The organism is Actinomycetospora sp. NBC_00405, from assembly GCF_036044095.1.
GTDB lineage: Bacteria > Actinomycetota > Actinomycetes > Mycobacteriales > Pseudonocardiaceae > Actinomycetospora > Actinomycetospora callitridis.
This window is the reverse complement of the sequence record NZ_CP107938.1, coordinates 793,613-851,283: the sequence shown is the minus strand read 5'-3', so window position 1 is coordinate 851,283 and position 57,671 is coordinate 793,613. Positions and strand designations below refer to the sequence as shown.

General features: G+C 71.6%; 51 protein-coding genes and 4 pseudogenes (2 of these 55 running past the window's edge). 22 read left to right on the top strand and 33 right to left on the bottom strand.

All coding sequences use genetic code 11. From position 1 onward, the window contains the following. On the top strand, positions 1-872 hold the end of the coding sequence (locus tag OG774_RS04150) for an alkyl/aryl-sulfatase (protein WP_328306946.1). It extends 940 nt beyond the left edge of the window; only the last 872 of its 1,812 coding nucleotides appear in the window; its start codon lies beyond the left edge, outside the window; it ends in the stop codon at positions 870-872. 99 nt (positions 873-971) lie between these two features. Here OG774_RS04150 and OG774_RS04145 read toward each other — a convergent pair whose 3' ends face one another. From OG774_RS04145 to OG774_RS04120, 6 genes are read right to left on the bottom strand one after another with little or no spacing between them, the layout of a single operon-like run. Next, a complete protein-coding gene (locus OG774_RS04145; protein WP_328306944.1) occupies positions 972-2,309 on the bottom strand; it encodes an NAD(P)/FAD-dependent oxidoreductase in 1,338 nt (445 codons plus the stop codon). 31 nt (positions 2,310-2,340) lie between these two features. Continuing rightward, positions 2,341-3,444: a mandelate racemase/muconate lactonizing enzyme family protein gene (locus OG774_RS04140; protein WP_328306942.1), complete on the bottom strand. Its 1,104-nt coding sequence runs from the start codon at positions 3,442-3,444 to the stop codon at positions 2,341-2,343. Between the two features lie 3 nt (positions 3,445-3,447). Then, entirely contained in the window at positions 3,448-4,386 is a 939-nt protein-coding gene (locus OG774_RS04135; protein ID WP_328306940.1) for a PDR/VanB family oxidoreductase, read from the bottom strand. Between the two features lie 15 nt (positions 4,387-4,401). Further along, complete coding sequence (locus OG774_RS04130) at positions 4,402-5,592, bottom strand: NAD(P)/FAD-dependent oxidoreductase (protein ID WP_328306938.1); 1,191 nt, start codon at positions 5,590-5,592, stop codon at positions 4,402-4,404. After that, positions 5,589-7,073: an aldehyde dehydrogenase family protein gene (locus OG774_RS04125; RefSeq protein WP_328306936.1), complete on the bottom strand. Its 1,485-nt coding sequence runs from the start codon at positions 7,071-7,073 to the stop codon at positions 5,589-5,591. The genes OG774_RS04130 and OG774_RS04125 overlap by 4 nt, the downstream gene beginning before the upstream one ends. Then, positions 7,070-8,404 carry an aromatic ring-hydroxylating oxygenase subunit alpha gene (locus OG774_RS04120; RefSeq protein ID WP_328306934.1) on the bottom strand — a complete coding sequence of 445 codons (1,335 nt, stop codon included), beginning with the start codon at positions 8,402-8,404 and terminating at the stop codon, positions 7,070-7,072. Before OG774_RS04120 ends, OG774_RS04125 begins: the two co-directional genes overlap by 4 nt. 145 nt (positions 8,405-8,549) lie before the next feature. Here OG774_RS04120 and OG774_RS04115 point away from each other — a divergent pair, with 145 nt between their 5' ends. Next, complete coding sequence (locus tag OG774_RS04115; RefSeq protein WP_328306932.1) at positions 8,550-9,479, top strand: LysR family transcriptional regulator; 930 nt, start codon at positions 8,550-8,552, stop codon at positions 9,477-9,479. A gap of 122 nt (positions 9,480-9,601) precedes the next feature. Here OG774_RS04115 and OG774_RS04110 read toward each other — a convergent pair whose 3' ends face one another. Continuing rightward, positions 9,602-10,624, bottom strand: coding sequence for a hypothetical protein (locus tag OG774_RS04110; RefSeq protein ID WP_328306930.1), 1,023 nt, complete (start codon positions 10,622-10,624; stop codon positions 9,602-9,604). 447 nt (positions 10,625-11,071) lie between these two features. Beyond that, positions 11,072-12,094, bottom strand: a complete 1,023-nt coding sequence (gene ligD, locus OG774_RS04105; protein ID WP_328306928.1) for a non-homologous end-joining DNA ligase — start codon at positions 12,092-12,094, stop codon at positions 11,072-11,074. A 117-nt stretch (positions 12,095-12,211) separates the two neighbouring features. Between ligD and OG774_RS04100 the strand changes: the two genes are divergently transcribed. From OG774_RS04100 to OG774_RS04090, 3 genes are all read left to right on the top strand, one after another. Then, a complete protein-coding gene (locus OG774_RS04100) occupies positions 12,212-13,276 on the top strand; it encodes a VIT1/CCC1 transporter family protein (RefSeq protein ID WP_328306926.1) in 1,065 nt (354 codons plus the stop codon). Between the two features lie 142 nt (positions 13,277-13,418). Further along, positions 13,419-14,447: a magnesium and cobalt transport protein CorA gene (locus OG774_RS04095; protein WP_328306924.1), complete on the top strand. Its 1,029-nt coding sequence runs from the start codon at positions 13,419-13,421 to the stop codon at positions 14,445-14,447. A gap of 58 nt (positions 14,448-14,505) precedes the next feature. Further along, positions 14,506-15,513, top strand: coding sequence for an NADP-dependent oxidoreductase (locus OG774_RS04090; protein ID WP_328306922.1), 1,008 nt, complete (start codon positions 14,506-14,508; stop codon positions 15,511-15,513). A 104-nt stretch (positions 15,514-15,617) separates the two neighbouring features. Here the strand turns inward: OG774_RS04090 and OG774_RS04085 are convergent, their stop codons facing one another. Together OG774_RS04085 and OG774_RS04080 are read right to left on the bottom strand one after the other, a co-directional pair. Next, a complete protein-coding gene (locus OG774_RS04085) occupies positions 15,618-16,145 on the bottom strand; it encodes a DinB family protein (RefSeq protein WP_328306920.1) in 528 nt (175 codons plus the stop codon). 24 nt (positions 16,146-16,169) lie between these two features. Further along, positions 16,170-16,916: a methyltransferase domain-containing protein gene (locus tag OG774_RS04080; protein ID WP_328306918.1), complete on the bottom strand. Its 747-nt coding sequence runs from the start codon at positions 16,914-16,916 to the stop codon at positions 16,170-16,172. Here OG774_RS04080 and OG774_RS04075 point away from each other — a divergent pair. Next, positions 16,909-18,075 carry an FAD-binding oxidoreductase gene (locus tag OG774_RS04075; protein WP_328306916.1) on the top strand — a complete coding sequence of 389 codons (1,167 nt, stop codon included), beginning with the start codon at positions 16,909-16,911 and terminating at the stop codon, positions 18,073-18,075. The genes OG774_RS04080 and OG774_RS04075 overlap by 8 nt on opposite strands. A 204-nt stretch (positions 18,076-18,279) precedes the next feature. Here OG774_RS04075 and OG774_RS04070 read toward each other — a convergent pair whose 3' ends face one another. Beyond that, the gene (locus tag OG774_RS04070; RefSeq protein WP_328306914.1) at positions 18,280-18,882 is read right to left on the bottom strand and encodes a hypothetical protein; all 603 of its coding nucleotides are present in this window, start codon (positions 18,880-18,882) and stop codon (positions 18,280-18,282) included. A gap of 140 nt (positions 18,883-19,022) precedes the next feature. Between OG774_RS04070 and OG774_RS04065 the strand changes: the two genes are divergently transcribed. Then, positions 19,023-20,144 carry a response regulator transcription factor gene (locus tag OG774_RS04065; protein WP_328306912.1) on the top strand — a complete coding sequence of 374 codons (1,122 nt, stop codon included), beginning with the start codon at positions 19,023-19,025 and terminating at the stop codon, positions 20,142-20,144. 354 nt (positions 20,145-20,498) lie between these two features. On the opposite strand, the gene OG774_RS04060 is transcribed toward OG774_RS04065, so the two are convergent. Then, positions 20,499-21,158: a GNAT family N-acetyltransferase gene (locus OG774_RS04060; protein ID WP_328306910.1), complete on the bottom strand. Its 660-nt coding sequence runs from the start codon at positions 21,156-21,158 to the stop codon at positions 20,499-20,501. Between the two features lie 212 nt (positions 21,159-21,370). Here OG774_RS04060 and OG774_RS04055 point away from each other — a divergent pair, with 212 nt between their 5' ends. After that, positions 21,371-24,298 (top strand): AfsR/SARP family transcriptional regulator, encoded by a 2,928-nt coding sequence (locus tag OG774_RS04055; RefSeq protein WP_328306908.1) that lies wholly within the window; start codon positions 21,371-21,373, stop codon positions 24,296-24,298. A 194-nt stretch (positions 24,299-24,492) separates the two neighbouring features. Beyond that, positions 24,493-25,104 (top strand): GNAT family N-acetyltransferase, encoded by a 612-nt coding sequence (locus OG774_RS04050; RefSeq protein ID WP_328306906.1) that lies wholly within the window; start codon positions 24,493-24,495, stop codon positions 25,102-25,104. Between the two features lie 974 nt (positions 25,105-26,078). Here OG774_RS04050 and OG774_RS04045 read toward each other — a convergent pair. The 6 genes and pseudogenes from OG774_RS04045 to OG774_RS04025 form a co-directional block, all read right to left on the bottom strand. Next, on the bottom strand, positions 26,079-26,297 hold the full coding sequence (locus OG774_RS04045; RefSeq protein WP_328306904.1) for a dodecin: 219 nt from the start codon (positions 26,295-26,297) through the stop codon (positions 26,079-26,081). 50 nt (positions 26,298-26,347) lie between these two features. Further along, positions 26,348-26,404, bottom strand: a pseudogene (locus tag OG774_RS29795) (putative leader peptide); the annotation flags it as partial. Between the two features lie 51 nt (positions 26,405-26,455). After that, positions 26,456-26,713: a hypothetical protein gene (locus OG774_RS04040; RefSeq protein WP_328306902.1), complete on the bottom strand. Its 258-nt coding sequence runs from the start codon at positions 26,711-26,713 to the stop codon at positions 26,456-26,458. A 270-nt stretch (positions 26,714-26,983) separates the two neighbouring features. Beyond that, positions 26,984-27,985, bottom strand: a complete 1,002-nt coding sequence (locus OG774_RS04035; protein WP_328306900.1) for a cytochrome d ubiquinol oxidase subunit II — start codon at positions 27,983-27,985, stop codon at positions 26,984-26,986. Then, the gene (locus OG774_RS04030) at positions 27,982-29,421 is read right to left on the bottom strand and encodes a cytochrome ubiquinol oxidase subunit I (protein ID WP_328306898.1); all 1,440 of its coding nucleotides are present in this window, start codon (positions 29,419-29,421) and stop codon (positions 27,982-27,984) included. Before OG774_RS04030 ends, OG774_RS04035 begins: the two co-directional genes overlap by 4 nt. A 160-nt stretch (positions 29,422-29,581) precedes the next feature. After that, a complete protein-coding gene (locus OG774_RS04025) occupies positions 29,582-29,983 on the bottom strand; it encodes a DUF5313 family protein (RefSeq protein WP_328306896.1) in 402 nt (133 codons plus the stop codon). 171 nt (positions 29,984-30,154) lie between these two features. Here OG774_RS04025 and OG774_RS04020 point away from each other — a divergent pair, with 171 nt between their 5' ends. After that, on the top strand, positions 30,155-30,712 hold the full coding sequence (locus tag OG774_RS04020; RefSeq protein WP_442873939.1) for a MarR family winged helix-turn-helix transcriptional regulator: 558 nt from the start codon (positions 30,155-30,157) through the stop codon (positions 30,710-30,712). Between the two features lie 132 nt (positions 30,713-30,844). Here the strand turns inward: OG774_RS04020 and OG774_RS04015 are convergent, their stop codons facing one another. The 4 genes and pseudogenes from OG774_RS04015 to OG774_RS04000 form a co-directional block, all read right to left on the bottom strand. Continuing rightward, positions 30,845-31,033, bottom strand: coding sequence for a hypothetical protein (locus tag OG774_RS04015; RefSeq protein ID WP_328306894.1), 189 nt, complete (start codon positions 31,031-31,033; stop codon positions 30,845-30,847). 126 nt (positions 31,034-31,159) lie between these two features. Beyond that, a complete protein-coding gene (locus tag OG774_RS04010) occupies positions 31,160-31,480 on the bottom strand; it encodes an aldehyde dehydrogenase family protein (RefSeq protein ID WP_328306892.1) in 321 nt (106 codons plus the stop codon). 52 nt (positions 31,481-31,532) lie between these two features. After that, positions 31,533-31,586: pseudogene (locus tag OG774_RS04005) on the bottom strand (hypothetical protein); the annotation flags it as partial. 239 nt (positions 31,587-31,825) lie between these two features. Beyond that, positions 31,826-32,368: a cupin domain-containing protein gene (locus tag OG774_RS04000; protein WP_328306888.1), complete on the bottom strand. Its 543-nt coding sequence runs from the start codon at positions 32,366-32,368 to the stop codon at positions 31,826-31,828. A 177-nt stretch (positions 32,369-32,545) separates the two neighbouring features. Here OG774_RS04000 and OG774_RS03995 point away from each other — a divergent pair, with 177 nt between their 5' ends. The 10 genes and pseudogenes from OG774_RS03995 to OG774_RS03955 all read left to right on the top strand — a co-directional run bounded on the left by OG774_RS03995 (position 32,546) and on the right by OG774_RS03955 (position 43,962). Then, entirely contained in the window at positions 32,546-33,196 is a 651-nt protein-coding gene (locus OG774_RS03995; RefSeq protein WP_328306886.1) for a hypothetical protein, read from the top strand. Further along, positions 33,168-33,302: a helix-turn-helix domain-containing protein gene (locus OG774_RS29790; protein ID WP_442873938.1), complete on the top strand. Its 135-nt coding sequence runs from the start codon at positions 33,168-33,170 to the stop codon at positions 33,300-33,302. Before OG774_RS03995 ends, OG774_RS29790 begins: the two co-directional genes overlap by 29 nt. Before the next feature lie 151 nt (positions 33,303-33,453). Beyond that, a complete protein-coding gene (gene benA / locus OG774_RS03990; protein WP_328306884.1) occupies positions 33,454-34,857 on the top strand; it encodes a benzoate 1,2-dioxygenase large subunit in 1,404 nt (467 codons plus the stop codon). A 2-nt stretch (positions 34,858-34,859) separates the two neighbouring features. Then, a pseudogene (gene benB / locus OG774_RS03985) lies at positions 34,860-35,399 on the top strand (benzoate 1,2-dioxygenase small subunit); the annotation flags it as partial. Positions 35,400-35,415: 16 nt separating this feature from the next. Then, entirely contained in the window at positions 35,416-38,229 is a 2,814-nt protein-coding gene (gene benC / locus OG774_RS03980; RefSeq protein ID WP_328306880.1) for a benzoate 1,2-dioxygenase electron transfer component BenC, read from the top strand. A gap of 14 nt (positions 38,230-38,243) precedes the next feature. Then, positions 38,244-40,976 carry a helix-turn-helix transcriptional regulator gene (locus OG774_RS03975; protein WP_328306878.1) on the top strand — a complete coding sequence of 911 codons (2,733 nt, stop codon included), beginning with the start codon at positions 38,244-38,246 and terminating at the stop codon, positions 40,974-40,976. Between the two features lie 34 nt (positions 40,977-41,010). Further along, on the top strand, positions 41,011-41,883 hold the full coding sequence (locus tag OG774_RS03970) for a dioxygenase family protein (protein ID WP_328306876.1): 873 nt from the start codon (positions 41,011-41,013) through the stop codon (positions 41,881-41,883). 37 nt (positions 41,884-41,920) lie between these two features. Further along, positions 41,921-42,637, top strand: a complete 717-nt coding sequence (locus OG774_RS03965) for a maleylpyruvate isomerase family mycothiol-dependent enzyme (RefSeq protein ID WP_328306874.1) — start codon at positions 41,921-41,923, stop codon at positions 42,635-42,637. Positions 42,638-42,681: 44 nt separating this feature from the next. Further along, the gene (locus tag OG774_RS03960) at positions 42,682-43,230 is read left to right on the top strand and encodes a carboxymuconolactone decarboxylase family protein (protein WP_328306872.1); all 549 of its coding nucleotides are present in this window, start codon (positions 42,682-42,684) and stop codon (positions 43,228-43,230) included. Positions 43,231-43,485: 255 nt separating this feature from the next. After that, the gene (locus OG774_RS03955; RefSeq protein ID WP_328306870.1) at positions 43,486-43,962 is read left to right on the top strand and encodes an SDR family oxidoreductase; all 477 of its coding nucleotides are present in this window, start codon (positions 43,486-43,488) and stop codon (positions 43,960-43,962) included. Positions 43,963-43,996: 34 nt separating this feature from the next. Here OG774_RS03955 and OG774_RS03950 read toward each other — a convergent pair. The 3 genes and pseudogenes from OG774_RS03950 to OG774_RS03940 form a co-directional block, all read right to left on the bottom strand. Beyond that, a pseudogene (locus OG774_RS03950) lies at positions 43,997-44,200 on the bottom strand (MarR family winged helix-turn-helix transcriptional regulator); the annotation flags it as partial. A 68-nt stretch (positions 44,201-44,268) separates the two neighbouring features. Then, a complete protein-coding gene (locus tag OG774_RS03945) occupies positions 44,269-45,096 on the bottom strand; it encodes a class I SAM-dependent methyltransferase (protein WP_328306868.1) in 828 nt (275 codons plus the stop codon). A 289-nt stretch (positions 45,097-45,385) separates the two neighbouring features. After that, positions 45,386-45,745, bottom strand: a complete 360-nt coding sequence (locus OG774_RS03940) for a DUF6578 domain-containing protein (RefSeq protein WP_328306866.1) — start codon at positions 45,743-45,745, stop codon at positions 45,386-45,388. Positions 45,746-46,480: 735 nt separating this feature from the next. On the opposite strand from OG774_RS03940, the gene OG774_RS03935 reads away from it, so the two are divergent. Next, on the top strand, positions 46,481-46,843 hold the full coding sequence (locus tag OG774_RS03935) for a histone-like nucleoid-structuring protein Lsr2 (RefSeq protein WP_328306864.1): 363 nt from the start codon (positions 46,481-46,483) through the stop codon (positions 46,841-46,843). Between the two features lie 45 nt (positions 46,844-46,888). On the opposite strand, the gene OG774_RS03930 is transcribed toward OG774_RS03935, so the two are convergent. Genes OG774_RS03930 through OG774_RS03920 form a run of 3 tightly spaced genes read right to left on the bottom strand, consistent with a single transcriptional unit; the run spans position 46,889 to position 48,368 of the window. Next, positions 46,889-47,068 (bottom strand): GntR family transcriptional regulator, encoded by a 180-nt coding sequence (locus OG774_RS03930; protein ID WP_328310767.1) that lies wholly within the window; start codon positions 47,066-47,068, stop codon positions 46,889-46,891. Further along, a complete protein-coding gene (locus OG774_RS03925) occupies positions 47,038-47,697 on the bottom strand; it encodes a hypothetical protein (RefSeq protein ID WP_328306862.1) in 660 nt (219 codons plus the stop codon). The genes OG774_RS03930 and OG774_RS03925 overlap by 31 nt, the downstream gene beginning before the upstream one ends. Before the next feature lie 2 nt (positions 47,698-47,699). Next, complete coding sequence (locus OG774_RS03920) at positions 47,700-48,368, bottom strand: hypothetical protein (protein WP_328306860.1); 669 nt, start codon at positions 48,366-48,368, stop codon at positions 47,700-47,702. A gap of 573 nt (positions 48,369-48,941) precedes the next feature. Here OG774_RS03920 and OG774_RS03915 point away from each other — a divergent pair. Further along, entirely contained in the window at positions 48,942-49,241 is a 300-nt protein-coding gene (locus OG774_RS03915) for a hypothetical protein (protein WP_328306858.1), read from the top strand. Positions 49,242-50,651: 1,410 nt separating this feature from the next. Here OG774_RS03915 and OG774_RS03910 read toward each other — a convergent pair. The 5 genes from OG774_RS03910 to OG774_RS03890 form a co-directional block, all read right to left on the bottom strand. Then, positions 50,652-51,254 (bottom strand): hypothetical protein, encoded by a 603-nt coding sequence (locus OG774_RS03910; RefSeq protein ID WP_328306856.1) that lies wholly within the window; start codon positions 51,252-51,254, stop codon positions 50,652-50,654. Between the two features lies 1 nt (position 51,255). Further along, positions 51,256-53,076 carry a DUF262 domain-containing protein gene (locus OG774_RS03905; protein ID WP_328306854.1) on the bottom strand — a complete coding sequence of 607 codons (1,821 nt, stop codon included), beginning with the start codon at positions 53,074-53,076 and terminating at the stop codon, positions 51,256-51,258. A gap of 242 nt (positions 53,077-53,318) precedes the next feature. Then, the gene (locus tag OG774_RS03900) at positions 53,319-54,341 is read right to left on the bottom strand and encodes a hypothetical protein (protein WP_328306852.1); all 1,023 of its coding nucleotides are present in this window, start codon (positions 54,339-54,341) and stop codon (positions 53,319-53,321) included. Next, positions 54,301-57,600, bottom strand: coding sequence for an SMC family ATPase (locus tag OG774_RS03895; protein ID WP_328306850.1), 3,300 nt, complete (start codon positions 57,598-57,600; stop codon positions 54,301-54,303). The genes OG774_RS03900 and OG774_RS03895 overlap by 41 nt, the downstream gene beginning before the upstream one ends. Next, positions 57,600-57,671, bottom strand: the end of a protein-coding gene (locus tag OG774_RS03890) for a metallophosphoesterase family protein (protein ID WP_328306848.1). It continues 1,092 nt past the right edge of the window; 72 of the gene's 1,164 nt are visible here — the last part of the coding sequence; the start codon falls outside the window, past its right edge — the gene reads right to left on this strand; it ends in the stop codon at positions 57,600-57,602. Before OG774_RS03890 ends, OG774_RS03895 begins: the two co-directional genes overlap by 1 nt.

Here is a 57,671-nt window from a genome sequence, read left to right as displayed (position 1 = left end):
ACATCGTCGGCTACCTGACCGAGCAGCGGGACCTCTACGCCTACCTCCACGACCAGACCCTGCGGCTGATCAACAAGGGCTACGTCGCCGCGGAGATCGCCGAGATGGTCGAGATGCCACCGGCCCTGGAGAAGGCCTGGCACACCCACGGCTACTACGGGTCGGTCAACCACAACATCAAGGCGATCTACCAGCGCTATCTCGGGTGGTACGACGCGAATCCGGCCCACCTCTGGCAGCACCCGCCCGAGGCAGCGGGCAAGCGCTACGTCGCGGCGCTGGGCGGTCAGGAGGCCGCCGTCGCCGCCGCGCGGCGGTTCGGCGCCGACGGCGACCTGCGCTTCGCCGCCGAGCTCGCCAGCCACGCCGTCTTCGCCGATCCGGGCGACCGGGCGGCGCGGGAGGTGCTGGCCGAGGTCCTGGAGCAGCTGGGCTACGGCGCCGAGAACGCGACGTGGCGCAACGCCTACCTCACCGGCGCCCACGAGCTCCGGGCGACCTCGATCGGGCGCACCGAGCTCGACTCGTCGGGGATGGCGCCGGCCCTGACGGTCACCCAGCTGTTCGACTCGGTGGCCATCCGCCTCGTCGGGGAGAAGGCCTGGGAGGAGGCGTTCGCGATCGCCTGGACCCTGAGCGACACCGGCGAGCACTTCCACATGGAGGTGAGCAACGGCGCGCTCATCCACCACCCCACGTCCGCGGAACGGGACGCGGACCTGGCCGTGACGCTGACGCGCCCGCAGCTGCTCGCCCTGCTCTCCTCCGGCGCCACCGACGGTGTCGAGCTGGCCGGGGACGCGGGCGTGCTCGAGCGCCTGAACGCGTTGACCGACGCGCCGGACCCCGACTTCGCCATCGTCACGCCCTAGTCCGGGCGTCTCGATCCCGGTGGCGAGGCCGAAGGTGCTGCGCGGCTGGGTGGCGCCGTCGCCGCCGACGCGCGTCCGGTGCAGCTCAGGGGACCGCGATCAGCTCCAGGGGAACGGCGAGTGGCTGGTCGGGTGCAGCTCGCCGCGCTCGTACCGGGCGAGGCGGAAGGGCTCGAGCAGCTCCTGGGGCTCGCCGAGCAGCTCGCGGGCCACGAGGGCGCCGACCCCGATCATCTTGTAGCCGTGGTTGGAGTCGGCGATGACGTAGGCGTTCTCCCGGAACGTGTCGAACACCGGGAAGCTGTCCGGGGTGAAGGCGCCGATCCCGCCGGAGGGCTCCTTGCGGTAGATGTCGCGACGCCCTTCGAAGCGCTTGTGGCACGCGGCCAGCGCGGAGGTCCACATCCGGACGAAGTCCTCGCCGACGACGAACTCCGGGCTCGCCGTCCCGTACGGGTCGACGGCGACCGCGTCGGCCGGGCGCGCGATCGGCTCCGGTGAGGCGCCGCCCTGCACGCCGCCGAAGTGGAAGTCCGGCTTGTAGTAGATGCCCCAGATCCGGTCGGTGATCAACGTGCCGTCGACGTCGTCGTGGAGCGGCGCGTCCGAGTCGACGTGGATCACCGGCGGGAACTCGCCCCGGTTGTCCATGAACTCCTGGGGGTCGACGTCGAGGATCCCCTCCTGCAGCGCCCAGTAGGTCCACATGGGCGCGTCGGGGATGACGCGACCGTCGGGCGTGCGGACCGTGACGGTGCTCGGCAGGTCGAGCATGGCCCAGAGGTCGCGGACCCACGGGCCGGCCGCGGCGACCACGTGCTCGCACTCGATCGCCCCGGCGTCGGTCTCCACCGCCGCGACCCGACCGCCGTCGAGCCGCATACCGGTGACGGTCACGCCGGTCGCGATGGTCACCCCGGCGTCGCGCACCTTGTCCGCCAGACCCCGCAGGGACGCCACGTTGTTGGCGTATCCCCCGCGCTTCTCGTGGAGGATCACCGAGACGCCGGGCGCCTGCCAGTCGGAGAACATCTCGTGCATGTACTCGTGGCAGGCGTCGACGCCCTCGACGAGCACCGACTCGTAGCCGATCGCCTGCTGCTCGGCGTGGATCTGCACCACGTCGTCGCGCATGGCGTCGGGAGCGGCCTGGATGTAGCCGACGCCGTGGTACGAGAATGCCTCCGGGTCGGACTCCCACACGTCCACCGAGTGCGCCATGAGCCGGCGCATCGCGGGCTGGAAGTAGTTGTTGCGGATCACCCCGCACGCCACGCCCGAGGCGCCCGCGCCGATGTCGGTCTTGTCGACGACCAGGACGTCGCCGCCGTCACCGAGGCCGCGCTCCTGCAGCTCCGTGGCGAGGTGCCACGCGGTCGACAGCCCGTGGATCCCGGCGCCGACGATCACGTACCTGGCCTTCGGGGGGACGTTCATGGCTCTCACCTGTTCGGTCGTCTGAGGGTTGTCATGCGAAGGAGGCGACGGGCGCGCCGAAGACGCCCTCGTCGGGGACGACGCCGAGACCGGGACCGGTCGGCACCGTGATGCGACCCTTCTCGACCCGCACCGGGTCGGTCGAGTCGTCGTGGCCGTCCATGAACGGCTCGGCGATCCAGACGCCGTCGAGCAGGCGCGGGTGGACCGTCGCCGCGAGGTGGGCGCAGGCGGCCGCGATGATGTCCCCGCCCCAGGAGTCGTCGCAGGTGTGGGGCAGGGAGCGTGCCTCGCAGAGGTCCCGGACGGTGGCCATCGCGCCGAACCCGCCGAGACGCGTGACCTTCAGGCCGAACCCGTCGCACACCCCGAGGGAGATCGCCCGGAGCACGTGGCCCACGGATTCGGTGTTCTCGTCGAGGTAGACCGCGTGGTGCAGCTGCCCGCGGATCGCCGCGATCTCCTCCATGGTGTTGCAGGGTTGTTCGAGCACGAGGGGGATGTCGGCGCACTCGCGGCTGAGCCGGAGGGCGTCGCGGGAGGTCAGGGCCCGGTTGGCGTCGACGGCCAGGCGGGTGCAGCCCGTCGCCTCCCACACCTTCCGGACCGTCTCGATGTCGAGGTCGACCGGCCGCCCGCCGACCTTGACCTGGAGGCGGGGATAGCCCTCGGCGATCTTCTCCACGGCGATGCGCGCGACGTCGTCCGGCTCGCCGACGGTGAGCGAGTAGTAGGCGTCCACCCGGTCGCTCGTCGCGCCGCCCAGGAGGTCGCAGACCCGCATGCCGTGGGCCTTGCCGACGAGGTCGTACACGGCGATGTCGATCGCCGCCTTGGCGTAGGCGTGGCCGTTCAGGAGCCCGTGCAGCGCCCGCTGGATCGCGAGCGGACCCGTCACGGGGAGCCCGATCAGCCCGGGCGCCATCTGCTGCAGCGCCGCGCGTGCCCCCAGGGCGTGCGACGGCGCGTAGGTGGGGCCCACCGGGCACGTCTCCCCCCAGCCGGAGACCCCCGTGTCCGAGACGATCTCCACGATCGTCGAGTCCAGCGCCGTGTACGCGCCCTCGGACATGCGGTAGGCCGCGCCGCTCAACGGGCGATCCTTCTGGTGCACGTGCACCTCGGCGATGCGCATGGCTCAGAGATCCAGCTCCAGGCGCGGGCAGCCACGCTCGGCCCGGGACACGCAGATGAACAGCGTGTCCTGGACCGCCTTCTCCTCGTCGGTGAGCAGCGAGTCGCGGTGCTCGGCCCGACCGGACAGCAGCGGCGTCTCGCAGGTGCCGCAGGTGCCCTCCCCGCACGAGAGGTCCACGGGCAGTCCGCGGTCCTGCGCGACCTCGAGGATGCTCCGGTCCGGCGGGACGACCAGGGTGACGCCGCTGGCCGCGCACGCCACCTCGAACGCCCCGTCGGCGCCGTCCGTCGCGATCGTGCGCGGCGTGAACCGCTCGACGTGGAGGCTGCCGGCGGGCCAGGCCGTCATCGCGGTGTCCAGCGCGTCGAGCATCGGCTCCGGCCCGCAGGCGTAGACGAGCGTGCTGGGGCGGGGAGCCATCAGCTGGCCCCTGAGGTCCAGGAGGCCGACCTCGTCCTGCGGCCCGAGCACGACGCGGTCGCCGTGGGCGGCGAGCTCGTCCCGGAAGGCCATCGAGGTGCGGGTGCGCCCGCCGTAGAGCAGCGTCCACTCCGCTCTCGCGGCCTCCGCCGCCGCGATCATCGGCAGGATCGGGGTGATCCCGATCCCGCCGGCGACGAACACGTAGCGCGGCGCGGGCTCGAGCGCGAAGTGGTTGCGCGGCTCGCCGACCTCGACGATGTCGCCGTCGTGCAGCTTGTCGAACACGTGCTCCGATCCCCCGCGGCTCTCCGGCTCGCGCAGCACGCCGAGGCGCCAGCGCTGCCGGTCGCCCGGGTCGGAGCACAGGGAGTACTGGCGGACGAGGTCGTCGGCGAGGGTCACGTCGACGTGGGCGCCCGGCGCCCAGGCCGGGAGCTCGCCGCCGTCGGCCCGCCCGAGGACGAGGGACACGACGCCGTCGGCCTCGTCGCGGCGCTCATGGATGATGAGGTCCATCGCGGGTCTCCGTCCTCAGCGCATCTGGCCGGCGCCGACATAGGGGTGGGGGCTCCGGAGCAGGTCGCCCTCCGCGAAGCGGGAGAGCCGGAAGTCCCGGGCGGGGATGTCGGCGTCGGAGCTCACGCCGTCGGCGACGAGGTCGGCGACGAGCCGCCCGACGGCCGGCGAGATCTTGTAGCCGTGCCCCGAGAAGCCGGCGGCGACGACGAGCCCGTCCAGCGGGGCCGCCGAGATGACCGGGTTGAAGTCGGGCGTGACGTCGTAGCAGCCGGCGTAGCTCGCGGCGATCGCCGGATCGGCCAGACCGGGCAGGCGGTCGCCGACCTTCTCGACGGTCAGGTCGACGAACGACGACGTCGCCTGGTTCGAGTACCGGTCGGGGTCGGCCGGCTCGAGGATGGACAGGTCGGAGTTGCCGAAGAGCAGCGAGCCCGCGCCCTCGGGACGGATGTACTGCAGCGAGACCAGGTCGGAGAACACCGGGACGGGGCCGAGGTCCTGGCCGGGGTCGACGAGCACGATCTGCTCGCGGTGCGGGGTGATCGGCAGCTCGATGCCGTGCGCGGCGAGCAGGCCGACCGACCACGGGCCCGCGGCGAGCACCACGTGCTCGGTCGCGATGGCGGTGCCGTCGGCGAGCTCGACGCCGGTGACGCGGTCGCCGTCCGTGCGGATCGCGGTGGCGGTGGTGCCCTGCCGCAGGCGCGCACCGGCGCGGCGCGCGGCGCCCGCGAAGGCCTGCGCGGTCTGGTAGGCGTCGCCGTACCCGCCGCGCTCCTCCCACGCGAAGGCCGCGAAGGGCTCGAGGTCGGCGACGGGCCACAGCTTGCGCACGTCGGTGTGGTCGATGTCCTCGGTGCGGACGCCGACGGCGCGCTGGTCGGCGACCGACGCGTGCAGGGCGTCGACGTTCTCGGGCCCGACCCCCACGACGTAGCCGGTCTGGTGGAAGCCGACGTCCGCCCCGAGGACGTCCTCGGCGTTCTCGAACGTCTCCAGGCTGCGGGTGGCCATCGCCGCGAGCGACGAGACCCCGTAGTGGCAGCGCACGACGCCCGACGACTTGCCCGTGCCGCCGGAGCCCACGGTGTCGCGTTCGACGATGGTGATGTCGGTGATGCCGCGCCGGGTCAGCGCCCAGGCGGCGGCGCAGCCCTCGAGGCCGCCGCCGATGATGACGACGTCGGCCGCGTCCGCAGTCACGATGGTTCTCCCTGCTGTGTGGCGTGGGGCTGGGTGGCGGGACCGACGCGGGCGACGACGGTCTTGTTCTTGAGGTAGCTGTCGAGGGCGACGAGCCCGCGCTCGCGGCCGGTGCCGCTGAGCTTGGTCCCGCCGAAGGGGACGGCCGGGCTGCCGGCGAAGTACTCGTTGATCATCACGTAGCCGGCGTCGACCCGGTCGGCGACGCGCAGCGCCCGGTCGATGTCGCGGGTGTGGATGCCGACGCCGAGGCCGTAGTCGGTGGCGTCGGCGAGCGCGACGGCGTGCTCCTCGTCGTCGAACCCGAGCACCGCGAGGACCGGGCCGAAGATCTCCTCGCGGGCGATGCGCATCTCCGGGGTGACGCCGGTGAACACCACCGGGGCGACGAAGTGTCCCGGCCCGGGCAGGGCGCGGCGCCTGCCGACCTCGGTGGCCCCCTCGCGGGCGCCCAGCGCGACGTAGTCGCTGACGCGCCTGCGGTGCTCGGCGGACACCATCGGACCGAGGTCCGGATCCTCGATCCCGGCGCCGAGGGTGAGCGAGGCGAGCCGGGCGACGATGCGCTCGACGAGCTCGTCGTGCGCCGTCCGTGCGACGAGGAGGCGGGAGCCGGCGTCGCAGTACTGCCCGCTGTTGGCGGTGAAGCCGGTGACCACCTGCCGTGCGACGTCGTCGAGGTCCGCGTCGGCGAAGACGATCTGCGGAGACTTGCCGCCGAGCTCGGTCACGACGGGTGTGATGTGCTCCGCGGCCGCGCGGAGCACCGCCCGGCCGGTGGCGACCGAGCCGGTGAAGGTCAGCGAGCCGATGCCGGGATGGGCCGCGAGGGCGGCACCGGCCTCGGCGCCGAGGCCGGTGACGACGTTGACGGTCCCCGGCGGGAGGTCGAGGCCCTCGACGAGGTCGGCGAAGCGCAGGGCGGTGAGCGGGGTCTGCTCGGCGGGCTTGACCACCGCGGTGTTCCCGGCCGCGAGCGCCGGCGCGACGCTGCGGCAGAGCATCGACAGCGGCGCGTTCCACGGGACGATGTGCGCGGTGACCCCGACCGGCTCGCGCACGGTGTAGGCCAGCGAGCCGGGCCCGATCGGGATCGTCTCGCCGTGCAGCTTGTCGGCGGCGCCCCCGTAGTAGTCGAGGTAGCCGACGCACCCGGCGATCTCCGAGCGGGCGAGCGACAGCGGCTTGCCGGTGTCGCCGGTCTCGAGCCGTGCGAACCCCTCGAGGTCGGCGTCGAGCGCCGCGGCGAGGGACCGCAGCAGGCGCCCGCGCTCGGCCGGTGTCGTCACACGGGTCCGGCGTGCGGCGGCCCGGGCGGCGGACACCGCGAGGTCGACGTCCCGCGCGTCTCCGCGCGGGACGTGGGCGATCGTCGTCGCGGTGGACGGGTCCTCGACGGGGAGGGGCTCGTGCCGGGACGGGACCCGCTGCCCGCCGATGCGGTGCTCGGCGGCCGCACCGTGGGCCAGGGTGGCGGTCACGGGTCGGGGAACATGCGGGTCATGGTGTCGCCGGGCTCGAGGGCGTCGCCGCCCGGGACACGCTCGATGCCGACGATCTTGTCGATGACCATGTTCTGGAAGCGGTGCAGCGGCTCCTCGAATTGGAAGCACATCCGCCCGCCGCGGTAGGCCGGGTTCTCGAGGCCCTCCTGGACGCGCTCGACGATCTCGAGGTCCTGGCGGTTGACGAGATCCCAGAACTTCGCGAGCTGCTCGATCCCCTCCTCGGCGCTGTCGTGCCCGCCCGCCTCGTCGAGGGACTCGGGGTGCGCCAGCAGGACGGCGGTCTCGACGGTGCGGTTCGCCGCGACGGGCCGGTTGAACAGCACGAACGCGTGGTTCGGGAGCACGACCAGCGCAGTGCCGGGGAAGAGCCACACGAACCGCCCGCTGTCGGCGTCCTGCGGGCCCAGCGTGCTCAGGGCCTTGAGCCCGTCCCAGCCGCCCGCGTCGGAGTTGCGCGACACCGGCGTGGTGCACATGCCCGTGTACATGCCGGGGCCCTGCCACCGGTAGTGGTCGGAGAACTTGGAGACCTGGTTGAGCTCCGGGTGCACCCAGGGCAGGTGGTAGTACTCCATGAAGTTCTCGCCGATGAGCTTGTAGTTCGCGGCGACGTCGTAGGTGCTGGTCCGCTGCGTGACCCACTCGTCGAGGCGGTACTCGGCGAAGCGCTCGGGCAGGTCGCCGAGCTGGGTGGCCAGCGGCGCGGGGTCCGGCGAGAGGTTGACGAAGACGAACAGGCCCCACGAGTCGACCGCGACGTCGAGCAGGCCGTAGTCGGCGCGGTCGAAGCCCTTCGCCACCGACGTGTCGAAGATCGGCTCCTGGCCGGCGGGGACGTCGGAGTCCTCGAACAGCGGCGTCCCGAGGCACGTCCCGTCGGTGTCGTAGGTCCAATTGTGGTACGGGCAGCGGATGCGCCCGCGCTTGCCGACCTCGCGGGCGTCGGCGTCGAGGAGCTTCGTCGCGCGGTGGCGGCAGAGGTTGTGGAACGCGCGCAGCGCGCCGTGCCGGTTGCGGGTGACGAAGATCGATCGGCCGGCGACCTCGACGACGATGCAGGCACCGGGCTTCGCGACGTCGCTCGTGATGCCGACCGCGACCCAGCTGGTGGTGAACAGCCGCTGCTGTTCGAGCGCGAAGAACTCCGGCGACGTGTACGCGTCGGGCAGCAGCGTCGACGCGAGCTCGACGGGCAGGCGGGTGGGCCGGTAGGTGCTCTCGCGGGTGAACAGCGCCGGATCGACGGGACGCGCCGGCAGCGCGGCGTACGGATCGACGGCTGCGCTCGTGGTGTCGGTCGTCATGGCTGTCGGGCTCCTCTCGGGCGTGCTCAGGCCGTGGTGGAGCACCGGGGAGGCCGTCGTGGCCTGTGGTGCTCCCGCAGTGTCAGCGGCGAGATTCGTCCGCGTCCATCGAAACGTCGAACCTATGATCTTGTACGGTGAGTACATGATCGATCGGCGTCTGCGCGTGCTCCAGGCCATCGCGCGCCACGGCACGGTCACCGCCGCCGCGGAGGTCTGCCGGCTCACGCCGTCGGCGGTCTCGCACCAGATGCAGGCCCTCGCGCGCGAGCTCGACGTCCCGCTCCTCGAGCCGGTCGGACGCAACGTGCGGCTCACCCCCGCCGCCCACACGCTGCTCGAGCACGGCGAGACCCTCACCGCCGCGTGGGAGCAGGCGCGCGCCGATCTCGCCGCCCACCGCGCCGGCGCCGTCGGCGGGACGCTGCGCTTCGCGGCGTTCTCGTCGGCCGCCGCGGTCGTCGTCCCCCGCGCCCTCGAGCACCTGCGCACCGAGCACCCCGCGCTGCGCGTGGTCCTGCGCGAGAGCGAGCCCGGACGGTCGTTCGACCTGCTGGCCGCCGACGAGGCCGACGTCGCCGTGATCGTCGCGACGCCGAGCATCCCGCCGGCCTCCGACGCCGCCTTCGAGCAGCACTCGCTGTTCGACGAACCCCTCGACATCCTCGTCGGCCCGGACCACCCCCTGGTCGGCCGCCGCGGCGTCGTCGCCCTCCGCGATCTCGCCGGTGACCCGTGGATCTGCGGCAACGTCGGCCGGGCCTACCACCAGCTCGTCACGCTCGCCTGCACCGCGGCCGGTTTCGCGCCCGACATCGCCCACTACGCCGACGAGTGGGACACCGGAGCCGCCCTCGTCGCCCGCGGCTTCGGCGTCGCCCTGGTCCCGCGGCTCGCCGACCTCCCCGCGCACCACGACACCCGGCGCATCCCGATCACGACCGACCCGGTGCCGACCCGACGCGTCATCGCCGCCGTGCGGGCCGGGTCACAGGACCAGCCGACCATCGCCGCCGGGCTCGACGCCCTGCGGCACGTGACGGAGACGGGGCTGCCGGCGCTGGGGCGGTCGTGAGCAGACGACGTTCGGCGGGATTGCCCTGGCACTCGTGAGATTTCTTCGCTGTTCCGTGAATCGCGCTCCGGCTCGCCACGATATCATCGGTAGGAATTGTCGACGGAATGGCGTCGTCGTGCTCATTCCGGTGGCGCGGTCGTCTCCTCCCCCGCCTCCGGGTCGGCCTCGGGGTGGGGGTCGGGGTCGGACACGAGGGGCGCCTCGTCCCCCGTCGACTCCTGGTCCGGCGCGACGGTCGACGAATGGTCGAAGGTCAGCATCGTCGGCTCGGACGGTGCGGCGGGTGTCGGATCGAGCGAGGACGGGTCCTGCGGCGTCGGGGTGTCCTGCGTCGGGATGTCCTGCGGCGTCGGGGTGTCCTGCGTCGGGGTGTCCTGCGTCGGGGTGTCCTGCGTCGGGGTGTCCTGCGTCGGCGTGCGCTGGTTCCCGTCGTCCACGGACCCGCCGTCCCGAACCGCCGGAGCAGCCAGACCCGGAGAGTCCGGACCGGCCGTCCCGGTGGCGGCGTCGGCCGCACCCCCGTCGGCCGGGACCGATCGGACGACGGCCTCCGACGCCGCTGCGGTCGGAGACGCGGTCGGCGCCGTCCGCTCGCGTGCCACACCCGAGGCCGAGGGGACCCCGGCCACCGAGGTGGTCGCCCCGATCGACGGGGCGCGCAGCGTCGACGTCGTCGCCGCCAACGCGACGGTCGCGGTGTCCTCGAACGCCCTCGCGGTCGGCCCCCGTGTGTCGCGGTCCGGCCCCGGGCCGGCGGCCGACGCCACAGACGCGTCCTCGTCGAGGGCCAGTCGCAGGACCGTGGCCTCCACCGGGTCGCCGAGGGCGCTGCGACCGGCGTCCAGTGATCGCAGCATCTCCTGCGCGGCGCGTAGCTGCTGCCAGGCGGTGGCCATCGCGACCTGCGACGCCGACTCGGAGCGGATCGCGGCCAACGCGGATCGCAGCGCGTCGCGATGCTCGGCCAGCTCCTTCTGCCGCCCGAGCAGGGCGAGGACCGCGTGTGGCGGTGGCCCGTCGCGGCGGGCGATGGAGGAGGTGTCCCACTGCTGCCGGACCTCGTCGGTCCGCTCGAGCTCGGTCTCGAGCGCAGCGAGGACGGTCGTGGCCTCCCGCGTCCATGCCGAGCTCCCGGCCGACACGGAGGCGGCCTCGTCGGCCGCCCCCGGAGAGGCATCCGGCGGACCGGCCGGTCTCGTGGTGATCACAGCTCCCCCCGCGACGGCGCAGACCGCGAGGGCGCCGAGGGCCACGACGCGGCGCGACGGCGTGCCGAGAACACCCCGGTCACGGCGACCGGACCTGGCGCGGGCGGCCCGGTCCACGCTCTCCGGCAGGTACCCCCGCCACCCCGGCATCTCGTGTCGACCATGGTGAACAGGCATGCCCGTCAGACCTCCCCCGGATGGCGCAGCGGGGCCACCCTCCCCTCTCTCAGCGTGCTGGGGTAGCCCCGCGCTGCGATTCGCCGGCTTTTCTCGCTACATCACAGATCCATTACGACAGTTGCCGGAACGATCGCCCGGCATTCGGGCGGGAGCGCGGTCCGGATGTGCTCCGAGGACTGAACGAATTGTCGGCCCGCGACATCACGGATCACTCGCTCTGTGGTGCCAGCGGTGCCCTCGAGGAGCGACGTCCCCTCGATCAGCGGCCGGGAGACCAGGGGCGAGGTCATCGGGGTGGCGGTCGGCGCGCAGCCCCCGCCACGAGGAGTGGCGCAGCACCCCGTCGTCGGACCACGAGCGGAAGCGAGCCTCGGCGACCAGCGTCGGCCGTGTCCACCGGGCGGATCGTTGCTCGGGAACGGGACCGTCGAAGGGGCTCCCGGCCGTCTCGACATCAGTGAGCTGGACGTGCAGCCGGTCGCGCTCGCTGTCGCGCAGCCCGGTGCCGACGTGGCCGATGTAGCGCAGCCCGCCCGAAGGCGTGGGAAGCCCGAGCAGGACGGCGCCCACGGCGCCGGCATGCCGGCCGCGGCCCTCGGCCCAGCCTCCGATCACGGCCTCGGTCGTGCGCCACAGCGGCGTCTTGACCCAGGCGTGCGAGCGGCCCGGCCGGTAGGCCGCGTCGCGGCGCTTGGCCACGATGCCCTCCATGCCGTGGCTCTCCGCCACCTCGAGCGCGGTCCCCGCCTCGAGTCCCTCCAGCACCGGGGACACCACGAGGCCCCGGTGGCCGTCGAGGCCGAGCCGCTCGAGCCGCGCCCGGCGCTCGAGGTAGGGCAGCGCGAGCAGCGGCTCGTCGTCCCAGCACAGCAGGTCGAAGGCCACGAAGCTGGCCGGCGCTCGGTCGACGAGCTGCGGTGACGGCTTCTGCACACCCATCCGTAGCTGCAGCCGGTCGAAGCTCGGCCGCGCCGGCGCACCCGCCGACGGAGCCGACAGCACGACGATCTCCCCGTCGAGCACGACCCGACGCGTCCCCACCGCCGCCGCCAGAGCCCGTGCGACATCGGGGTAGGAGCCCGACACCCGACGGCCGGCCCGAGACACGAGCACCACGGCGTCCGGGCTCGGCGCCTCGACGTAGGCCAGACAGCGCATGCCGTCCCACTTGAGCTCCAACGCCCACTCCGGCCCGGGAGGGACCGGCCCCGCCGTGGCCAGCATCGGCGCCACCCGCTCCAGCCCACGCCCCTGCGGCGGTTGAGCGTGGGCGCCAGGCACCCACCCGGTCTACCAGCGACCGGTCAGGCTGAGCATGCCGAACTCGGGCATCCTCGGCGCATGCCCGACCTGGACGCGACCACGCGCCGGCGCCGCAAGCGGCTCGCCGACGAGTGCGCCGAGGCACGGGTCTACCGCGACCTCGCGTCGCAACGGACCTCCGAGGACGAGCGCGAGATCCTGCTGGGCCTCGCGGAGGCCGAGGAGCGTCACGCCGCCCACTGGCAGGCCCTCCTCGGCGACGAGGCCGGCCCGGCGGCGCGTGGCGACGTGCGCCTGCGACTGCTCGCACTGCTCGCCCGGCACTTCGGCTCGGTCTTCGTGCTCGCCCTCGCCCAGCGTGCCGAGGGCCGTGCCTCCCAGGACGCGGCGGCCGACGTCGACACCACCCCCGCGATGGTCGCCGACGAACGCGTGCACGCCGAGGTGGTGCGCGGGCTGGCCGCCCGCGGCCGCGAACAGGCCTCGGGGACCTTCCGCGCCGCGGTCTTCGGCGCGAACGACGGGCTGGTCAGCAACCTGGCCCTGGTGCTCGGCGTGAGCGGCGGCGGCGTCGGAGCCGGCGCCGTGCTGTTGACCGGTCTCGCCGGGTTGCTCTCCGGCGCGCTGTCGATGGGCGCCGGGGAGTACATCTCCGTGCGCTCTCAGCGGGAGCTGCTCGCCGCGTCGGCCCCCGACCCCGCGTCCCGACGCGTCCTCCCCGACCTCGACATCGAGGCCAACGAGTTGGCGCTGGTCTACCGGGCGCGCGGGATGAGCACCGAGGACGCACAGCGCCAGGCCGAGGCCGTGCTCCACGGCGCCGATGCACGACCCGACCCCGTCCCCGACACCCGCCACGAGGTCGTCGGCACCGGGGTCGGCGCCGCCGTGTCGAGCTTCGCCTTCTTCGCCTCCGGCGCGGCGATCCCCGTCCTGCCGTTCCTCGTCGGCCTCGAGGGACCACCTGCACTGATCGCCGCGATGGTCCTCGTCGGCCTCGGTCTCCTAACGACGGGCGCGACGGTCGGGGTGCTCTCCGGCGGACCACCGCTCCGCCGCGGGCTGCGCCAGCTCGCGATCGGTGCCGGCGCGGCCACCCTGACCTACCTCCTCGGTCTCCTCGTCGGCGGGATCGTCGGCTGAGCGGAGAGGCGGTCCGGACGGCTGATCGGTCGCAGTCCGGAGAGGAGCCGATCTCGGTGCAGCCAGCGCCATCGTCTCCGCATCCCTCGACGTCACGGGCCGAAGGAACCGAGCGGCCCGCCTGAGCTGCGACGATGAGTTCATGACAGTGGTGGACAACGCCCTCTACGTCGACGGCGAGCGCGTTGCGGGCCCGGACTCCCTCGACCGGACCTTCGAGCTGCTGCGTGGATGCCCCGGCGAGGGGCGCAGCTTCGCCTGGATCGGCCTGCTGCGCCCGGACGAGGCCGAGGTCGACCAGGTCGCCGACGAGTTCGAGCTGCCGAAGCTCGCGGTCGAGGACACCATCGCGGCGCACCAGCGTCCCAAGCTCGAGCGCTACGGCGAGACCTTGTTCGTCGTCCTGCGCCCGGCGTGGTACGTCGACGAGACCGACGACGTCCAGGTGGGCGAGGTGCACCTGTTCCTCGGCGAGGACTTCGTCGTCAGCGTCCGGCACGCCGAGACCCCCGACCTGTCCGAGGTGCGGCGCCGCTTGGAGAACGATCCCGACCTCCTTCGGCAGGGGCCGCACGCCGTGCTCTACGCCGTCCTGGACCGCGTGGTCGACGAGTACCGCCCGGTCGTCACCGGGCTGCGCGACGACATCGACCAGGTCGAGAATGAGGTCTTCGGGGGCGACCCGAACGTGTCCCAGCGCATCTACCACCTCTCCCGCGAGGTGATCGAGCTGCAGCGCGCGATCGACCCACTGCGAGCGGTCCTCGAGGACCTGCGCGACGCGACCGAGGACGACCCCAACGCCATCGACCTGCATCGGGGCCTGCGGGATGTCGGGGACCACGTCGAGCAGGTCATCGAGCAGGCCGACGCGTTCCGCCAGCTGCTGGTGAACATCCTCAACGTCAATTCTGCTCTCGTCGGCCAGCGCCAGAACGAAGAGATCACCCGACTCACCGAGAGCAGCCTGCGGCAGGGCGAGCAGGTCAAACGCATCTCGTCCTGGGCAGCGATCCTCTTCGCACCCTCGCTCGTCGGAGCGGTGTACGGCATGAACTTCGACAACATGCCCGAACTGCGGTGGACCCTCGGCTACCCCTTCGCACTGACCCTCATGGCCGCCGCCTCCCTGGTGCTCTACATCGCGTTCAAGCGACGCAACTGGCTCTGAGGGGGCCGATGGTCCGGGAGACTCAAGAGCAGTCGTCGGTCGATGGAGGAGTGCCGTCATGAGGGCGTTCGTGGTGGACGAGTACGGCCCGGACGCTCTGCGTGCCGCCGACGTGCCCGAGCCGACCGTCGGGGACCGCGACGTGCTCGTCGACGTCGCCGCCGCGGGCATCAACCCGCTCGACGCGATGGTCCGCAACGGCGAGTTCAAGCTCCTGCTCCCCTACCGGCGCCCGTTCACCCTGGGCCACGACGTGGCCGGCGCCGTGGCTGCCGTCGGCGCCGAGGTGACCGGGTTCGTCGTCGGCGACGAGGTCTACGCCCGTCCGCGCGACCTGCGCATCGGCACCTTCGCCGAGCGGATCGCGATCGACGAGCACGACGTCGCCCACAAACCGACGTCGTTGACGATGGACGAGGCAGCGGCGGTCCCGCTCGTCGCACTCGCCGCGTGGCAGGCCCTGGTGGAGCTCGCCGCGGTCCGGCCCGGGCAGCGGGTGCTCGTCCACGGCGGCGCCGGCGGGCTCGGCGCCACCGCCGTGCAGCTCGCCCACCACCTCGGCGCGCACGTCGCCACCACCGCGAGCGCCGCCGACACCGACAAGGTCCGCGCCCTGGGCGCCGACGAGGTCGTCGACTACCGCAGCACCGACTTCGCCGACGTGCTCAGCGGCGTCGACGTCGTGCTCGACTCGCGCGGCGGCAGCAACCTGGAGAAGTCGCTGACCGTCCTCGCTCCCGGTGGGCTCGCCATCAGCGTCGTCGGCCCGCCCGACCCGGCCTTCGCCCGCCAGCTGGGCAAGCCGATCCTCGCCCCGGTCATGGCCGCACTGAGCGCCAAGGTCCGCCTTCGGGCCCGGAGACTCGGCGTGCGCTACGCGTTCCTGTTCATGCACGCCGACGGTCTCCGGCTCGCCGAACTCGCCACCCTCTACGACGCCGGCGCGCTGCGCCCCACCCTCGACCGCACCTTCCCCTTCGACCAGACCCCGGCAGGCCTCACCTACATGGAGCAGGGACACGCGAAAGGCAAGATCGTCGTGACTCGGTCACCGGCCGAGACATGAGCCCGACCCGCCGACGTCGCTTCCTCACAACGCCGGAGCCGGGAGCTGTCGACCGGTCGCGAAGGCCAACAGGCGTTGCGCTACGGCGCTCACCGGCCTGTCGTTCAGCGCTGCTCGCTCGGGTGGAGGGTGAGCTGTCGGCGGTGGAAGTCGAAGTGCCGGGTGGGGAAGCGGTAGAGGTCGGCGAGGGTCATGTAGGGCGTGAAGAACGGGTCCCAGCGTGTGGGGTAGTGCATCCCGAGGGCGAGGTCGGCGTCGGTCTCGGCGTCGAGGCGGTGGTGCAGGGCGTCGATGACGCGGTCGAACAGCGCGGTCTGCCCGCGACGGCCCAATGCGGTGCCGCCGGCCCAGGAGCCGACGTAGTTGGCGACGTCGAACGGGCGGGTGCCGGCGTCGAGGACGGCGGCGTAGGCGCGGCTCACGTCGGGCGGCAGCCGCCCGAAGAGCCTGACGAGGTTCCCGAGAGCCCGGATGATCAGGTAGCCGAGCAGCATGTGGAACAGCAGCTGCTGGTTGTTCCACCGGGTGCCGTGCGAGCGGCGCTGCAGGTCGGCGGGCGTCGCCTGCGCGTGCAGGTCGTGGAAGGTCGCCCGCGTGCGGTCGAGCTCCTGGTGAACCGCCTGCCGGTCCATCGGTCGAGTGTGCGCCTGGCTGGTTCAGGGGCGCGAGGCCTGGATGATGGCGGACAAGACGCCGGCGGCGACCTCACCGGTGGCGGTGATGGCGACGTCGGTGAGCCCGGCCTCCTCCAGCTCGGCGCGGTAGGCGCTCTGGCGCAGGACGCCGGTGATGGCCCCGACCGACGCAGCCGCCTCCGCCAGGGTGGCGGCGTCGGCCTGGTCGTCGGCCGTGAGGTCGGAGAGCCCGAGGCGTCCGCCGGGTCGCAGGACACGGGCGATTTCGGCGAACACGGCCGGCTTGTCCGCCGACAGGTTGATCACGCAGTTGGAGATGACGACGTCGACCGAGGCGTCGGGGAGCGGGATGGCCTCGATGTGCCCGTGCAGGAACTCGACGTTGGTGGCGCCGGCCTCCCGGGCGTGCTCGCGGGCGAGATCGAGCATCTCGTCGGTCATGTCCAGCCCGTAGGCGAACCCGTCGGGTCCGACGCGGCGGGCGGAGAGCAGCACGTCGAGGCCGGCGCCGGAGCCGAGGTCGAGCACGGTCTCCCCGGCGACGAGCTCGGCGACCGCGAGCGGGTTGCCGCAGCCCAGACTGGCCGCACCCGCACCCCCGGCGTCCGCGAGCTGGCCGGGGTCGTAGGCGTCGCCGCACATGCCGGTGGGGTCGGCCTCGGAGCAGCTCGGGGTTCGGCCGGCCCGGACCTGGCCGGCCGCGGTGGCGTAGCGGGCGCGGACCCGCTCGCGCGCCGCGGCCGACCGGTCCACGTGATCCGTGGTCACGCGACGCACCCGCAGCCGGACGCGGACGCAGCTGTACGGCCTGGCCACTCCCCTCGGGGTCATGTCCGGCACGGGCATCGCCGGGCTCACCCTCGGCGGCGGCCTCGGCTGGCTCAACGGCGTACACGGCCTGTCGTGCGACAACCTCCTCGGCGCGGAGGTCGTGACCGCCGACGGCGATGTCCTGAGCGTCGATCCGGACTCGCACGCCGACCTGCTCCGGGGACTCCGCGGCGGCGGCGGCAACCTCGGTGTCGTCACCTCGTTCCGGTACCGGCTGCATCCTGTGCAGCGCGTTCTCGCTGGTGCGCTGATGTACCCGTGGTCGGTCGCGCGCGACGTGCTGCACGCGCACCACGAACTGATGGCGACAGCCCCTGACGAACTGGCGAGCCTGGTCTCCCTCGGCCTCGACCCCGACGGCCGACCGGCCGTGACGGTCCTCCTGTGCTGGTCCGGCGACCCCGCCGTGGGCGAACGCGTGCTGCGCCCCTTGCGCCGGCTCGGAGCGCCCGTGGATTCGATCGGTCTCGTGAGCTACCTCGACTGGCAGCGCGCCCCGGACGCCGCCTTCCCCCGCGGCCGGCAGCACTACTGGAGGTCGGGGTACCTCCGGCACCTCACCGACACCGCCGTCGACACGCTGCTCGAGGTCATCCCGACCATCCCGACCTCGGAATCCGCGATCGGGCTGCAGGGCCTGCGCGGAGCCGCCGCCCGCGTGCCCGTCGACGCCACGGCCTTCCCCCACCGAGCGCTCCAGGACGACCTGCTGATCCTCGCCCAGTGGACCGACCCCGCCCGCTCCGACGAGATCGTCGCCTGGGCCCGCGACGCCTTCGATGCCCTGCGCCCACACCTCGAGAACGCGGTCTACGTCAACAACCTCGGTAGCGAAGGGCCCGATCGCGTCCGGGCTGCCTACGGCGCCAACTACGACCGGCTGGCCGCCCTCAAGCGCACCTACGACCCGACCAACGTCTTCCGCCTGAACCAGAACGTCCCGCCGATCAGCACGACACCGAGCTCACTCGACCTCGGCGCACCCGGAGGGCCCCGCCCAGCCACCTCTCGTCTCGCCGGTCGCGCGCGCTCGGCACCCTGCCGACACGAGGACGGCGAGGAGTCCGATCGCCCCACGACCAGCCCCACGTCATAGCGTCAGGAGGCAGGCACAGACCTCTGCGCGGGCGCGGCAAGTGCGCCAGCTCGACAACGCGCCTGCCGTCACTCTGAGGAGTCGTAAGTACGGGCGCACTCGCCTGCGGAGCCGGCTGCCTCGACGCGCCGGCCCGTACGGGCACAGGGTGTCCGCCTCTATCAGTGCGAGACCAGCAGCCAACCCGATCGGACCACCGTCGGCTCAGGCAATGCGGGCGCGCGCGCGGGCGCGGGCCTCGGTCGAGGCGGACGCCTCCTGGGCGACGGCGATCCCCAGCGCGGCCAGGCCCAGGTCCCATCCGGTGACCGCAGCCAGGAACCCGATGTCGTTGCCCGTTGAGATCATCACCGGCACGAAGACCACGAGCAGGTAGGCCCCACAGGCGAGGGGGACGAATCGTCGCCACCCCGACCACCGCTTCGCCTGCAGCACCGCCACACCCGCCGCCACCAGTCCGGGCCCGGTCACGAGCGGGGCGATCGCGAACATCGTCCCGGCCATCGTGGGGTCGTGGGGCTGGATGAACTCGGCGCCGATCAGCACGACGAGACCCAGGATCGCCGCCCCGATCCCCACCCGGCCCCACCACGCCGTTCCGACGGCGCCGAGCGCAGCCAGCCCGCCGAGCGCGATGATCGCGGCCAGGTGGAGCAGGGCGTAACGCACGCTCGCGGTCATGCTCACCTCGATGGGGAGCGTCAGCAGGTCGTAGACGGTGACGGCCAGACCGAGCAGTGCCCCGACGAGACCCACGATCCCGGCGATCCGTGCCGGCCCGCTGCGCTGCACTGCGGTCGTGTCCATGGCTGCTCCTCGCCGAACGATCGTCCCCTGATGTCGACGAGAAGCGTGGCCCCGCAGCACTGTTGTGCCCATCCCACGAACCTGGCCCCCAGAACTCTGGGGGATACCAATCAGGCCCCTGGCCGCCGCACACTGAAATCGTGCAGGAAGCCGCAGAACGGGCACGCCGCGAGATTCGTGCGTTGGCCTCGGCCGGCCTCGACCTGCCCACCTTCGGCCGAGCGGCCCTCGACGTGCTGACCCGTGCGGTGCCGTTCTCGGCCGCGTGCCTCGCGCCGGCCGATCCCGCGAGCAACCTGATCACCGGCAATGTGAAATGGGGCGGCGTCGGGGACGAGCGCGACGATCAGTGGATCTTCCATGAATACGAGGGCCCGGACCCGTTCAACTTCCAGGTCGTGTCGGAACGGCCGGGTGGGGTCGCCACGGCGATGGTGGAGACCGGTGGGGATCTGCAGAGTTCGGTCCGGTTCACCGAGCTCTACCACCACTGGGATGTCGGCGACGAGGCGCGGATGGCGCTGCAGAGCGACGGCGCGTCCTGGGGATTCCTCGCGCTGTTCCGCGAGGGAGCCCGGTCGGCGTTCACCGGCGCGGAGCAGGAGTACCTCAGCGGCGTGCGGGCGACCCTGGCGGTAGGACTGCGCGCCGGGACCATCGCGTCGGCGGCCACCGAGCTGTTGCCGGCCGTGCAGGGCCCGGTCGTGCTGGTCGTCGACAGCGCGGACGAGATCGTGCGCCTCAGCGTGGGCGCTGCGGACGGACTGGCGAACCTGACGGGCGAGCCGATCGGCCGGTCCCCACTGCCGTTCAGCGTGCGCGCCCTCGTGGGGGTCGCGCGACGGTTCGGGCGCGGCGAGCACCCCACGGTCCCGCGGATGCGGCTGCGCTCACGCAGTGGTCACTGGCTGGTCGCCCACGCCTCACCGCTGCTCTCCCCCGACGGCGGGGCCAGCGACGTCGTCGTCACCCTGGAGGAGGCCCGGCCGCCCGAGATCGTGCCACTGGTCGTCGCGGCACTGGGCCTGACCGGCCGCGAGCAGGACGTCGTCACCCTCGCCCTCCAGGGAGTGAGTACCGCGGACATGGCACGCGCCCTGGAACTCTCCGGCTACACCGTGCAGGACCACCTGAAATCGATCTTCGAGAAGGCCGGTGTACGCAGCCGTCGCGAGCTGCTCGCCAAGGTGTTCTACGACCAGTACGCCCCCCGGCTCGGAACCGGAGCAACCCTCGGCCCGTCCGGGTGGTTCATCACGTAGGGCCCGATGTCGGTCGTGGCGCGTCCGCGACCGGGTAGCGGCAGTGAGGGGAAGTGCCGGCAAGAGCGGCCGGTCAGGGGCGGACCGACACGTGTGGGGCTCGCAGGACACGGTGACGAGCTCCGCGGGCTACGGTCAGGAGAAGCGCGCAGGAGCCGGTCGGGCGACGACGACGACGACGACGACGACGACACGATTCCGTGGCGGCGGGGACGGGGACGACAGAGGTCGACCCGTCGGCCAGGTCGATGAACATGATCTCCCCGTCGTCATGGGTCTCGCCGTCACCGAAGACGTAGCCGAAACGCCCGTCCGGGGTGAACTCGACGTCCGTCGCGTAGGGACTCGCGGGCGTCACTTGACGACGGTCGCGCCGGGGTATCGCTCCCCTGCTGTTCCGCTCTCGGTCGGCTCTCGCCACATCGGCCACAACGGCGGGCTATCCGCGACGGAGAAGGGCGCTCGTGCCCGGAAGCCGTGCCGCTCGTAGAACGCCCGGTTGCGGGCAGTGGTGGCCTCGAGATAAGCGGGGCGTCCCTCCCGGTCGGCGCGGGCGAGCACCGGCGCCATCAACGTCGATCCGAGGCCACGACCCTGCGAAGCAGGGACGACACCGAGGAACCACAGGTACTCGTGCGGCTCAGATGGGTGCTCCTCGTCCATTGCGTCGACAAGCCCGAGCGTGCGGTCCGCGTGCGGTCCGCAGATCTCGACGAGCTCGTCGACGAAGCGCTCGCCGCGTTCGTCCGACATCGGTGGCCGCCCGTAAGGAACCCAAAGGGCGGCGCCGGTGACGCCGGCTCCGGTGGTCCACGTCTCGTCGTGGACGGCGAGGGCGTCGACGACGACGTCGAAGAACGCCCGGACGGCGGAGCCGCGGCGGGTCTCGTCGGGCAGCATCCAGGAGAAGACGGGGTCGTCATCGAACGCTTCGGCGAGCGCGGAGCTCACGGCTGGAGCGTCGGACGGCGTGCCTTTGCGGACGTGGTTGCGGGGTGGTGCGACGGAGGTCATGGCTCTCTCCTCGGGTGCGGTGCCGGCGAGGGCGCCGGTGGATCGAGACTCGGCGCCGGCGCTGCCAATCCGCTCTCAGCCCGCTGTCGGTGCCGGAGCCCGGGCACTGCACGGGGCGGCCGGGGTCGGACCACGGGGATGCGGGTGGATCTGGTCGCCCTCGTACGGATTCGTCCCTACGATGAACCCAGCCGTGAGGTGGGGATTCCAGCGTGACCGTCGAGTTCGGCGTGCTCGGGCCCGTCGAGGTCCGGCACCGTGGGAGCGTGGTCCCCCTCGGCGGCACCCGACCACGCTCCGTGCTCGCGTTGTTGCTCTGCGCGGAGGGCAACCGGGTCAGCAATGACCGGTTCGTCGATGCGTTGTGGGGGGATGACGCCCCGGCCCGGGCGCGCAGCCGACTCCACACGAATGTCTCCCGCCTCCGTGCCTCCCTCGGCGTCCTCGGCACCCGGCTGCTCCGCGAGCCGGGTGGATACCGGCTCGTCGTCGAGCCCGGCGAGCTCGACCTCCACCGGGCGGAGCAGCTCCTGCGGCGGGCCCGAGTGGCGCGCCGTTCCGCGCCGCTCGAGACGATCCGGCTGTTGCGCGACGCGCTGGCGTGCTGGCGCGGGCCCGGTCTCGCCGACCTCGTCGACCTGCCCGGCCTCGAGGCCAGCGGGCTGGCCGCCGACCGTGTCCGATTCGACGCGTTGCAGCACACGGTGCGCGCGGAGCTCCTCGACGCCGAGCTGGCGGCGGGACACCATCACGAGGTCCTGCCCGACGCCGAGCGCGCCGCGCGGGCCGAGCCGCTCCGCGAGAGACCGCACCTGCAGCTGGCCACCGCGCTCTTCCGGTCCGGCCGCAGCGTGGAGGCCCTGACTGTTCTGCGCTCCTACCGTGCCCGCCTCGCCGACGAGGCCGGCCTCGACCCGAGTACGGAGCTCGCGGGCGTGGAACGGGCGGTCCTCGAGCAGCAGGAGTCCGTCACGCCGTCGGCGGCGGTGCCAGCGGTGCCGGTGACACGGGCGTCCAGAGGACCGGTGGCCGACGCCCTGCCGCCGGCGCCGAAGGTCGCCCGCGAGCTGCTGCGCGGACCGGGAACGACCCTCTACGGCCGCGAGACCGAGCTCGGCGAGGTGGCGCGCCTGCTCGAGGTGTCCACCGTCGTGACGCTGACCGGAATGGGCGGCGTGGGCAAGACGAGAACGGCGTGCGCTGCCGCCGCCCGCGAGGGGGATCGCGACGTCGCGCTGTGCGAGCTCGACGCGGTCACCGAGCCCGAGGTGGTCCCCTCCGCGGTCGCCGACGCCCTGGGCTTCCCCTCTCTGGACGCCGCATCCCAGGCGCTGGGAACCGCGCAGAGGCTGCTCGTCCTCGACAACTGCGAGCACCTGCTCGAGGAAGCGGCCCGCACCGTGCGCGCGCTGCGCGCACAGTGCCCCGGTGTGAGAGTGCTCGCCACCAGCCGGGAACCGCTCGGCCTGCCCGAGGAGCACGTCCTCGCCCTCGACGTCCTCGCCCTGCCCGCGGGCGAGGACCTCGAGGCGGTTCGGCGCAGCCCGGCCGTCCAGCTCCTCTGCGCCCGCGCCGAGGCGTGCGGAGCCCGGATCGACCTCGATGCCGACGCGGCAGCGATCGACGCCCTGTGCCGCCGTTTGGACGGGCTCCCACTGGCGCTCGAGCTCGCCGCCGTCCGGCTCCGGAGCCTCACCCCTCACGAAGTGCTCGACCACCTCGAACGACGGCTGCGCCTGTTGCAGCGGACCGGGCCCGCCGGCCCCGAGCGGCACCGCAGCCTCGACGCGGCGATCGGGTGGTCGTGCGAGTTGCTCCCGGAATCCACGCAGCACTTCTTCCACCGGCTCGGCGTGTTCTCGGGCCGCTTCACCGCCGAGCACGCCCACACCGTCGCCGGTACCGCCGACGACCTGCTCGACACCCTGGAACAGCTCGACCGGCTGGTCGCTGCGTCCGTGCTCACGGTCCACCAGCAGGAAGGACGGAGCTGGTACTCCCTGCTCGCGACCCTGCGCCGCTACACGCGGGACCGGCTCGACGAGCGGGGCGACCGGCAAGCCGCCCGGGACCGCTGGGTCGACTCGATCCTGGCCACCGCCGAGGACGCCCGCCGACGTATGGTCCGCGCCTGGCCCCCGGACCTGTTCATCACGCTCCAGAACCTCCACGCCGACGTCGGCGACGCGCTGCGTTGGTGCGTCGCGCACGACGAAGCGGCCGAGCGCGCGATGCCGCTCTACATCCCCATGTGCAGCCTCCTCAAGAGGCGCAGCGCGCTGCCGGTCGCCGAGCTCGGCGACCTCGTGCTGCGGCGCTGGCCCGACGCCGACCGACGGCTGCGCTGCGAGGCGGCCGCCGCGGCGGCCGTCGCGCACGTCCTGCGGGGCTCGGTAGAGCGCGGGGCGGCGCTGGCCCACGAGGCGATGGCCGGGCCTTCCGAGCTGGCCGCGGTGAACGCGCGGCGCGCCCTGTTCTTCCGGGCGCGGATGTCCGGTCGTGACGCGGAGGCGCTGCGCTGGGCCGAGGAGGGCATCGACGTCGCGCTGCGGCACGACATGGCCCCGTGGCACAACGAGCTGCTGACGTTCCGCGCCATCGCCCTCGCCGCAACGGGGCGGACCGGCGAGGCGATCGAGCAGGTCGAGGTCGCCCACCACGCGGCGCCCGCGACCGGAAGCCCCGCCCTCGTCGCCTGGGCGGCCTCGGTGCGTGGATGCCTCCTCGCGGCGGACGACCCGCGGCAGGCGCGGGACGCCTGCGCCCGTGCGGCACAGGCCTGCGACGAACTCGACTACCCCATCGGGACGGGGGTCAGCCGCCGCACGCTCGGGGCGCTGGCCCTGCGAGACGGCGACTTCACCGAGGCCCGTGACCACCTACGCCGGGCCCTCGACGCGTATACCGGCCTCGGATACGCCTCCGAGGTCGCCCTCAGCCTGCGATGGCTCGCCCGGCTCGCCCACGCCAGCGACCGACCGCGTCCCGCGGACCTCCTCTTCCAGGCCGGCGGCTCCGCCCGCGGCGACGTGGTCGAGGACGTCCTGCAGCCCACGCAGACCCGGCACCGGCCGGCTGCCGGGCCCGCCGGCCCGCCGCCTCCGCTGTCCGAAGCCCTCGCGGTGGCACGGGCGCTCTGAGCGCTGACCCGGGCGGCAGGCCCGGGCCTCCCGCTCACCCTTCAGAGCGTCCTGCCGCCCTCGTCCCCGCCTCTTTCAGCGCGACGTGTGAGCAAGCCCGGATCGACAGGCGGAAGCAAGAAAAATGGCAGCCGCGCGGCCGAGTCTCGTCGTGCAGGGCCGGACCGAACCGGCCCCGTCGAGAGAGGTGCACGATGACCGCAGCAACTCCCATCCCCGCACAGGTCCGCCCGGTCTCCGCCGAGACCAGCGGTCTCGCTGACGTGCTCGCCCGCGCGTTCCAGGAGGACCCGGTGTTCACCTGGTGGATTCCCGACGCCGACCGTCGGCGCGTCACCCTTCCCCCGTTCTTCGAGCTGTTCGTCGAGACATTCGTGGTCCACGGCCTGGTCTACGCCGACGCGGACACCACCGGCACCGTGGTGTGGGGTCCGCCGTCGAACCCGATGGGCATCGAGGACGAGGAGGCGTTCGGCGCACGCGTGGAGGAGATCGTCGCCGGGATCGATCTCCCTCGCGTCTTCGAGATCATGGCGGCCCTCGCCGAGCAGCACCCGTCCGCCCCGCACTTCTACCTGCAGTGGGCCGCGGTACTGCCCGAGCAGCAGGGGCGAGGAATCGGATCAGCACTGCTGGAGCCGGTGCTGCAGCGCTGCGACCGCGACGGCGTGCCCGCGTACACGGAGGCCACCAGTCTCCAGAACCGCCGGCTCTACGAGCGCCACGGCTTCACGTTCATCAACGAGATCGGACCCGCAGGTGGCCCTCCGCTGTACCGGATGTGGCGCGAGCCAGCCTCGGCGTGAGTCCGGACCGGGCGATACCTCGTTCATCGAACGACGAGACCGACACCCCGTCCGAGCGGACCCGACGCCATTTCTCGAACCACACCGCTGCATACGGTTCTGACGCGGGCCGGCGTCGGGAGCCTGATCCGCGAGCGGGGCGGCGACGTCGCCGGAGAGGGGGCCGGCGACGTCGTCCCGTGTCCCTCGATGCAGCCTGCCTTCGTGCACGCGTGCGCGTGCAGATGTGTTTCTGAGCCATGCACGGCGAGACCGTGGGCACGGTTCCGCGAAGGTTGACGTAGTTCCAGCAAGTCCTCCACTGAACCCGGTGCGCTGTAGTTCGCTGTCGGCGACGAGGTCTATGCACGTCCGCGCGACCTGCGCATCGGCACCTTCGCCGAGCGGATCGCGATCGACGAGCACGACCTCGCCCACGAGCCCACATCGCCCACCATGCAAGAAGCAGCAACACCGACTTCACCGACGTGCTCAGCGGTTTCGACATCGTGCTCGATTCGCGCGGCGGCACCAACCTGGACAAGTCGCTGACCGTCCACGCACCCGGTGGAAGGGGACATGGCTGCTCCTGATGAGTAGGAGCATCGATGATCTACATCTGCATTTGGCCGCGTCAATCAGTTGTAGAATGTGGATCAGACCGATCCGGTCTCGCTTCTGTGGTTCGCCGGGGCTGACCCTGGACGACGCCGTCGAGGTGGTGGAGGCCCCGCGCCGCCCTCGAGTCCCACCGCTGGCACGACTTCCGACGGCTCTACACCCTCGGCGCCACCCGTCGCGGCACCTCTACGAGACCACCGCGGTTCCCCGAGATGCGCGACCAGGCCCGGGCGCTGGCGCGCCTGCGCGTCCGCGCGGAGCCGACCCGGTCGCGGTCTCGGTAGAGCTGCTCTGTCGGTCGCTCGGTGTCGGCCGACGAGGACCGCCGCAGGCGCCCGCCCCGCCGCGACGCGGCGGGCACCCCGGCCGGTCGATCAGGCCTTGGTGTCGGTCAGCGGGAAGCCGACCTCCAGCGTCACCTGGAAGTACCCGACCTCGCCGTCCTCGACGTGGCCGCGGATCTCGGAGACCTCGAACCACTCGATCTCCGAGATGGTGCTCGACGCGCGGGCGACGGCGCCCTTGATCGCGTCGTCAATGCTGACCGTCGACGATCCGGCGATCTCGCTCTTGCTGTACACGGTGTCGGCCATGGCCGTCCTCTCGGTGTGCTCTCGGGTCGCAGCAGGGCGATCGCTCGAGGACAGATCGCGCTGGCGACCCGCTGGAGGTCGACGTGGCGACGACGCGAAAGGTGGTCGTTGCATGGTCGTCCGGGACGGCCACGCGACCGTCGAGCGGACCGTCGGCGTCACCCCACGCTCCCGACGGGCGCCGCGTCGCGGGGCTCCCGCTCGCGGAGACGGGCCGAGCGGGGCCGGGCGTCCAGCGCCCGGCGGGCGAGCGCGTCGAGCAGGTAGCCCAGCACGCCGATCACGAGGATCACCGCGATGACCTGGTCGTAGGCGAGCTGGTCGCGGGCGTTGAGGCCGGGATCCAGGGCGCGCACCCCGCCCGCGGTGTTGACCACCATCGGCCACATCGCCGCGGCGGCGACGAGGAAGAACACCGGCCGCGGCTGCCGACGCCTCCGAGGAGACCCGCCGCGGCCCGCTCGCCCTGTTCACCCGCGGCCGGATCGCCGCGACGCTGCTGCTCGGGCTGATGAGCGCGTGCGGGCTGCTGCTGACCTACGGGCTTAACACCTGGCTGCGGACGCCGCGACCTGCGCGCACTGGCTGGGCTCGGGCCCGAGGCCACCGACTTGGTGCCGGGTCACGACACCTGGACGGAACGCTCATGATTGAGTCCCGGTGCCGGTGTGTCCCGGTCGCGGCCGCTAGTGGTGGCTCCACGCCTCGGTCTGGGTCAGTCGCAGCAGGTATGCCAGGGCCGGGACGACGAGGACCCCGGCCAGCGCCACGGCCACGAGCAGCGCCCGGAGCGTGGCGGGCGCGCCCGCGGCGTCGACGATGGTGACCTCGTCGACCAGCAGCCAGGGGTACTGGGCGAGGCCCCACCCGCTGACCACCGCGGCGACGGCGGCGGCGGCGGTGAAGCGAGCGGGGCCGGGGCGGCGCCAAGCGAGCAGCGCGAGGGTCGCGGTGCCGGAGAGCGCCGACGCGATGATCAGAGGTGCCGCGCGCCCCGTCAGCCCTTCGCCCAGCGTCGGTGCGTCCCGGGTGATCGGGACGATCGCGACCAGCACCAGCACCCCGGTGACCGACCCGACGACCAGGGTCCGGACGCGCAGTTGCTCTGCCAGGTCGCTCCGGCCCGTACGGGTCGCGTCGGCGGTGAGGAAGGTGCCGGCGAGGAAGGCGCACGTGGTGACGGCGATCGCGCCGCTGAGTAGGGAGGTGGGGGTCAGCCATGAGGTCCACAGGTCGCCGCGGCCGCTCGCGGGGATCCTCCCGGACGCGACGGCGCCGGCGGCGGCGCCCAGGAAGAACGGCGCCAGCACCGAAGAGCCGGCGAAGACCGCACCGAAGAGTCGCGCCTGCCCGAGCGTGGCGGAGTACTTCCGGAACGCGAATCCGGCCCCGCGCAGGACGATGCCGAGCAGGGCCAGCAGGAGCGGGATGATCAGCGTCGACACGGTCACCGCGAACGTGGTCGGGAACGCCGTCCACCACATCACGAGGATGTAGATCAGCCAGACGTGGTTGGCCTCCCAGACCGGGCCGATGCTGTGGTCGACCAGAGTGCGCAGTGCGGCGCCACGGCTGCTCGAACCAGCCGTGAGGTCGTAGAAGCCGGACCCGAAGTCCGCCCCTGCCAGCAGTGCGTACGCCAGCACGCCGACGAACAGTGCGGCGGCCACCGTGGTCGCCAGCATCATGACTGCCGCCCAGCTGTGCCCGGACCGCGGCGCCCACCGGCGCCGACATGCTCGGCGCCATCGTGCAGTCGGGCCTGCGGACCGTAGGGGCTGGGGAGCTCGAGCTGACCGGCGCGCCATCGCCGGGACATGGACCGCAGCACCGTCACCGCCCCGGCTGTCATGGCGGCATAGAGCGCCACCGTGGCCGCGAGCAGCCACCAGAGGCCCGAGTTGCTGCCCGCGGCGTCCGAGGTGCGCAGCACCCCGTACACCACCCAAGGCTGCCGGCCGACCTCAGTGGCCACCCATCCGGCCTCCAGCGCCAGCACCGCGAGCGGACCAGCCGCGATCGCGAACCGGAGGAACCACCGGTTGTCCAGCAAATCGTGACGACGCCAGCGCGCAACCCAGAACAGGACCGCGGCCAGGGCCAGCAGCGTGCCGATGCCCACCATGGTTTGGAACGCCCAGTGGGTGAGGTTGACCGGCGGCTGGTCCTGCACCGGGATGGTGTCCAGCCCGCGCACCGGTGCGGTGAAGGAGTTCTGCGCGATGAGCGACCCCAGCACCGGGATGTCGATCGCGCCCCGGACCTCACCGTCCACGAGAACCCCGCCGATCCGCAGCGGCGACGGACTCTCGGTGGTGACCGCCAGCTCGAACGCCGCCAGCTTCGCGGGCTGGCGGTCGCCGAGGTTGCCGCCGAGGAGGTGACCGATCACCGGCTGGACGAGGGCCGCCGCGCTGGCGAACGTGAACGGCACGAGGAACCCGAGCCGGTGGTGCGCGTCCCGTCGACCGCGCAGCATGCCGGCCGCATAGACGCCCGCGACGAGGAGCCCGACCATCAGGTAGGCGGCCACCCACATGTGCGCGAACTGCAGCCACACCAGGTCGTTGAACATGGCGGCCCACGGGTCCACGTCGGTCACCCGGCCGTCGACGATCCGAAATCCGGCAGGCGCGTTCATCCACGCGTTCACCGAGAGCACGCAGAAGGTGCCCACGACCCCGGCGATCATCATCGGGACCAGCATCAGCAGATGACGCCGCGGGGGCATACGGCCCCACCCGTACAGGTAGATCCCGAGGAAGATCGCCTCGATGAAGAACGACAGCCCCTCGAACGCGAACGGCAGCCCGAGCACGTCGCCGAACCGGCCCATCAGCCCCGGCCACAGCAGGCCCATCTCGAAGCTGAGGACTGTGCCGGACACCGCTCCGACCGCGAACAGCACGGCGGCCACCTTCGACCAGCGCTGCGCCAGGCCGAGCGCCACCGGGTCGTCACGGACGATGCCTCGCCGGTGCAGGACGAAGATCATGGCGGGGAAGGCGACCCCGAACGAGGCCAGAACGATGTGCCAGCCGAGCGACAGCGCCATCTGCTGCCGGGCCGGCAACAGCCCGGCAGGATCCTCGGTGCTGAGCGCAGCCAGCAGCAGATTGCACACTGTCACCCTCTCGCGATCGTTGGCTCCGCCATATGCGGGCGCCGTCGACGACCTGGCCTGGAGCCTCGCCACGAGACCGAGTTGTGGACCTACCTCGAGCGCGCCGCCTTCAGCCTCACGCCGCCACCCGGCCAGTCGTGATGGGGCCGCGGCCCAAGGCTCAGGAGGCGGGTGGCGTGCGGTAACGGGCCGCGTAGCGCTCGGCGGCGGCCGCGTCCTTGTCCGACGTGCGCTCGGCCCGCGTCGCGGGGCCGGTGCCCAGCGGATACCCGGCCTTGACCAGCCGGTGCTCTGCGGTCTCGTGCATGTAGCTGATCGAGAAGATCAGCCCCATGATCGCGCCGCCGAGCGTGCACATCACGCGGAGCCAGAGGGGCCCAGGGACGAAGACGATGATGGCGATGACGAAGGGGGCGACCTGGACGACGCAGCGCACGACGTGCCGCAGCCACCAGGTGCGCGACGTCGTGTCGTGCAGCACCCACGGCGAGTAGCGCGCGGGCAACCGACCGCCGTAGGCGTACCAGAGCCACTGCGCCGGGTTCGGTCGCTGGACGGACACTGCAGCCTCCACAGTTGGTGCACTAACAATCAGCACACCAAGAGTGTGCCCCACGCGCTAAGGTTGTGTCGATGACGCGCCCGCCACACGGGTTGCCCGATCGTCCCGGGCCCCGACACGGCAGGCCCAGCGGCACGCGGCGGAGCCCAGCGGAGACCAGGGAGGTAGCACGTGGACGACCACGCTGACGGTGCCTTCACCGAGCAGCGCGAGAGCCCGCCCGCCGATCAGTTCGACGGTGTCGACCCGCTCGCGCTGGAGAACCAGGTCTGCTTCGCGCTCGCCGTCGCCGCCCGCACCGTGATCTCGGTGTACAAGCCCCTGCTCGAGCCGATGAACCTCACCCACCCGCAGTACCTGGTGATGCTCGCGCTGTGGCAGCACGCGCCGCGAACCGTGACCGAGCTCAGCCGGCTGCTCGACCTGGACCCGGGCACCTTGTCGCCGCTGCTGAAGCGGCTCGAGACCGCCGGCTACCTGACGCGCGAGCGGCAGCCCGGCAACGAGCGGGCCCTGGCTGTCGGTCTCACACCGGCCGGGGTGGCGTTGCGGCAGCAGGCCGAGCGCATTCCCCCCGCAATCGTCGAACGCCTCGACATGGACCTCCCCGAGCTCCGCGATCTCCACAGCGCCCTCACCGAGATCATCGCGGCCGCGCGGCGCGCTCAAGCGGAGCAGGTGGCACCGCACACCCAGGAGCGCGATCTCCCGCCCGCTCGGCCGGCGTAACGCGTCGCACCGGCGGGTCACCAGCAAGTGCCTCGGGCAAGCGGGCCCTGCTCGCCGCGCGCTCGCTCGTGAAGAGCAGGGCCATCAGGGCCGTGTTGGTCACGGCCCCGACGGTCCGCAATGTCCCGAGGCTCAGGCGAAGGAGATGACACCCCGCAGGTTGCGGCCGTTGCGCATGTCGTCGTAGCCCGCGTTGACGTCGTCGAGCACGTAGGTGTTCGTTCGCAGCTCCTCCAGCTTGAGCTTGCCGCTGCGGTGCAGCTCGAGCATGCGCGGGATGTCGGCCCGCGGGTTGGACGAGCCGAAGCGGTGTTCACGCACACCTGGGCCATGCGGCCGTCGGTCAGGTCGGGGATCAGAGCGTTGGCTTCCTCGTTGGACTCCACGGCGTGGGTCGCGCCGAGCTCGAGCGCCTTCCTCGCTTGAACGCGACCGGGTCGACCGCGATCACGTACTCGGCGTCAGCGGCTGCCGCACCCTGGACGGCGTTGATGCCGATGCCCCCGACCCCGACCACCGCCATGGTGTCGCCCTGCTTGGCCTCGCCGGGTCGCTGGACATCGGGCCGATCTGCGTGCCGGGATCGAGCGAGTCGCCGATCGCCGTGGACTCGGCGAAGGCGGTGAACACGTCGACGACCTTGTCGTAACGGCTGCGGGGTGCGAGCACGCGCGTACCCAGGAAGCAGGTCTGGCCATTGTTGGCCAGAGTCGCTACGGGCAGGTCGTTGCCGATCGCGGCGAGGTCGAGCGAGGCGTCGTCCAGCACAATTGGTCGCGGACTTGCCGCCCAGCTCCAGCGTGACCGGGCGCAGCAGCCGGCCACAGGTCTCGGCGATCTGGCGCCCGGCCGCGGTCGAACCGGTGAAGGCCACCTACCGAACAGGCCATCGCGGGACGGTGCTGGACGAGCACCTGCTCGCCGAGGCAGCGATCGAGGCCGGCCTGCCCGCCGGGGTGCTCGTCGACGGCGGCGTCGATGTCGGCCTCCTGGACCTCGGGAACCGCGCCGATCCGCTCACGGTGTTCGGCGATGTCACCTCGATCGTCGCCGAGCTGGACGGGGAGACCCACTCCCCGCCGATGTAGAGCTTGTCGTAGGTGACGTCGCTGCTCACCAGCACTCCTCGAGCCGTTGGACTGATGGCGCAGGAGTGTGGTCCGGCTCGCGGCCCTGTATCTGCGCCAGAACGGCACAGCAGCGGTGGGCCTGTGAGACGGAGCGGGTCCGACCGGGCCGGCCCGCTCCGCGGGCTGACATCGTGGGTGCGTCGGGATCGGTCTCGTCGCCGACGAAGTGGATGTCGAACCCCTTGTTGGTGACGAACAGGAAGGTGCAGTCGGCGTCGTCGGTGGCGCCGTGCTCCATCACCCCGCCCTCGGGGAACCAGACGAAGCTGCCGGCGGGGTAATTCCCGCGGTGGGTCTTGAGCGTCCCGTCGAGGACGTAGAAACCGTGACCGCAGGAGTGGGTGTGCCAGGGGTTGGTGAAGCCCGCCCGGTACACCATCTTGACGATCATGACGCCGGTCTCCTCGTCGTTGAGGAGCGGCACGTGCTCAAGGTTGGTCTTGAGGTGGGCGATGGGGAGCAGCTGCCACGACTCCGCGTTCGTGTCGACCACGGTCACCTCGACCGGCTTGCTCGGAGTACTCACATCGGCACCTCTCTTGCTCCGCTGGGGCTAACCGGCCGCATGACTCGGCCGGGAACGGCTCACTATGGGTAGTCACAACGTTCCGACACAAGACTCCTGAGGACTTTCGTTCTACGGAAAGCTGTCGCACACTACGACTGGTGTAGTACTTCAGTGATCGACGATGATCGGGACGCCATGGCACTTCGACCTGAGATCGTCAGTTCATGGCGACGGACGGCCTCGGCCGGCCTGGACCCCGGCGCGACCGTGGACCCCGAGGACGTCGCCTACTACGACCACGGCAGCCGCTTGCGTCGGGCCGCGGCCCCGGTCCTCGACGCCGTGGCCGAGCACCTCGCCGGTACGCGTTACGGCGTGGTGCTCGCCGACCCCGACTCGTGCATCGTCGACGCCCGTTTCGGACAGTCCGAGTTCGAGGCTCGGCTGGCCGCACTGGGCGCTGTCCCGGGGAAGACGTTCACCGAAGCGACCACCGGGACGAACTCGATCCCGACCGCCGGAGAGACGCAGCGGGGTGTGGCCGTGCACGGCGAGGAGCACTACCTCGAGGTCTTCAAGCGCTTCGCCTGCTTCGGCGCGCCGATCCGCGACCCCATCACCCGCCGCCACGCCGGCGTCCCGGACATCACCTGCTTCGCCGAGGACGGCGCGCCCCTGCTGCGCCCGTTTCTGTCGTCCACCAGGTCGCCGAACACCGCTCGGCGGGTGACGTCTCGATCGCCGATCTGCCTCCCGGCTACCGCGAGCAGCGCGGGACAGGCGTCCAGCGCGCGTTGCGACAAGCGGAGCGGGACAGATGGTCCGCGCTCTCACGGAGTGCTGTGACAACAAGGTGCACGCGGCCGAGCGGCTGGGGATCAGCCGCAACACGCTCTATCGACGCGTCCGCGAGTTGCGCATCGACGTGGACGCCATACGCGGTCGCACATAGCCGAACGTCGTAGTCGGCCGCGTTCGCCGGGGCGACTGCTAGGTGAGGACTAGGTACATGCCTGGTGTGTCCGGGCCTACGGCAAGGGACCGTCGAGGACACGAACTTCCCGGTCCGGAGCGCCCGGACTCTCACCACCTGGGAGCGTGCGATGACGCAGAGCCTTGACCGAGTCGGCCCGAGCATCGAGAAGGTCCTGTCCGACGCCGTCGTCGACGACCGCGAAGCCGGGGTGATCAAGGCCAACCGCCGGATCTTCACCGACGAAGAGATCTTCGAACTCGAGATGAAGCACATCTTCGAGGGCAACTGGGTCTACCTCGCGCACGAGAGCCAGGTCGCCGAGCCGGGCGACTACTTCACCACCTACATCGGCCGCCAGTCCATCATGATCACTCGGGACAAGGACGGCGGGCTGCACTGCCTGATCAATGCCTGCGCGCACCGCGGGGCGATGCTGTGCCGCAAGAAGCGGGACAACCGCAAGACGCTGACCTGCCCGTTCCACGGCTGGACCTACCGCAACGACGGCACGCTGCTCAAGGTCAAGGACCCCGAAGGCGCCGGCTACCCCGAGAACTTCGACACCAACGGCTCGCACAACCTGGTCAAGGTGCCGATGTTCGAGAGCTACCGGGGTTTCCTGTTCGGCAGCCTCAACCCCGACGTCGTGTCGCTGTCCGAGCACCTCGGTGACACGACCGAGATCATCGACATGCTCGTCGACCAGTCGCCCGACGGGCTCGAGGTGCTGCGCGGCTCCTCGACCTACACGTTCGACGGCAACTGGAAGGTGCAGGCCGAGAACGGCGCCGACGGGTATCACGTCACCGCGCTGCACTGGAACTACGCCGCCACCACGTCGCGCCGCAGCAGCGGTCAGTCGAAGAACGAGACGAAGGCACTCGACGCCGGCGGCTGGGGCAAGAGCGGTGGCGGCTACTGGTCGTACCCGAACGGCCACCTCTGCCTGTGGACCTGGAAGGCCAACCCTCAGGACCAGCCCCTCTACAGCGAGATCGACAAGCTCAAGGAGCAGTTCGGCGACGCCACCGGCGACTTCATGGTCCGCGGCTCCCGCAACCTGTGCCTCTACCCGAACGTGTACCTGATGGACCAGTTCTCGACGCAGATCCGACACTTCCGCCCGATCGCGCCGAACCAGACCGAGGTCACCATCTACTGCATCGCCCCGAAGGGCGAGAGCGACGAGGCGCGCGCGAACCGCATCCGCCAGTACGAGGACTTCTTCAACGCCTCGGGCATGGCCACGCCCGACGACCTCGAGGAGTTCCGGGCCTGCCAGCTGACCTTCCAGGCCACTACCGCGCCATGGAACGACATGAGCCGCGGGTTCCAGCACTGGATCGACGGCCCGGACGAGGTCGCGCAGTCGCTCGGGATGGACGGGGTCGTCTCCTCCGGCGCGAAGAACGAGGATGAGGGCCTCTACCCCGTCCAGCACGGCTACTGGCTCGAGGTCATGCGCGCCGCGCTCGCCGAGGAGAAGGCCACCGACGACGAGCTCGCCGGCACGTACGGGACGGGAGCCTGATCATGACGACGACCGAGAACACCACCGCCCAGGGCTCCACCGGTGCCGGCGGGACCGCGTTGATCACGCAGAACATCATCGAGCAGTTCCTCTACCGCGAGGCGCGTTACCTCGACGACCGCGAATTCGAGAAGTGGCTCGAGTGCTACGCCGACGACGTCGTGTACTGGATGCCGTGCTGGGACGACTACGACACCCTCACGCAGGACCCCCAGCGCGAGATCTCGCTGATCTACTACTCCAACAAGGGCGGGCTCGAGGACCGGGTCTTCCGCATCCGCACCGAGCGCTCGAGCGCCACCTCGATCCCCGAGCCGCGGACCAGCCACAACATCGCCAACGTCGAGGTCATCGAGCGACGCGGCGACCTGGTCGACATCCGGTTCAACTGGCACACCATGTACTTCCGGTACAAGACGGTCGACCCGTACTACGGCACGTCGTTCTACACGATCGACTTCTCCGGGCCGTCGCCGCTGATCCGCCGCAAGACCGTGGTGCTCAAGAACGACTACATCCACCACGTCGTCGACATCTACCACTTCTGCGGGGGCGGCGATGAGTGCACCGACGCACGACGTCGCGCTGGCCTTCGAGGACGGCGTCACCCGCTTCGTGAAGTGCCGCGAGGACCAGACCGTGATGGACGCGGCCTACCGATCGAAGATCAACATACCGGTCGACTGCAGCGACGGGGCCTGCGGGACCTGCAAGTCCTACCTCGAGTCCGGCCAGGTCGAGATGGACGACTACGTCGAGGACGCGCTCGCCCCCGACGAGGAGGCTGCCGGCTACGTCCTGACGTGCAGCATGAACCCGAAGTCCGATCTCGTCGTCCAGATCCCGACGACCTCGGCGGTGGCGAAGACGAGCGCGGGCGAGTTCCGGGCCACGGTCGCGGCGGTCGAGAGGCTGTCCGAGACGACGATGTCGCTGACCCTGGACTGCGAGAACCGCGAGAAGCTCGTGTTCCTGCCGGGGCAGTACGTGAACATCGCCGTGCCCGGCACCGACCAGACCCGCTCGTACTCGTTCTCCAGCGCTCCTGATGGTGAGCAGCTCACTTTCCTGGTCAAGCTATCGCCCGGCGGGGTGATGTCCGATTGGCTGGAGAACACGGCCGCGGTGGGCGACTCGGTGCAGTTCACCGGTCCCCACGGCAGCTTCTTCCTGCGCGAGTCCGAGGCACCGATCCTGCTGCTCGCCGGCGGCACGGGTCTCGCGCCGATCCTTTCGATCCTGCGCCGTCTCGAGGCCACCGGCAGCTCCCGGCCGGCGCACCTGATCTACGGCGCGACCACCGACGACGACGTGGTCGAGCTGGAGTCGATCCGGGCGCTCGAGGCGGCCCTCGACGGCCTGACCTGGACCTACACCGTCGCGGCCGAGGGCACGGCGGCCCCGAACCAGGGCTACGTGACCGCGCTGGTCGAGGAGGGGCACTTCCACGACGGCGATGCCAGCGTCTACCTGTGCGGGCCGCCGCCGATGGTCGACGCGGTGCGCTCCTCGTTCTTCGAGCAGGGCTTCGCCCCAGCCGGCTTCTACTACGAGAAGTTCGCCCTCGCGGCTGCCCCGAAGGAGCAGGCGGGCGAGGGCGCGCAGCCCGAGGACGACGCCACGGTCCCGGAGGTCGCCGACGACGCCCAGGCCGCGGCGGAGAAGGACAGCATGGAGACCAGTGAGGAGACGGGCCAGGAACAGCCCGCCCGCCCGACCCTGGTCGGTATCGGTGGTCCGGGCCTGATCGTCCTGGACGGGGAGGGCCGGGCGATCAGCGGCCAGACCGTGCTGCCCGACCGCGAGCTGGCGCCCCTGGGCGCTGACGCCCGGGTGAGCGCCGGCGCGGGTGACCTCCCCGAACCGTCGGACACCGCCGACCTCGCCCGCCGCCTCAACGGCCAGGTGGTCCTCGCGGGTAGTGAGGGGGGCCCGTCCGCGTCCGCCCTCGATGGCGACGTCGACGCCCTCGTCGTCGCGGCGGACGCCCGCGGGATCGTCGGACGGGATGCCTTCCCCGACCCGGAGCTCGCGCCGCTCGTGGCACCTCCGAAGGAGGCGCCCGCCGGCATCGTCACCGACGACGGCTACGAGATCGGCCAGCAGCACCCCTCGATCCACGAGTCCGACGCGATCTTCGACGCGCGGCGGGCCCTCGAGCTGGGCGCCCTCGAACTCACCATCGGCCGCATCACCTCGCGCGAGATCGCCGGCTACCGGCTGCTCGCCGAGTCGACCGTGCCGTACGTCGACGTGGAGGCGGAGCGGTTCGTCGACGCCGCGGGCTACACCGAGGCGAACGCCGCGTTCCACGACTTCCTGTTCACGATGACGGGCAACTCCCACCTCCTGCACGCCTACCAGGACCTCGGGGTCAAGGGGCACATGGAGGAGTCGCTGCGGCACGCCACCTGGTGCCACCCCCGTTGCGCCCAGGACCACCTCGACATCGTCGACGCCTTCGAGGCCGGCGACCGCGACCGAGCCCGGGACCTGATCAGCGACCACGCCGAGCGGTCGAAGCAGACGACCCGCCGGGCGATGGAGGACCGGCGCACCGCACGACGTCCGCGCTTCGTCACCCCGGGCCGATTCGCCGACCAGGTGGTGGTGGTGACCGGGGCCGGCCAGGGCATCGGCGAAGCCACCGCGCGCCGGGTGCACGCGGAAGGCGGACTGCTGGTCCTCGCCGATCGGGCCGAGACCGTCAAGGAACTCGCCGACGAGCTGGCCGAGGACCGTAGCGCCGGCGTGGGCCAGGCCGTGCCGGTGGTCGCCGACCTCGAGACCTGGGACGGGGCCGAGTCGGTGGTCGCCGCGGCGATCTCGCAGTACGGCCGGATCGACGTCGCCATCCACACGGTCGGCGGCACGATCTGGGCCAAGCCTTTCGAGCACTACTCGCCCGATGAGATCCGTGCCGAGATCGACCGCTCCCTGTGGCCGACGTTGTGGTGCTGTCGTGCCGTCGCACCGCACATGATCGAGCGCGGCCAGGGGACGATCATCAACGTCTCGTCGGTGGCTACCCGCGGCATCCACCGCCTGCCCTACGCAGCGGCGAAGGGCGGGGTCAACGCCATCACCGCGGCGCTCGCCCTCGAGCTGGCGCCGCACGGCATCCGCGTCGCGGCCACCGCCCCGGGCGGCACGAACGCCCCCGAGCGGAAGACGCCGCGCGGGCCCGGACCGAAGGACGATCAGGAACGGGAGTGGTACCAGGGGATCGTCGACCAGACGGTCGAGTCGTCGCTGATGAAGCGCTACGGCACCCTCGACGAGCAGGCTGCAGCCCTCGCGTTCCTGGCCTCCGCGGAGGCGTCGTACATCACCGGCACGGTGCTGCCCGTGGCCGGCGGCGACCTCGGCTGACGGGATCACCAGACATGGCGATGGCGCTGCCACCTGAACCCGGCGAGGAGGACCGCTCACCCGTCGACACCCGCGCACTCGACGACGTGCCTCGCGGGCCGCACGAGCGCCAGGAGGTCCGCCGGGCCCTGCTCGACGTGGTCGAGCACGGACGCGGCGCCGTCCTCGTCACCGGGGAGTCCGGGAGCGGCAAGTCCCGGCTCCTCGGTGAGGCCACCGCGGCCGCGCCGGGCCGGGTCCTGGCGGCGTCGGGCGCGGAGTGGGAGTCGGGCTGCCCGCACGCGATCGTCGCCCAGCTGCTCGATCAGGACATCGCGTCGCTCGACGGCGAGGACCCGTTCGCCGTCGCTCGCCGACTCATCGACCGGACCGGCAAGGACACGGTCCTCATCGTCGTCGACGACGCCCACTGGGCCGATCAGGATTCGCTACGGGCCCTCTCGACCCTCATCCGCCACCACCGCCCGGTACCCGTGGTCGCGCTGCTCGCCGCGGACCCCGGCCGAGGCCCGTCCGCCACGACCGACCTGCTGCGGCGCATCGCTGACGCCGCCGTGCCCCTCGGACCGCTCTCGTCGCGCGATCTCGAAGAACTCTGCGCTGACCGGGGGCGCCCCTTGCCCCCGTGGCTGCTCGAACGGCTCCGTCGCCACACCAATGGGAACCCGCGCCTCGTCCTCGCCCTCCTGGACGAGCTCCCCGGCGAGATGTGGGACGTCCCGGACCTCCGGATTCCGGCCCCTCGCGAGGTCGCCGTCCGCGTCGAGGAGGCGTGCCGCGCCCTCTCGTCCGAGGCCCGGCGGCTCGTGGAGACCACCGCCTGCTTCGGCGAACCGGCGAGCCTCGACGAGATCGCGCGCACCGCCGGCCTCGACGACGTCCTCCACCCGCTCAGCGAGGCCGCGAGCCACGACCTCGTGAAGCGCTTCGGCGGACGGTCGCTCCCCGTCGTGGGCCCGAGCGATCCCATGATCCGCGCCGCGGTGCTCGACCTCTTCGGCCCGCACCAAGCGGCGGAGACGCGTCGGCGGGCCGCGGAGGTCGTCGCCGAACCCCACCGCCGCCTCGCACTGCTCGCTGCGGCGACCCCGGGGCCCGACGCCGGGCTCGCCGACCGCCTCGCCGAGATGGCCCAGGTCAAGACCGCGGACGGCGCCTGGTCCGACGCTGCCGACGCGCTCCTCGAGGCGAGCCGGCTCACCGATCAGCACGCCGACCGCGAGCTCCTCCTCATCCGGGCCGTCGACGCCATGATCGGCGCGGGCGCGGTGTTCGAGGCCGAGGCGATGATCCCGGCGATCGAGAACCTCCTCGACACCGCGATCCGCAACTCGGTCCTCGGCTATCTCGCCATCCTTCTCGGCCGCACCGGACAGGCCGAACGCGCCCTCGGGCGCGCCTGGGAGCTCTGCGACCCGGCCTCCGACGCGGACACCGCCGCCTGGATCTGCCAGCGACGCGTCCTGGACGCGCTGGTCCGCGGCGATGGGCCTTCCTTGATCGCCTGGGCGGACCGCGCCACGGACCTCGTGGGGCCGGATCACCCCGCGGCCGTCGAGGCCCTCGCCGTGCGTGGTCTGGGCACCGCCGCCGCGGGCCGGCCACGTGAGGGCCTGGTCGAGTACCGCACGATGGTCGGACGCGTGCGTGGTGGCGCACAGCTCCAACGCGTCACGATGGGCCAGGGGTGGCTCCACCTCGTCCTCGGTGAGCTCGACGAGGCCCGCGCCGAGCTCGAGAGCGCCATCCCCACGACCACCCTTGGCGGCTCCTCCCGGATCTCGCTGTGGGCCTCCGGCTGGCTCGCCCGCGTCCACTTCCTCGCCGGCGACTGGGACCTCGCCCTGCGCACCGTCGCGCAGGGCTTACGGCGGGCCGACCGGACCGGCATCGTCATCGTCACCCCGCTGCTCGCCTGGACCGCCGCCCAGGTCCACAGTCTGCGGGGCGACCAGGAGCGGGCCGAGCGTGTCCTGCGCGACGCCGACAGCGGCGCCGACGACTACGAGATCATGGCGGTCCCCCGCCGTCTCGCTCGCGCGTCGATGGCCGAGGTCCGCGCGGACTACGGCGCGGTCGTCCGCGCCCTGGCGCCCCTGGCCGCGGAGAAGCAGACCGCCGTCGCCCAGCCCGGCTGGTACCCCTGGCGCGACGTCTACGCCAACGCCCTCGTCATGGAGGGCCACCTCGACGAGGCCGACGAGTTCCTCACCCGCCATGGGGAATGCGCCCAGGACCAGCAGAACCACCCCGAGCTCGCGCGGCTGGCCTGGGCACGTGGCCGCCTCCACGCCGCCCGCGGCGACCTCGACGCCGCCCGCTCGGCCTTCGAGACCTCGATCGCATCCCTGGACGCGCAGCCGCTGCGGTGGGACCGCGCCCGCGCGCACTTCGCCTACGGGCAGTCGCTGCGGCGCCTGTCCCAGCGCCGTGAGGCCGACACCATCCTCTCCACGGCGCGCGAGCTCTTCCTCGCCCTCGGAGCGAGGAGCTACGTCGCCCGCTGCGACCGCGAGCTGCGCGCCGGCGGCGTGCACCAGAGCCGCCCGGACCGCGGAGCCGGGGACCTCACCGCGCAGGAGAGCGCCGTCGCCGAGCTCGTCGCTCGGGGCCTGTCCAACAAGGACGCCGCCACGGAGCTCCACGTCTCCCCCAAGACCGTTCAGTACCACCTCACGCGCATCTACACGAAGCTCGGCGTCCGATCCCGCACCGAGCTCGCCGGCCTCCACCGGGGCAAGCAATGACGCCGTCCACCACCACAGCCACAGCGAGGACACCATGACCAGCACCCAGGACCAGCCCGTCTCCGACGCCGTCACCGCCGGCTCCCACGCCACTGAGATCGCCCGCTCCGGCGCCTCGAACCTGCGTGGCCCCGCGGGCGGCGGCGTCGCCCCCCAGCGCGTGGCGACCGTCGTCGGCGCCGCGCTCGAGGGCATCCGCGCCGCCATCCGCGACCACAAGGTCACCTACGAGGAGTTCGACGCCTTCAAGCAGTGGCTGATCGCGGTCTCCGACACCGGCGAGTGGCCGCTGTTCCTCGACGTCTACCTCGAGTTCGAGGTCGAGAAGGTCGCCGCAGCGACCCGGCAGGGCTCGGTCGGCACCATCCTCGGCCCGTTCTGGCTCGACGGGCAGGCCCAGCTCGACTCGCCCGCCACGCTGCCGATGCGCGACGACGAGCCCGGCACCCCGATGATCCTCGCCGGGCAGGTCACCGCCACCGACGGCACGCCGCTGGCCGGCGCGACGGTCGACATCTGGCACACCGACTCCGACGGCTGGTACTCCGGCTTCGCCGCGAAGCCGCCGGCCGGCAACCTGCGCGGCGTCGTGGCCTGCGACGACCAGGGCCGCTTCGAGATCCACACCCGCAAGCCGGCGCCGTACACGATCCCCCTCGACGGGCCGACCGGGCAGATGACCCAGGCCGCCGGCTGGAGCCCGTGGCGCCCCGCCCACATCCACCTGCTCGTCACCGCGCCCGGGCACCGCACCCTGACCAGCCAGCTCTTCTTCACCGGCGACCCCTACCTCGGCAACGACGTCGCCTCCGCCGACAAGCCCGAGCTCACCCTCGACCCCCAGCCCACCGGCAACGGTGACGAGGTGCGTTCCGACCGCGACTTCGTGCTCGAGCCGGAGGCCTGACCGTGATTACCTCGGTCCTCGAGAGGGTGGCCTAATCGTGACCTTGACCAAGACCACGAGGAGCCTGACCAGCGATCTCAACGTGCTCCAGCGGGAGACAGGCATGGCGATGGCCACCATCGCCAGCCTCACCGACGACGAGATCGCGAAGCCCACCCACTGCGAGGGGTGGACACGGGGTCACCTGATCGCTCACCTCGCGCTCGACGCGGACGCCATGGCGAACCTCGTCACTTGGGCGGTCACGGGTCAGGAGGCACCGGCGTACGAGTCGCGGGAGCAGCGGGACGCCGACATCGAGGCGACCTCCCAGCTGTCCGCCACCGAGCTCGCCAAGGCCCTGGAGCAAGCCGATGCGCGCCTGCTGAACGCGCTCCGGACGCTCAAGGGCGGGGTCCGGACGAAGACGGTGCCGACCCTCTTCTCCGGCGAGGTCGACGTCTTCTCGCTCCCGGCCCGGCGGACCACGGAAGTGATCGTCCACCACAACGATCTCGGCACCACCTGGGAATGGCACGAGGCCGACCCTGACGCGACCGTGGACGCCATCGAGGTCTGCGTGCAACGGCTGCAGGCCCATCCCGACAGTCCCGGCCTGCACATCGTCGCCCGCGAGGGCGAGGAGTGGACCGTCGGCGACGGCTCGCACCGGATCGAGGGCTACTACGAGGCCCTGCTGCCGTTCCTTGTGCGCGGGCAGGTGGACGAGGGTCTGCGGTACGAGGGCGACTCGCCGAGCCTTCCCCCGTGGTGAGCGGCATGAGGCCACCAGCCGGTCCACCGCTTGGAGAGGACATCGTGCCCCGCTCTGGAACAGCCCTGCCTCTGCAGGAACCACACCCCGCTGCCGCGGAGAAGATCGCCCAGCTCGGTGCCCGACAGCTCAACCTCTACCGGGCCCTCGCCAACGCACCCCACATGCTCGACGCCTGGCTGCAGTTCGCCTGGTCGGTCCGCGACGACTGCACGACACCCCGTGTGCTGCGCGAGCTCATGATCCTGCGTACGGCGAACGTCATGCGCTCCGACTACGAATGGCACCAGCACAAGGACATGGCGCACCGGGCCGGGGCCTCCGGCGAGCAGATCGACGCGATCCCGGCGTGGCAAACGTCCACGTGCTTCTCGGAGCCCGAGCGGGCCGCGCTCATGCTGACCGACGCGATCTTGACCGGGTACGTCGACGACAACGTCCACCAGGAGCTCGCCCGGCACTTCTCCGACCAGGAGCGGGTCGAGCTGGTGGTCACCGCGGGCTTCTACGCGATGGTCCCGAGGGTCCTCGACGCCCTTCGCGTTCCGATCGAGGAGGACCCGCCCACCGCGCGGGCGGCTACCCGGGCCTGACCGCGGCTCGGCGTCGCCATCTCGCTCGTCGGCAGCCACCCGCACAACGGGTGACGCCGTGGCCCGGCCGGCACCGCATCGAGTTGCAGTGCGTCCAGATCGTCGCCTGGGAGCGCTCCTCGCGGTGTCGCTCACGGGCACCGCGGCCCTGAGCCACTGGGCTGCCGTGCACTGGCGCGCCCAGGACCCGGAGGCGGGACGGCGCATCGTCAACACCTCGTCCGCCGTCGGCCTCCCCCCGGGACCGGCAACCCGATGTACGTCGCAGCCAAGGCGAGGATCGCGGCCCTGACCGTGTCCTGGGCCCTCGAGCTCGCCGAGCTCGGCGTCCGGGTGAACGCCCTCGCTCCGGTAGCGCGGACGCGCATCAGCGAGTTCGTCGCAGGCCCCCTGATGAGCACGATCCCCGAGGGGTTTGACCGGATGTCCCCGGACCATGTGGCCACACTCGCCACCTACCTGGCGTCACCGGCCTGCCGCTTCACCGGACGGGTCGTCGGGGTCGTCGGGGTCGTCGGGGTCGTCGGCGACAGCCTGACCCTCTTCGAGGGCTGGACCATCGGCAGCATCGTCGGCAACGGCGAACAGGCCTGGGACGTCGACACGATCGAGAGGACCCTGGCCGACCTGCCACTGCAGCAGCGCGGCACGATGCAGGGCCTGGCGGGGGTCGACGACCTGACCACCCCGCCGGACGACGTCCTCGCCACGTTGGCCACGATCGAGGGCTGAGCCCGTCGGCATCGTGGTCGGGCGCCGAGTCCGCTCAGGCGCCGCGCCCTGTCGGGGTCAGCACTGCCCGGACGAAGCGCCGGTCGTCCGGGTCCGGCTCACGACGGACGAGGTCCCCGCCGACCAGTGCCGCCACCGTGTGGCTCATGCGGCTCTGCGAGTGGTCCATCGCCACGGCCAGCTCGGTGATGGGCGAGGATTTGTTCACCCGCGAGGACAGCCGCGCGAGGATGGCGTACTGGCTCTGAGTGCTCGCCGTCTCCCTGCTCTACAAGTGCCTTCTCGCGGCGGTCGTGTGGCTGCTCCTCACCGCTCGAACTCCCACACGAGGACACCCGGCAGCCCCACGTACGCGGCGCGGTTCGCGTCCGGGACGAGGTCGGCGGTCGGGGTGGCGGCGGCCTCGGCGGTCAGGCGCGGTTCTTCGCAGCTCCGGACGACGAGGCCGGCGTCCAGCGCCGCCGTCACGTAGTCCGACGGCACGTGGGCGTGGAGGCGCATGAACGCTCGCCCGTGGTCGGTCGGGAACTGCGCCTGCCAGCCCAGCGCCACCAGGAACGGGTGCACGTCGCTGATGACGATCCGGCCTCCGGGGCGCACGACGCGGGCGAGCTCGCCGATCGCGACACCAAGGTCGGCGACGTGCACCAGCGCGAGGGCGCAGACGGCCGCGTCGACCGAGGCGTCAGGCACAGGCAGGCGGGTCAGCGCGCCGTCGAGGAACCGGGCGTCGGGGAGCTTGGCGCGGGCGAGGTCGAGCATCGCGGGGGACTGGTCGACCCCAGTGACGGTGTGGCCGCGGGCCGCGAGGTGGGCCGCCCACCGGCCGGTCCCGCAGGCGGCGTCCAGCACCTTGCCGGTGGGCAACGCGTCGAGCAGGCGACGCATCGGCGGCTCCTCGAGCCCGAACAGCCGCAGGGGACGGTCGTAGGTGGCCGCCCACTGCGTGTAACCCGCGGCGAGGTCGAGCTCGACGCCCAGGCGTTCGGAGGCCGCCCCGTCGTCGAGCACGGCCCGGGTCTCGGCGAGACGCGCCGCGCGCGCCTCGGCCGCGTCGGCGTAGAGCGTCCGGAGCACGGCCAGGCCCTCGACGCCGACCACTAGCTCCTGGAACGTGGGCCCCGATTCGGTCACCGCGAGGAGGATACCTACGAAATGGGCAGCGCTACCGTGCTCCGTGCGGATCCTGTTCGCGTCATCCCGATGCTCCCATTCGCCGACGCGTGCCGGCACGCCCGGGCACGACCGTTCCGATCTTGCTCAGGGTGCGGCTCTGGGTGCGAACTGGGGTCGGACACCGCCATGTGTGCGGGTTCTGCAGCTCACTGCACCTGCATAGTCCCTGTTAGCAGCGCTGGAGCCCGTGGTGGACCGTCCTCCTGTCAGCGGGGTGTCGCAAGGTTGACTTCGAGCACCGGTTGGATCAGCTAGGTACTCGCAGTTCAACGAGCATCCCGTCGGCCCGGGCACCGTCCTCCAGGCTGTCGCCGAACCGCTGCGGGCTGCGCTCGACCTCGCGCAGCGTCGCGCTGATGCGCATCTGCTCGAGGTACCGGCGCTCGCGGCCTTGCTCGCGGTATTGGTGGTAGGTCACCCAGAGCCGTGCGACGCGGCCTGTCGTCGCCGGCAGCGCCTCGGGTGGCGTTGGGTGGTGCAGGGTCGCGACCAGATGGCCAGCCACCTCGGAACTCTCTGTGCTCGGCGGTCGAGAACCATGCGGTGCCCAATAGACGTGGAACCCACCATCGACGAGGACCGTCGCGCCGGCATTCCAGTGCTCCACCCGCCAGCGGCGACGGTCCCTCGAACGGGCCGTCGTCCGGTCCGACGAACATCATCAGCGGCCGGGAGACGACATCGCCCAGCTCCGGGGGCGGCACGCAACACTCGATCTCCGTACCAACGACCATGACTCGAACCGGCCGCTCGAAAGGTGTCACGACGATCTCCTCAGAGCGCGAGAGTGCAGTGGACGGTTCGATGCTTCGGTCGTGCCACGCTGAGGTAGGTGCTTGGACCCGCGCGGAGAACGGAGGGTCGAGCCTGCGCGGGCAGACGCGGGGGCGGCGTCCTAACGCCTAGCCAACCCTCCTTTGGGTGTTGTTTCGACTCGGGGTGACGGGCGGCAGCTACCCCGGACGCACATCCGCACAGAGACTAGCGCCGGACCTAGACCGCATCGACCCGTTTATCGCTCCATCGGCTGCGGACGCTTACTGCCGTGAGTTGCTTCCAGCAATCCTCGGGCCATGTTCAGTATGCGGCCAGTGCCGCGCGGACCTGCAGGAGCGCCTTCGACCAGGTGGTCGACGAGCGGGCTGCGGCAGCACTTCTCGAGGGACGCAGAGAACACGCTAGACCGCGGCCATTGCTGGCCTGGCATCGGGCCGCTCGTATCAGTAGTTATCAGGCCATCGGTGGAGAGTCAGCCCCATCCCGATCTCACCAGAGAATCCGTGGTAAAAATTGAGCGACAGAAGGCACAGGCCCGACCCGACCGGATGCGAGAGGTGAACTGATGGCACAGAAGACCGTGGTGTCGCTGATTGACGACCTTGACCAGAGCGAGGCCGATGAGACCGTCGGGTTCGGGCTCGATGGCGTTTCGTATGAGATCGACCTGTCCGAGAAGAACGCGCACATGCTTCGCGACGTTCTCAGTGACTACGTCGAGCACGCCCGTCGGAAGGGCGGACGGCGTCGTAGCACGCCGACGACTCGCGCGTCCGGTCGACAAAGCAAGGGTGGCGGCGGAAGCACCGCCGCGGACCGCGAGCAGAACCAGGCCATTCGGGAATGGGCACGCCGCCAGGGCATGACGGTGTCCGATCGTGGTCGCATCCCCGCCGAGGTCACGGAGGCTTACCACAAGGCCCATTAGGCCCGGCGTCCGTGGGGCGATGGCCTGGACGCCTCGAGCAGAACGTCAGATGGGTCGCACAGGCTCATCAACGGGCTTCTGGCTGACCACTGCCCGGCGTCCGCGCGAGACAGTGGCCTCGTCGGCCTCGGCGAGAAGCGTGACGGCCCGGTGCGCAGTGGCTTCGGAGACCGAGTACCGCTCGGCGAGCTCCTTCACGGTGGGCAAGAGGTCGCCGTGTCGCAGAGCGCCGATGCGGATCGCTCCTCTGAGGTCAGCGGCGATGCGCCGGTAGGGCGCAGAGGCCTCGTCCTCGGCAGCGGCTGTCGGTGCCGGCGACTCCAGGATCGGCGCGCCGTTCTGGGCGACCGGACTCGGTAGCTGCGGAACTCGGTCAGCGAGGGCACGAGATGCGCGCTGATCAGCTTCGGCGACCCACGCCGTTCAGTAGCGCAGCGTGGTGACACCGCCTCCTCCGTGCCCGAGGCGGCCGGCGACGCCCGAACGTCGACCCCGCCAGAGATGAGTTCCGTGGCCGAGTAGTGCCGCAGCTGGTGCAGGTGGATGTCGTAGCCGAGTCCCTCGCACATACGCGTGAGGCGGCGGGTCATCGTGGCCGGCTTCGGCCAGATGGCGCCGTCCACATCCGGGGAGAAGACGAACCCGTCCTCGGGCAACTCGAACCCGAGAGCCTCAGCTTCCTGGGCCCGGAGCACGAGCAGAGCCCGGAGCAGACCGAGGGTCTGCGGATCGAGCACGATGCGCCGCTGCTGGTGGTCCTTGGTGTCTTTTTCCCAGTTCTGGCCGTTGACCTCGGCAATGCTCGCGCGGATGGTCACCACGGCCGCGGCGAAGTCAATGCGCTCCCAGCGCACAGCTAACCGCGTCGCGCGCCGCTGGTCATCGCCAGCCAGACGAACAGGCCCCACACCGGGTCCTTCCACGCCTCCGAGGAGATGCGCGCGGCCTGTGAGGCCGACGGTGGCTGTGGCTTCGGCTTGGCGGCTCGCGGCGCGACCGCCTTCGTGCATGGGTTGGTGCCGACCCAGTCCCAGCGGACGGCGTGGGCGAACGCGCTGTTGAGGATGACGTGGGCCTGGCGGATGCCGCTGGGCCCAAGTGGTCGGCACTGATGGGGTCGGCATCGCCGATCGCACTCGTGTTGCGCGCGAGTGCGGTGGTCGACGAGCCCGCGAGCGCCTCGGCAATGGATCCGACACGCACGAAGCTGCGCGTAGAAGGAGTCGAGGACTTCGCCGCGTACACGGGCGACCGGGAGGTAGCCGAGCAGCGGGAGGATGTGGGTACGGATCACGCTCTCGTAGCCCGTACGCATGGCGACCTCGACGTCGATGACCTCGAGGTAGCGCGTCATGAGCTGTGCGACGGTCGCGGACGTCCGCGGTTGCCGACCGGCGTCCACGTCGCCGAGCAACCGGATGCGGACCTTCTCGGCCGTCATAGCGGCCTTGGGGCCGGCCGGAACGATCTCGGTGAGGTGGTGGCGCTTGCCGCTGACCGGGTCGATCCCCGCATAGACGCGCACACGCAGGGCCCCGCTCGGGAGGGTCTCGATCTCGCCGCGCTGATGGCGGCGCGCGCCAGGCTTCGTGGCCAGAAAGCCAAGCTAGACGGCACTGGCTCCACGTATAGCTCCACGCTCACAGGCCGATAAAGATCCATCGGCCTGTGAGCTGCGTCGGGACGACAGGATTCGAACCTGCGACCCCTTGACCCCCAGAGCCTGCGATCATGCCCACTGGGGCTGCTACCAGCGACAACAGAGGCGCCCGACGCCGCAGAACTCGCACCACGGGCACGTGTCGGCAGCGTTTCGCACCACGACTCGCACCACGCCGGAGATCAACAGCTAGCCCTTGAGATCGTCCGATAGGGGCACCCCACGCGCCTACGCAATGCCAAAACCTGCCGGCGACCCCGACACCGACCCTCTCGGGCACGGGCGCGAGGGAGGAATGGGCACGACGAGCCGTCGACGCCGTCGCCCTCGCGACCGCGCCGCGCCGAGCCGCGCCGCGGTCGCCGGTTCACCGCCACCAGGTCTCAGCTCGGACAACTGCCGGTAACGAAAGCGCCTAACTCGAGCGATGTGGAGCCCATGGGGGAAATCCTGCAGTTCATCGGCGAAGCGATCGCTGGACTCCTGGTCTTCGCGGTCATCGCTGTCGTCGTCATCTGGCTGTTCATTATGTGGCTCAACGACTGGGAAACGCCGTCTTCTCGCCGGCGCCAACAGCAGGTCATCGACGACGAGCCTGACTACCGGACGATGACCTTGGAAGAGGCCTACGACGTCCTCGAGCAAGTCCGCCAGGCGGGCTACTACCCGGACGACCCATACGAGCAGGCCGTCGTCAATCACGCCGAGAACATGGTGCGCCAAGCCCAGGGAGCCTGAGCACAACCACGCGCCCGAAGCTCGGTACGCCGCCTTCCTTCTCTGCTTCACGGGGCGGCCCGTTGTACGCTGCGGGCGCTGGGAGTGACTAAGGCGGTGTCGTCCAGATACACCGCCACAGGACCGTGCTTCTCTGGGCAAGTCGCACGGATGCCAGCGGCAGACGCTGAGGACTTTCCGTTGCCGTAGACGCGGCGCGCGGTCTGGTCGGGCGCGGTCACCTTGTTCTCGTCAGTTAATTGCGGACCGCTACTGCTCGTTCTGCTCCAGAGTAACCGCATACAGACAAATTGATGGCTACAGCCGCAGCCATGAGCAGAAACCAGAGCATCGCTTCACGCTTTCACTCCTCGGTTCCAGGGCGTTCGCCGCTAGCCTAGTAGCCAAAGCAGTTAGCGTTGGCGTTCTGGCCGGTGCCCATGTCCTCATCGACAACCGCGCCGGCTGCGTCAGTGATCCGACACCTCACAGTGTCGGTCTTAGTTCCGCTCTGAAACTCCTCAAACGATGGACTGGACGAAACGGTCAGCGATCCGGAACTGTATTCCGTGGCCTGTGGGATGGTCATTGACCACGTCGATTCCGTTCCGCGAGGTGCGGAGTCCATTCCCCCGGTTCCGTTGGCGTAGTTGACGTTGATCTCGCGGCCTAGCTCGCTGGATACCTCTAGAGTGAAGGGTGCTTGATACTCGGGGCCCCCTACGCCTCCGATAAGCGGCGCCGGACCCGACACACGCACGTCGGTTCCCGACGGCGTGCCACCCGTGGGGATAGCAAGCCCGACAAGGAACGCGGCGACGATCCCGAGGACCCACGGCCACCGACGACTCGGCGTAGGGCTGGTCTGCCTTCGCGAGGCGGGGTTCCAGTGGCCGTGCTCAGCCGCCGGAGGTCCCCACCCCCCATACGGCATCTCAGGACGATCCGGGGCGTGAGCGCCCTGGTGCGACCCCTGCCCGTGGGCTGCGCCATGGTAGGGCGGAGGTGGCTGGCCAGCCGGTTGGTTCGGGTTGCTCATCTAGTTCCTTCCGAGGCTTGAATCCGTTAGCCATAGATCGCTCGTTTGGATCGCTCGTTACCCGAATAGCCTTGCGGTTACCTAACAGCTTCGACCAAAGCCTCAGAATTCATCCTTCTAAGTAGGTCTCTATTTCAATGTTCGACTGCAGTCACGGAACACTTTAGAAGAATGCCGCGTCAAGATGGGAGCGGATGAGCAGGGAACAGTTTGCTAACCTGGCCGGTTTCTGACGCACCCCTCGGTCCACAACGATGCCGAGAAGGGGTACCTCCCACCTTCTCCAGATCGTCCGCAGAATGCACCATGACCCTCCGGGGCTTCGTCGATATCGAGTGCCGCCCACCCGAGGCTATCGACGGCGCCGACGTCGAGTACCGCGACCCGCGTCGTCATCGCGCGGCCCTCACGATCTTCGCAACCTCGTCGAACGCGGCCGCGAGCTCTTCCTTCGCTCCTCGGCGGTTGATGCCTGGGCGGCCCGGGCTCGGGCCTTCGACCACGGCGAGGTCGCTGCCCCAGGGGAAGGCCCGCGGCCAGCTCGCCTTGGCAGGGTTCCCGAGCAGCACCACGACCAGCAGCTCGGGGAGCAGCTTGATTAGGCGTGGCAGCCACGGGGCGCCCTGCTGCTTCTCCGTGGTGCTTGGCGTCGACTCCGCGATGGGGAACGGGACGGCGTTCCAGTGCGCGATCTCGTGCATCCCGAGCCCGACCCGCTCGCACTCGGCCAACGCGAGTCGTGCGCTGGAGTCCTGGTTGCCAAGCGACAGGAACCGGGTCTCCGGCGCCGCGGCACCGGGGTGGGACAGGACGAACAGCGCGCGGGCGCCGGTTCCGCCGTGTTCCGGGTCAGGGTAGGGAACCGCGCCCGCGGGGAGCCGCCTCGATTCGGCGATCTCGTCGCACAGCGCCACGATGGGCGCGACGTGGGGCTCGCCGAGGCGGGCTCGCTTGCGGTCGAGCAGCAGCAAGTTGGCGTTCTCGTCCGGTTCCACCTCAGCCCACCGACGCAAGCACCGAACGGGGCCACATCTCGGTCACTGCCGTAGCGACGGCCTCGCCCCGGCGACGGATGTCCGCCTCGGTCCAGTCCGGAAGCTCGATCACTCTCTTGTTGAGCTCCAGGAGGCTGTACGTGCTCAGCAGGTCCCGCTTGCCGGGGTGCTTCTCGGTTCCGAGCCAGGGCCGGTTGGACAGCGTTCCATTCAGACGCTGGGTGACCAGCGTCAGGTTCCCGACGGTCTCGACGAGCCGGTCGCGGCGAGCGACGCCTTCGGGGTCCCCGACAACGTCGTCACCCCAGTGCGTGCGCCAGTTGCGCGGCATGATGTGTTCGACCTGCAAGCCAGTCGGCAGGCTCACGTCCTCCTGCCGCGTCGAGCGCCAGTGCCGCTCGACGGCCGCCAGCACTAACCGCAGGCGTGCCTGGTTGATGCTGCCGTAGGCGCGCAGCGCCGGGAGCTCCTCGCGGATCTCGTCGTCGCTCGGCCAGACTCGGGTGTCGGTGGTCTGCTGGCCCAGGAACTCGATGGTCGCGTCGCCCGCGTGATCCGTGCCGGCCGCATCGAGGTGCGCGAGCAGTGCCACGACGGCCTTGTTGACGTCCTTGGTGGTGCGTCGCAGCAGCATTCGCCGCACCACCCAGCTCTCCGCCGCGGCGAGCGCGCGGTCGATCTGCTCGGCGGGCACACGGTGATTACTGCTGATCAGCCAGAGCAGCAGCGGGGTGGTGGTGCCGAGCTGGAGCGACTCGATCACCAGCGAGTAGAAGCGGCCGCGCGCGGTGTCCGAGCCCATCTGTGCGAAGTCGCGGAAGGCGTCCGCGTCCCGGCGCAGCTCGGCGAGGAAGGTCTCGGCGCTGCGGATGTCGACGAGGCGTGGCTTGGCGTAGTTCTGGAAGTGGGACGAGATCTGCTCGGCGGGCACCTCTTCGTGGGTGCGCATGGTCAGCCAGTACTGGAGGAAGATGTCGATCCGCGAGCGGTAGAGACGGCCCTGGGAGACCAGTTCGCGCCACCAGTCGTCGTCGAGGTCGCGCCAGAACTCGTCGTTCCAGCGGTCGACGTCGGCCCGGAGCTGGTCCCCGGTACGGAACACGAAGTTCTTGATCAGGTCCGCGCCGAGCAGAGGTGTTCCGCGGTCGTTGATGGTCTCGAAGATCAGCTGCTCGTCGTCGTGCTCGCCGAGCAGAATCGACACGACCGCGAGCTTGCTCCGAAGCGCATGCACGAGGGCCCCGAGACGGTCCCCCGGCTCGCCCTTCTCCCCTGCCCACTCGGTGATCGATCGACGGAAGAACTCGTGACCGGAGACGATCCGTGCCGTCGCCGTGGACACGTCGGGCTCCTGGTCGTCGTCCATCGCTGCCTCGAACGCGACACGGTCGACGCGTGAGGGGCGAATCTTGAACCGCTCTGGCTTGCGCGCGAACCGCTTGCCCGAGTTGAGCACCAGATCCTCGAGGCGCTCGGCGTCGTCCTCCCGCCCGAGCTCGCCGACCACGAGTGCCGCAGCGTCGAGCACGATCTGCAGGGTGGTCAGGCGCTGCTGCCCGTCGATGACCCAGAAGCGCTGGATGTCGCCGGCGTTGACGGCGACGTTTTTGATCACCACCGCGCCGAGGAAGTGCGGGGCGATCTGAGCGATTGTCTCGTCGTCGTCCGCATCAAGGATCGCCTCGGCAACGCGCACCACGTCGTCCCACAGCGGCTGCCACTGGTCCTCTTCGTTCCACACGTACGGCCGCTGGAACGTCGGGATCTCGTAGATGAGTCTCGTGTCGAACAGCTCGCTCGGTGTCCGCGCCGTGGCCTGCACGTGCCCCCCTCGGTCGACATCTCCTTGGCGACACCCTACGAACGCGGTCCGACTAATCAGCCACGCCCCAGCTCGGCCGCGAAACACCGCGGAGCGGATGGAGCACAGGCGATGTTGGCCACCGCCTTCCACAGCGCCGGCCGCCACGACGACGCCATCGAGCAGCTGACCGCCACCCTCGGGCGAACTGCCTCGCGGCCGTTCACACGAGGTGGGCCGCCTGGAGCCTTGACTCCTCGCCTTTAGGCCGTCGCGGCGGCGACTACGGAGTGCGCTGCTTGCCGCAGCGCCCGGTAGAGCAGGTTCTGGTCTCCGAGGCGCCTCCTCAGGGCGTCCTCCAGCCCGGCGATCGGGTAGAGGTTCTGCGGGGCGCGGGCGTCCTTGTACTCGACCGAGGCGTAGCGGGGCAGGGTCGCCTGGCTCAGGGACGCAAGCGCGATGGCCTCATCGGCAGTGAGGTCCGCGCGGCACTCCACGCGCACTACTCCGGCCCAGGGCGCCCCGGGCGGGCAGGGTAGACGCAGATACCAGGTGTGCCGCTCCCACGACCCAGCCAGGCGGAATACCGGGGTGCGCTCCCCCGGCCCTAGCGCGGCGACGACCCTCCCCAACTCGGTCGGCAGGTAGTCGCTGCGGTGGCTCTTGACGAAGCCGATGGCGCGCGGAAGGTGCTGGCGACCCTGCAGCGGCCCGTCGACGACGAGGAGGTCATCCCGGTCGCCTCCACCGGCTTTGCGAGCGGTCGCCGCAGTGAGCACCTCGACCTCGGCGAGGTCGCGCTGCAGCGCGAGGGACAGCACCTGCATGGGGGCGACGTCCTCACGGGGACGGGTCGAGACCACGCGATAGGCGCCGGCGCGGGTGACTACGTTGCCGCCGCTCTCCGACGTGGTGATGAGGCCGCGGCGGACCTCGGCCACGGTCAGGTGGGCACCGCGCTCACGGCAGCAGCACACGACGCCCGCGGCGTAGGACGCACACAGCGCGGGCGACGCCGCGCCGTCGGGTTCGTCGACCCACACCTGCGCGTCGATCCGCCGCACGCCGTCGACGAACAGCACGGCTTCCGGCCGGTCGATCGCCGGGTCGACTCGGACCGGGGCCCATCGGGCGGCCGGGACCTCAATCTCCGGGTCGACCTCGGCTGAGGAGGACCCCAGCTCGGGGTCGAGGCTGGTGCCGTAGGTCGGGTCCCACGGATCAACGCTGAATCTCATCGGCACATCACGCCCCTTCCCGGAGCACCGAGGACGTCCGCTGGTCACGCCCCACGACGAACCGGACCGGCACCCGCTCGGCCAGGGCCGGAACGTGGGTCACGACGCCGACCATGCGGTCGCCGCGCGCGGCAAGGTTCTCCAGCGCGCTCGCGACCAGGTCGAGGTTGGTCTCGTCGAGCGTGCCGAACCCCTCGTCCAGGAAGATCGACTCGAGGCGCGCGGCGCCGCGGGCTGCGAGGCCCTGGAGCTGCGAGGAGAGCGCGAGCGCCAACGCGAGGCTCGCCTGGAACGTCTCGCCGCCTGACAGCGTCTTCACCGGGCGGGGCGCGTCGGCGTCGGCGTGGTCGACGACGAGGAACTCCCCGTCGGCGTGGGTCAGCTCGAACTGGCCGCCAGAGAGGTCGGCGAGGCTCGCCGAGGCGTCGGCGACGAGGGTGTCGAGCGCCGAGGCGACGAGCCAGCGCGGGAACCGGTTGGAGCGCAGCTGCTCGCCGAGCATCCGGGCGACCTGGCCCTCCTCCTCGGCCTCGGCGCGCTGACGGTCGAGGTCGGCGGCCCGGGCGCGGCGCTCGGTGATCCGGGCGAGCTCGCCCCGGGCTCGCTCCAGGGCGGTCGCGACGACGATCGGCGCCGACGAGGGGCGCGCGGTGAGCTCGTGGGCGACGAGGGCGTCGGTAAGCCGACGCTCCACCGCGTCGCGTTCGTCGCGCCGGCGCTCGACGAGCTCGCCCGCCCCGGTCAGTGCCTGCTCACGGGTCGCGGTCTCGCCCGCGGCCCACGCCGTGAGCGCCGTCCAGGCCGCGCCGAGGTCGTCGCCCGGGGCGGGCGGGGCACCGAGGGCCACGAGCGGGTCCCGGGCGCGGTGCCACACCTCCCAGGCGCGGGCGACCTCCTGGTCGATCGCGCTCGCGTCCCATCGGGCGTCGGCGACGGCCGTCCGGGCGGCACGCGCGGCGGCGGCCGCGGCCCGGGCGGTGCCCTCGAGCTCGGCGATCCGGGCGAGCGCGGTGGTCGCCTCCTCGAGAGTCGGGGCCCCGTCGAGGGTCGCGCCCAGCGCCTCGGTCCGGCGCTCCAGATCGGCGACGACCCCCTCGGCCTCCTGATCGGCGCGGGCCGCCGCGGTCTCGGCGCGCCGGGCATCGGTGGCGGCGTTCTGCGACGCGGCGTGGCGCCGGTCCGCCTCCTCGCGTGCCCGTCCCGCCACGTCGGCGCCGGCGCGGGCGGCGGTCAGCGCTGTCACCCGCTCGTCGGCCCGTCCGCGGGCCCAGTCGACCAGGGCACGCCATCCCGCGAGCGGGGACGCCTCGTCCGGTGCCGGGGCACCGAGGGAGACCAGCGGGTCGCGGGCCGTCCGCAGTGCGCCGGCCGCGGCCGCGGACTCCCGCCGGAGTTCCTCCCGGGCCTCAGCGGCGGTGTCGCGCTCACGACGGGCCGTGCGCGCGGCGGTGGCGGCGTCGTCGGCGGCGGCCTCGACTCGGTCCCGCTCGGCGAGCGCCGCGTCGACGGCGGCCGCCGTAGCCGGGGCGTCGGCGAGCGCCGCAGTCAGCGCCTCGATCCGTGTCCCCCACCGGGCGAGGTCGTCGGCCGCCCGGGCGACCGCCGCGTCGGCGTCGGCACGGGCGGCCCGCGCCTGCTCGTCGGCCTGCTCCGCCGCGGCGAGGGCGTAGTTCGCGCCGTCGAGGTCCGCGGCGGGGAGGGCCTCGGGTGGGTGCGCGACGTCCTGCGCGCACACCGGGCAGGGCGCGCCGGGGATCAGCGTGGGGCGCAGGGCGGCGGCGAGGTCGGAGCGCAGGAGGCGGTCGTGCTCCTCGCGGGCGGCGTCGAGGCGGGCGCGGGTGTCGCCGACGAGGGCGGCGGCCTCGGCGGCCTTCTTCTCCGCCGCGGCGTGCCGGTCGCCGGCGCTCCGGTGCTCCTCGCGGGTGGTGGCGAGGTCGCGGTGGTCACGGCGCGCCTGCTCCAGCAGACCCCGGACCGGGGCGCCGGCGAGAGCCGCCCGAGCGCGCGCCTCCGCGGTGTCCACGGCGGCGAGGTGCTCCGCGGCCCGCTCCAGCGCCTCCGTCGCCGCCCCGGTGCGGGCGTGGAGGTCGTCGAGCCCGTCCGGGACGGTCGGGGCGCGGAGGGCGTCACGCTCGCCGACGAGCCGCTGGACCTCCGCGCCGGCCGCCTTGTCCGCCTCGAGAGCGGTGTCCCGTGCCGCGCGGGCGACCTCGAGCTCTCCGGTGGCGGTCACGGCCGCGGTGGCCGCGCGACGGTAGGCGTCGCCCGCGTCCTCGCGTCGCTCCCGGGCGGGCGGCAGCTGCTCGCGGAGCTCGACGAGCTCGGTGTGCGCGCGGCGGGTCTGCTCGAGCGCGGCCCGGTCCGGTCCCGCGTCGAGCCGTGCGCGGGCGGCGCTCTCGTCGTCCTCGGCGACGGCCGCGTGCTCGGTCGCCGCGGCCACCGTCCGAGCCGCATCACGATGCCGGTCCGCCAGCTCCGCGAGCCCGGCCGGCGGGGTGAGCCCGGAGAGCGCGGCCTGCTCGCCCGCGAGGCGCGCACGGTCGGCCTCCGCCTGCGCGACGGTCGTCTCGGCGGTGGCGAGCTGGGGCACCGCCGCCTCCACCTGCTCGGCCAGGGCCGCGAGCGCGCCGACGCGGGCTTGCGCGGCCTCCTCGGCCTCCCGCGTCGCGTCGGCGACGCCCTGGAGCTGGTCGGCGAGCAGCCCCGCCCGCTGCGTCGCGGTGGCGGCCTCGGTGTTGGCCCGTCGCATGATCAGGTCGTAGACGCCGAGCCCGAGGATGCGCTCCAGCTTCTCCTGCCGCTTGCCCGCGGCGGCGTGCAGGAACTCGGCGAAGTCGCCCTGCGGCAGCACCACGCAGGTGCAGAAGTCCTCGAACGGCAGCCCGAGGAGCTCGGTGACCGCGTCGGTGACCTTCGGCGCTCCGTCGGCCAGCGGTGCCGTCTCCTCCTCGGCGGCCGCGAGGCCGGCGGGGTCGAGCAGCCGTTCCAGGCGCGCGGTGCGGACGGTGACACCTCCGGAGGCTGCGCGCCGCAGCTCGCGGGCGACGACGTAGCGCTCGCCGCCGACGTCGAAGACCAGGCTGACCGTGCCGCGCATCGTCGTCGGCGCCAGCGCGAGGCGGACGGCGCGCCGGTCGTCCCAGCGCGGCACTGAGCCGTAGAGGGCGAAGACCATCGCGTCGATGACCGTCGACTTGCCCGCCCCGGTGGGCCCGACCAGCGCGAAGTACTCGGCATCAGAGAAGTCGACGGTCGTCTCGTGGCGGAACGCGGCGAAGCCGTCCATCCGTAGCAGGACCGGGCGCATCAGCGCTCGCCCCCGGTGACCTCGTCGTGCAGGCGGGCGAAGAGGCGCTCCACCCGCGAGTCCTGGACATT

Coding starts and splice junctions, on each gene's coding strand:
- OG774_RS03975 (WP_328306878.1), top strand. CDS start 38,244: ATGGCGATGGCGCTGCCACCTGAACCCGGCGAGGAGGACCGCTCACCC.
- OG774_RS04085 (WP_328306920.1), bottom strand. CDS start 16,145: ATGGACCGGCAGGCGGTTCACCAGGAGCTCGACCGCACGCGGGCGACC.
- OG774_RS03895 (WP_328306850.1), bottom strand. CDS start 57,600: ATGCGCCCGGTCCTGCTACGGATGGACGGCTTCGCCGCGTTCCGCCAC.
- OG774_RS04115 (WP_328306932.1), top strand. CDS start 8,550: ATGATCGATCGGCGTCTGCGCGTGCTCCAGGCCATCGCGCGCCACGGC.
- OG774_RS03915 (WP_328306858.1), top strand. CDS start 48,942: ATGGGGGAAATCCTGCAGTTCATCGGCGAAGCGATCGCTGGACTCCTG.
- OG774_RS04095 (WP_328306924.1), top strand. CDS start 13,419: ATGACAGTGGTGGACAACGCCCTCTACGTCGACGGCGAGCGCGTTGCG.
- OG774_RS04090 (WP_328306922.1), top strand. CDS start 14,506: ATGAGGGCGTTCGTGGTGGACGAGTACGGCCCGGACGCTCTGCGTGCC.
- OG774_RS04050 (WP_328306906.1), top strand. CDS start 24,493: ATGACCGCAGCAACTCCCATCCCCGCACAGGTCCGCCCGGTCTCCGCC.
- OG774_RS04060 (WP_328306910.1), bottom strand. CDS start 21,158: ATGACCTCCGTCGCACCACCCCGCAACCACGTCCGCAAAGGCACGCCG.
- benA (WP_328306884.1), top strand. CDS start 33,454: ATGACGCAGAGCCTTGACCGAGTCGGCCCGAGCATCGAGAAGGTCCTG.
- OG774_RS03955 (WP_328306870.1), top strand. CDS start 43,486: ATGTACGTCGCAGCCAAGGCGAGGATCGCGGCCCTGACCGTGTCCTGG.
- OG774_RS03970 (WP_328306876.1), top strand. CDS start 41,011: ATGACCAGCACCCAGGACCAGCCCGTCTCCGACGCCGTCACCGCCGGC.
- OG774_RS04140 (WP_328306942.1), bottom strand. CDS start 3,444: ATGCGCATCGCCGAGGTGCACGTGCACCAGAAGGATCGCCCGTTGAGC.
- OG774_RS04100 (WP_328306926.1), top strand. CDS start 12,212: ATGCCCGACCTGGACGCGACCACGCGCCGGCGCCGCAAGCGGCTCGCC.
- OG774_RS04070 (WP_328306914.1), bottom strand. CDS start 18,882: ATGGACACGACCGCAGTGCAGCGCAGCGGGCCGGCACGGATCGCCGGG.
- OG774_RS04035 (WP_328306900.1), bottom strand. CDS start 27,985: ATGATGCTGGCGACCACGGTGGCCGCCGCACTGTTCGTCGGCGTGCTG.
- OG774_RS03935 (WP_328306864.1), top strand. CDS start 46,481: ATGGCACAGAAGACCGTGGTGTCGCTGATTGACGACCTTGACCAGAGC.
- OG774_RS04045 (WP_328306904.1), bottom strand. CDS start 26,297: ATGGCCGACACCGTGTACAGCAAGAGCGAGATCGCCGGATCGTCGACG.
- OG774_RS03995 (WP_328306886.1), top strand. CDS start 32,546: ATGGCACTTCGACCTGAGATCGTCAGTTCATGGCGACGGACGGCCTCG.
- ligD (WP_328306928.1), bottom strand. CDS start 12,094: ATGCTGGCCACGGCGGGGCCGGTCCCTCCCGGGCCGGAGTGGGCGTTG.
- OG774_RS04145 (WP_328306944.1), bottom strand. CDS start 2,309: ATGAACGTCCCCCCGAAGGCCAGGTACGTGATCGTCGGCGCCGGGATC.
- OG774_RS04135 (WP_328306940.1), bottom strand. CDS start 4,386: ATGGACCTCATCATCCATGAGCGCCGCGACGAGGCCGACGGCGTCGTG.
- OG774_RS29790 (WP_442873938.1), top strand. CDS start 33,168: ATGGTCCGCGCTCTCACGGAGTGCTGTGACAACAAGGTGCACGCGGCC.
- OG774_RS04120 (WP_328306934.1), bottom strand. CDS start 8,404: ATGACGACCGACACCACGAGCGCAGCCGTCGATCCGTACGCCGCGCTG.
- benC (WP_328306880.1), top strand. CDS start 35,416: ATGAGTGCACCGACGCACGACGTCGCGCTGGCCTTCGAGGACGGCGTC.